This is a genomic window from Actinoplanes campanulatus (assembly GCF_014647795.1).
In the GTDB taxonomy this organism is placed as follows: Bacteria; Actinomycetota; Actinomycetes; order Mycobacteriales; family Micromonosporaceae; genus Actinoplanes; species Actinoplanes campanulatus.
The window spans coordinates 1-57296 of record NZ_BMPW01000024.1 but is presented as its reverse complement, the minus strand read 5'-3'; the positions used below and the strand labels follow the sequence as shown (position 1 = coordinate 57296).

General features: G+C 71.0%; 49 protein-coding genes (1 of these 49 running past the window's edge). 27 read left to right on the top strand and 22 right to left on the bottom strand.

Annotated elements, in window-relative coordinates; all coding sequences use genetic code 11:
• The 5 genes from iolD to IEZ13_RS37025 form a co-directional block, all read right to left on the bottom strand.
• On the bottom strand, nt 1-870 hold the beginning of the coding sequence (gene iolD / locus IEZ13_RS37045) for a 3D-(3,5/4)-trihydroxycyclohexane-1,2-dione acylhydrolase (decyclizing) (protein WP_183218514.1). 1014 nt of this gene lie to the left of the window's left edge; only the first 870 of its 1884 coding nucleotides appear in the window; the start codon lies at nt 868-870; its stop codon lies beyond the left edge, outside the window.
• Entirely contained in the window at nt 867-1763 is an 897-nt protein-coding gene (gene iolB, locus IEZ13_RS37040; RefSeq protein WP_183218515.1) for a 5-deoxy-glucuronate isomerase, read from the bottom strand. The genes iolD and iolB overlap by 4 nt, the downstream gene beginning before the upstream one ends.
• A gap of 153 nt (nt 1764-1916) precedes the next feature.
• Entirely contained in the window at nt 1917-2510 is a 594-nt protein-coding gene (locus tag IEZ13_RS37035; protein ID WP_183218516.1) for a GNAT family N-acetyltransferase, read from the bottom strand.
• Nucleotides 2507-3919, bottom strand: a complete 1413-nt coding sequence (locus tag IEZ13_RS37030) for an APC family permease (protein WP_479722582.1) — start codon at nt 3917-3919, stop codon at nt 2507-2509. Before IEZ13_RS37030 ends, IEZ13_RS37035 begins: the two co-directional genes overlap by 4 nt.
• Nucleotides 3920-4043: 124 nt before the next feature.
• Nucleotides 4044-4697, bottom strand: a complete 654-nt coding sequence (locus IEZ13_RS37025) for a GOLPH3/VPS74 family protein (RefSeq protein WP_183218518.1) — start codon at nt 4695-4697, stop codon at nt 4044-4046.
• A 360-nt stretch (nt 4698-5057) separates the two neighbouring features.
• On the opposite strand from IEZ13_RS37025, the gene IEZ13_RS37020 reads away from it, so the two are divergent.
• On the top strand, nt 5058-5819 hold the full coding sequence (locus IEZ13_RS37020; RefSeq protein ID WP_183218870.1) for a dioxygenase family protein: 762 nt from the start codon (nt 5058-5060) through the stop codon (nt 5817-5819).
• Between the two features lie 51 nt (nt 5820-5870).
• Nucleotides 5871-6881: a TerC family protein gene (locus IEZ13_RS37015; RefSeq protein WP_183218519.1), complete on the top strand. Its 1011-nt coding sequence runs from the start codon at nt 5871-5873 to the stop codon at nt 6879-6881.
• Between the two features lie 678 nt (nt 6882-7559).
• On the opposite strand, the gene IEZ13_RS37010 is transcribed toward IEZ13_RS37015, so the two are convergent.
• Nucleotides 7560-9779, bottom strand: a complete 2220-nt coding sequence (locus tag IEZ13_RS37010; RefSeq protein ID WP_183218520.1) for an amino acid permease — start codon at nt 9777-9779, stop codon at nt 7560-7562.
• 148 nt (nt 9780-9927) lie between these two features.
• Between IEZ13_RS37010 and IEZ13_RS37005 the strand changes: the two genes are divergently transcribed.
• A complete protein-coding gene (locus IEZ13_RS37005; protein ID WP_183218521.1) occupies nt 9928-10194 on the top strand; it encodes a hypothetical protein in 267 nt (88 codons plus the stop codon).
• Nucleotides 10195-10252: 58 nt separating this feature from the next.
• On the opposite strand, the gene IEZ13_RS37000 is transcribed toward IEZ13_RS37005, so the two are convergent.
• Nucleotides 10253-10906, bottom strand: a complete 654-nt coding sequence (locus IEZ13_RS37000) for a response regulator (RefSeq protein WP_183218522.1) — start codon at nt 10904-10906, stop codon at nt 10253-10255.
• A gap of 73 nt (nt 10907-10979) precedes the next feature.
• On the bottom strand, nt 10980-12224 hold the full coding sequence (locus tag IEZ13_RS36995) for a sensor histidine kinase (protein WP_183218523.1): 1245 nt from the start codon (nt 12222-12224) through the stop codon (nt 10980-10982).
• 132 nt (nt 12225-12356) lie between these two features.
• Between IEZ13_RS36995 and IEZ13_RS36990 the strand changes: the two genes are divergently transcribed.
• The 3 genes from IEZ13_RS36990 to IEZ13_RS36980 all read left to right on the top strand — a co-directional run bounded on the left by IEZ13_RS36990 (nt 12357) and on the right by IEZ13_RS36980 (nt 16410).
• A complete protein-coding gene (locus IEZ13_RS36990; RefSeq protein WP_183218524.1) occupies nt 12357-13256 on the top strand; it encodes an ABC transporter ATP-binding protein in 900 nt (299 codons plus the stop codon).
• A 208-nt stretch (nt 13257-13464) separates the two neighbouring features.
• Nucleotides 13465-14256 (top strand): ABC transporter permease, encoded by a 792-nt coding sequence (locus tag IEZ13_RS36985; protein ID WP_183218525.1) that lies wholly within the window; start codon nt 13465-13467, stop codon nt 14254-14256.
• Nucleotides 14257-14442: 186 nt separating this feature from the next.
• Entirely contained in the window at nt 14443-16410 is a 1968-nt protein-coding gene (locus IEZ13_RS36980; RefSeq protein ID WP_229795509.1) for a M6 family metallopeptidase, read from the top strand.
• On the opposite strand, the gene IEZ13_RS36975 is transcribed toward IEZ13_RS36980, so the two are convergent.
• Nucleotides 16386-17090 (bottom strand): cyclase family protein, encoded by a 705-nt coding sequence (locus IEZ13_RS36975; RefSeq protein WP_203833714.1) that lies wholly within the window; start codon nt 17088-17090, stop codon nt 16386-16388. The genes IEZ13_RS36980 and IEZ13_RS36975 overlap by 25 nt on opposite strands.
• 88 nt (nt 17091-17178) lie before the next feature.
• Between IEZ13_RS36975 and IEZ13_RS36970 the strand changes: the two genes are divergently transcribed.
• The 6 genes from IEZ13_RS36970 (at nt 17179) to IEZ13_RS36945 (ending at nt 25982) form a co-directional block, all read left to right on the top strand.
• A complete protein-coding gene (locus IEZ13_RS36970) occupies nt 17179-17808 on the top strand; it encodes a MerR family transcriptional regulator (RefSeq protein ID WP_183218528.1) in 630 nt (209 codons plus the stop codon).
• Nucleotides 17805-20393 (top strand): VIT domain-containing protein, encoded by a 2589-nt coding sequence (locus IEZ13_RS47660; protein WP_183218529.1) that lies wholly within the window; start codon nt 17805-17807, stop codon nt 20391-20393. Before IEZ13_RS36970 ends, IEZ13_RS47660 begins: the two co-directional genes overlap by 4 nt.
• A 729-nt stretch (nt 20394-21122) precedes the next feature.
• Entirely contained in the window at nt 21123-21905 is a 783-nt protein-coding gene (locus IEZ13_RS36960; protein ID WP_183218530.1) for an RICIN domain-containing protein, read from the top strand.
• 871 nt (nt 21906-22776) lie between these two features.
• Nucleotides 22777-24201, top strand: coding sequence for a glycosyltransferase family 4 protein (locus tag IEZ13_RS36955; protein WP_183218531.1), 1425 nt, complete (start codon nt 22777-22779; stop codon nt 24199-24201).
• Between the two features lie 10 nt (nt 24202-24211).
• On the top strand, nt 24212-24934 hold the full coding sequence (locus tag IEZ13_RS36950) for a class I SAM-dependent methyltransferase (protein ID WP_183218532.1): 723 nt from the start codon (nt 24212-24214) through the stop codon (nt 24932-24934).
• Nucleotides 24921-25982 (top strand): glycoside hydrolase family 15 protein, encoded by a 1062-nt coding sequence (locus IEZ13_RS36945; RefSeq protein ID WP_183218533.1) that lies wholly within the window; start codon nt 24921-24923, stop codon nt 25980-25982. Before IEZ13_RS36950 ends, IEZ13_RS36945 begins: the two co-directional genes overlap by 14 nt.
• Here the strand turns inward: IEZ13_RS36945 and IEZ13_RS36940 are convergent.
• The gene (locus IEZ13_RS36940) at nt 25918-26541 is read right to left on the bottom strand and encodes a class I SAM-dependent methyltransferase (RefSeq protein ID WP_183218534.1); all 624 of its coding nucleotides are present in this window, start codon (nt 26539-26541) and stop codon (nt 25918-25920) included. The two genes, IEZ13_RS36945 and IEZ13_RS36940, sit on opposite strands and share 65 nt — an antisense overlap.
• 7 nt (nt 26542-26548) lie before the next feature.
• Nucleotides 26549-27583 (bottom strand): hypothetical protein, encoded by a 1035-nt coding sequence (locus IEZ13_RS36935; protein WP_183218535.1) that lies wholly within the window; start codon nt 27581-27583, stop codon nt 26549-26551.
• 44 nt (nt 27584-27627) lie between these two features.
• Between IEZ13_RS36935 and IEZ13_RS36930 the strand changes: the two genes are divergently transcribed.
• Nucleotides 27628-28107: a (2Fe-2S)-binding protein gene (locus IEZ13_RS36930; RefSeq protein WP_229795507.1), complete on the top strand. Its 480-nt coding sequence runs from the start codon at nt 27628-27630 to the stop codon at nt 28105-28107.
• On the top strand, nt 28104-30095 hold the full coding sequence (locus tag IEZ13_RS36925; RefSeq protein WP_183218536.1) for a xanthine dehydrogenase family protein molybdopterin-binding subunit: 1992 nt from the start codon (nt 28104-28106) through the stop codon (nt 30093-30095). The genes IEZ13_RS36930 and IEZ13_RS36925 overlap by 4 nt, the downstream gene beginning before the upstream one ends.
• Nucleotides 30096-30190: 95 nt before the next feature.
• On the opposite strand, the gene IEZ13_RS36920 is transcribed toward IEZ13_RS36925, so the two are convergent.
• Entirely contained in the window at nt 30191-30934 is a 744-nt protein-coding gene (locus IEZ13_RS36920) for a CPBP family intramembrane glutamic endopeptidase (RefSeq protein ID WP_183218537.1), read from the bottom strand.
• A gap of 278 nt (nt 30935-31212) precedes the next feature.
• Between IEZ13_RS36920 and IEZ13_RS36915 the strand changes: the two genes are divergently transcribed.
• From IEZ13_RS36915 to IEZ13_RS36905, 3 genes are read left to right on the top strand one after another with little or no spacing between them, the layout of a single operon-like run.
• Complete coding sequence (locus tag IEZ13_RS36915; protein WP_183218538.1) at nt 31213-33237, top strand: NADPH-dependent 2,4-dienoyl-CoA reductase; 2025 nt, start codon at nt 31213-31215, stop codon at nt 33235-33237.
• 15 nt (nt 33238-33252) lie between these two features.
• The gene (locus tag IEZ13_RS36910) at nt 33253-34050 is read left to right on the top strand and encodes a crotonase/enoyl-CoA hydratase family protein (protein ID WP_183218539.1); all 798 of its coding nucleotides are present in this window, start codon (nt 33253-33255) and stop codon (nt 34048-34050) included.
• A 9-nt stretch (nt 34051-34059) separates the two neighbouring features.
• Nucleotides 34060-34617: a PadR family transcriptional regulator gene (locus IEZ13_RS36905; RefSeq protein ID WP_183218540.1), complete on the top strand. Its 558-nt coding sequence runs from the start codon at nt 34060-34062 to the stop codon at nt 34615-34617.
• Between the two features lie 168 nt (nt 34618-34785).
• On the opposite strand, the gene pntB is transcribed toward IEZ13_RS36905, so the two are convergent.
• Together pntB and IEZ13_RS36895 are read right to left on the bottom strand one after the other, a co-directional pair.
• Nucleotides 34786-36225 carry a Re/Si-specific NAD(P)(+) transhydrogenase subunit beta gene (pntB, locus tag IEZ13_RS36900; protein ID WP_183218541.1) on the bottom strand — a complete coding sequence of 480 codons (1440 nt, stop codon included), beginning with the start codon at nt 36223-36225 and terminating at the stop codon, nt 34786-34788.
• Nucleotides 36226-36229: 4 nt separating this feature from the next.
• Nucleotides 36230-37747 (bottom strand): Re/Si-specific NAD(P)(+) transhydrogenase subunit alpha, encoded by a 1518-nt coding sequence (locus IEZ13_RS36895; protein WP_183218542.1) that lies wholly within the window; start codon nt 37745-37747, stop codon nt 36230-36232.
• Between the two features lie 204 nt (nt 37748-37951).
• Here IEZ13_RS36895 and IEZ13_RS36890 point away from each other — a divergent pair, with 204 nt between their 5' ends.
• Nucleotides 37952-39205 carry a flavin monoamine oxidase family protein gene (locus IEZ13_RS36890; protein WP_183218543.1) on the top strand — a complete coding sequence of 418 codons (1254 nt, stop codon included), beginning with the start codon at nt 37952-37954 and terminating at the stop codon, nt 39203-39205.
• Between the two features lie 26 nt (nt 39206-39231).
• Here IEZ13_RS36890 and IEZ13_RS36885 read toward each other — a convergent pair whose 3' ends face one another.
• Nucleotides 39232-39573: a hypothetical protein gene (locus IEZ13_RS36885; protein ID WP_183218544.1), complete on the bottom strand. Its 342-nt coding sequence runs from the start codon at nt 39571-39573 to the stop codon at nt 39232-39234.
• Nucleotides 39574-39765: 192 nt separating this feature from the next.
• On the opposite strand from IEZ13_RS36885, the gene IEZ13_RS36880 reads away from it, so the two are divergent.
• The 4 genes from IEZ13_RS36880 (at nt 39766) to IEZ13_RS36865 (ending at nt 43997) form a co-directional block, all read left to right on the top strand.
• Nucleotides 39766-40704, top strand: coding sequence for a sensor histidine kinase (locus IEZ13_RS36880; RefSeq protein ID WP_183218545.1), 939 nt, complete (start codon nt 39766-39768; stop codon nt 40702-40704).
• Nucleotides 40705-40708: 4 nt separating this feature from the next.
• Complete coding sequence (locus IEZ13_RS36875; RefSeq protein WP_183218546.1) at nt 40709-41797, top strand: sensor histidine kinase; 1089 nt, start codon at nt 40709-40711, stop codon at nt 41795-41797.
• Complete coding sequence (locus tag IEZ13_RS36870) at nt 41794-42456, top strand: response regulator (protein ID WP_183218547.1); 663 nt, start codon at nt 41794-41796, stop codon at nt 42454-42456. Before IEZ13_RS36875 ends, IEZ13_RS36870 begins: the two co-directional genes overlap by 4 nt.
• A 77-nt stretch (nt 42457-42533) precedes the next feature.
• On the top strand, nt 42534-43997 hold the full coding sequence (locus tag IEZ13_RS36865; RefSeq protein WP_183218548.1) for a multicopper oxidase family protein: 1464 nt from the start codon (nt 42534-42536) through the stop codon (nt 43995-43997).
• Here IEZ13_RS36865 and IEZ13_RS36860 read toward each other — a convergent pair.
• From IEZ13_RS36860 to IEZ13_RS36850, 3 genes are read right to left on the bottom strand one after another with little or no spacing between them, the layout of a single operon-like run.
• Complete coding sequence (locus IEZ13_RS36860) at nt 43994-45355, bottom strand: flavin monoamine oxidase family protein (protein WP_183218549.1); 1362 nt, start codon at nt 45353-45355, stop codon at nt 43994-43996. The genes IEZ13_RS36865 and IEZ13_RS36860 overlap by 4 nt on opposite strands.
• Nucleotides 45352-46353 (bottom strand): agmatine deiminase family protein, encoded by a 1002-nt coding sequence (locus tag IEZ13_RS36855; RefSeq protein ID WP_183218550.1) that lies wholly within the window; start codon nt 46351-46353, stop codon nt 45352-45354. The genes IEZ13_RS36860 and IEZ13_RS36855 overlap by 4 nt, the downstream gene beginning before the upstream one ends.
• The gene (locus IEZ13_RS36850) at nt 46350-47264 is read right to left on the bottom strand and encodes a nitrilase-related carbon-nitrogen hydrolase (RefSeq protein WP_183218551.1); all 915 of its coding nucleotides are present in this window, start codon (nt 47262-47264) and stop codon (nt 46350-46352) included. Before IEZ13_RS36850 ends, IEZ13_RS36855 begins: the two co-directional genes overlap by 4 nt.
• Nucleotides 47265-47342: 78 nt before the next feature.
• On the opposite strand from IEZ13_RS36850, the gene IEZ13_RS36845 reads away from it, so the two are divergent.
• A complete protein-coding gene (locus IEZ13_RS36845) occupies nt 47343-47972 on the top strand; it encodes a TetR/AcrR family transcriptional regulator (RefSeq protein WP_183218552.1) in 630 nt (209 codons plus the stop codon).
• 140 nt (nt 47973-48112) lie between these two features.
• On the opposite strand, the gene IEZ13_RS36840 is transcribed toward IEZ13_RS36845, so the two are convergent.
• Nucleotides 48113-49378 (bottom strand): exo-beta-N-acetylmuramidase NamZ family protein, encoded by a 1266-nt coding sequence (locus IEZ13_RS36840; protein ID WP_229795505.1) that lies wholly within the window; start codon nt 49376-49378, stop codon nt 48113-48115.
• A 384-nt stretch (nt 49379-49762) separates the two neighbouring features.
• Between IEZ13_RS36840 and IEZ13_RS36835 the strand changes: the two genes are divergently transcribed.
• Nucleotides 49763-50833 (top strand): hypothetical protein, encoded by a 1071-nt coding sequence (locus tag IEZ13_RS36835; RefSeq protein ID WP_183218553.1) that lies wholly within the window; start codon nt 49763-49765, stop codon nt 50831-50833.
• Nucleotides 50834-50991: 158 nt separating this feature from the next.
• Here IEZ13_RS36835 and IEZ13_RS36830 read toward each other — a convergent pair whose 3' ends face one another.
• Both IEZ13_RS36830 and IEZ13_RS36825 read right to left on the bottom strand, forming a co-directional pair.
• The gene (locus IEZ13_RS36830) at nt 50992-52647 is read right to left on the bottom strand and encodes a WD40 repeat domain-containing protein (protein WP_183218554.1); all 1656 of its coding nucleotides are present in this window, start codon (nt 52645-52647) and stop codon (nt 50992-50994) included.
• Nucleotides 52622-53443: a dihydrodipicolinate synthase family protein gene (locus IEZ13_RS36825; RefSeq protein WP_203833713.1), complete on the bottom strand. Its 822-nt coding sequence runs from the start codon at nt 53441-53443 to the stop codon at nt 52622-52624. The genes IEZ13_RS36830 and IEZ13_RS36825 overlap by 26 nt, the downstream gene beginning before the upstream one ends.
• Before the next feature lie 72 nt (nt 53444-53515).
• On the opposite strand from IEZ13_RS36825, the gene IEZ13_RS36820 reads away from it, so the two are divergent.
• Nucleotides 53516-54403, top strand: a complete 888-nt coding sequence (locus IEZ13_RS36820) for a LysR family transcriptional regulator (RefSeq protein ID WP_183218556.1) — start codon at nt 53516-53518, stop codon at nt 54401-54403.
• 149 nt (nt 54404-54552) lie between these two features.
• Complete coding sequence (locus IEZ13_RS36815) at nt 54553-55710, top strand: acyl-CoA dehydrogenase family protein (RefSeq protein ID WP_183218557.1); 1158 nt, start codon at nt 54553-54555, stop codon at nt 55708-55710.
• Between the two features lie 179 nt (nt 55711-55889).
• On the opposite strand, the gene IEZ13_RS36810 is transcribed toward IEZ13_RS36815, so the two are convergent.
• Nucleotides 55890-56510 (bottom strand): NAD(P)H-dependent oxidoreductase, encoded by a 621-nt coding sequence (locus tag IEZ13_RS36810; RefSeq protein ID WP_183218558.1) that lies wholly within the window; start codon nt 56508-56510, stop codon nt 55890-55892.
• Between the two features lie 96 nt (nt 56511-56606).
• Between IEZ13_RS36810 and IEZ13_RS36805 the strand changes: the two genes are divergently transcribed.
• A complete protein-coding gene (locus IEZ13_RS36805) occupies nt 56607-57119 on the top strand; it encodes a MarR family winged helix-turn-helix transcriptional regulator (protein ID WP_229795503.1) in 513 nt (170 codons plus the stop codon).
• Nucleotides 57120-57296: the final 177 nt, after the last annotated feature.

The window sequence follows — 57296 nt, the reverse complement described above, 5'->3', positions numbered from 1 at the left end:
CGGGTTGCCGGTCGCCCCGATCCCGCCGACCGCGTTCGGATGATCCCAGGGCAGCGCGCCCTTGCCGGCCTGGGTGTCGGCCACCGGGATGCCGGTCTCCCGGGCGAACCGGTCCAGCGCGGACGACGCCTCCGCGTAGATCACCCCGCCGCCGGCGACGATCAGCGGCCGGTGTGCGCCCCGGATGGTGGCCGCCGCCCGCTCCACGGCCAGCGGATCGGGGGCCTGCCGGGGCACGTGCCACACCCGCTTCGTGAACAGCTCGTCCGGGTAGTCGTACGCCTCGGTCTGCACGTCCTGGGGAAGGCAGAGGGTGACCGCGCCGGTCTCGGCCGGGTCCGTCAGCACCCGCATCGCGGAGAGCAGCGCCTGCGGCAGTTGCTCGGGCCGCCAGATCCGGTCGAAGAACCGCGACAGCGGCCGGAAGGCGTCGTTGACCGACACGTCCCCGGCGGCCGGCACCTCCAGCTCCTGCAGCACCGGCGCGGCGGCCCGGGAGGCGAAGACGTCCGACGGCAGCAGCAGCACCGGCAGCCGGTTGACGGTGGCCAGGGCCGCGCCGGTCAGCATGTTGGTGGAGCCGGGCCCGATCGAGGCGGTGCACGCCATCGTCGACAGGCGGTTGCGCATCCGGGCGTACCCGACGGCGGTGTGCACCATCGCCTGCTCGTTGCGGGCCAGCCGGTACGGCATGTCCGGCGTGCCGGTGCGCTGCGCCTGCAACAGCGCCTGCCCGATCCCGGCGACGTTGCCGTGGCCGAAGATGCCGAGGAAGCCGGCGACCGTCCGCTGTTCGACGCCGTCCCGCTCGGTCCACTGGTTGGCCAGGAAGCGCACGACGGCCTGCCCGACGGTGAGCCGCTGTTTCACGAGCGCCTCTTCTCTCTGATCGAGGTCAGGGGCAGCCGGGTGTCCACCGGCTCGGCCACCCAGCGCCCGCGCACCCAGCCGTGCGCCGGATCGTCCCGGACCAGCCAGCGGCGCTCGCCGGGGCCGGCCATCACGTTGAGGTAGTAGAGGTCGTAGCCGGGGGCGGCCATCGACGGGCCGTGCCAGCCGTACGGGATCAGCACCACGTCCCCGCTGCGCACCTCGGCGCACACGTCGATGGGGCGGTCGGGGTGGCCGTACACCCGCTGGTAGCCGCAGCCGTGCCCGCCGGCCGGGGACGCCGCCACCTCGAAGTAGTAGATCTCCTCGAGCGATGACTCGCACTCGCTCTGCTCGTCGTGCTTGTGCGGCGGGTACGACGACCAGTTGCCGCCCGGGGTGAGCACCTCGCAGGCGATCAGCCGGTCCGTCTCGAAGGACTCCGGCGTGCACAGGTTGTTGACCTGCCGGCTCGCCTGCCCCGCCCCGCGCAGTTCGACCGGCACGTCCTCGGCGGCGCCGTACCGGAACGGCAGGGTGCGCCCGGCCCGCGCGGCCGGCAGCGCGAACCGCCCGCCGTTGGGCGCCCGCAGCGTCACCACCGTGTCCCTCGGCAGGTAGGCGAAGTCGGTGACGCGGGAGAACACCGACCGTCGCCCGGTCAGGGTGAGCCGCTCGTCGTCGCAGGCCACGTCGCAGCCGCCGACCAGCGGCACGACCAGCATCTCGTCGTCGCCGGTGACGAACCGGGCCCGGCCACCGACCGGCAGGTGCACCACGCGCAGGCCGGAGTACTCCCAGCCGGCGTTCTCCGGGGTGATGTACACGTCGAACGGGCGCTCTGCGGAACTGCCCCGTGGGACCAGCGGGTTCACCCGAGCATTGTCAGCCATGCGCACCCCTCCCGCCGGCGATGCTCCAGCGCGGGTGACCGGTCGGCAACGCTGCGTTGGACCTGGTTCCGATGTAATTACGCTCGTGCGGCCGCGTCAATACTCCGAGGGGCACGGGCCGTCCGGCCCGTGCCCCTCAAGGAGTAATCGTTTTCAGACAGCTCGCCACATGCGGTAGAACGGCGTACCGTCCGGCAGGTAGATCTCGAACGGCGTCATCGGCGTGTAGCCGTGCCGCTGGTAGAGCCGCACGTTGTTCTCGTTGGTCGCCTCCAGGTAGGCGGCCAGGCCCTCGGCGACCAGCTTCTCGTGGGTGTGCCGCATCAGCGCCCCACCGAGGCCCCGGCCCTGCTCCGACGGGCGGACCGCCAGGAACGCCAAATGCCAGTGCTCCTCGTGCGGGTGGTTCTTGTCGAACACCTCGTCCAGGGCGTCGAACCGCTCCAGATGCTCACCGGCCAGCTCCCGGAGGCGCTCGGCGTACCGCGGGGGCTCCGGCAGCTCGTTGGCCCGGTCGAACCAGACGGCGGTGGCCGCCAGCCCGCCGTCCTCATGGTCGATCACGTCGACCCGGCCGTAGGCGTAGGCGTGCTCGGTGTAGAGGGTGAAGAAGTCGGCCATCACCCGCTCCCGGTCGGACAGCGGCGGCACCAGGTAGGCGTTGGCGGCCAGATCGTTGAACGAGTGCGAGACGAGCGCGCCCACCGCGGGGATCTCGTCCTCGCGGGCGGATCGGATGACGGTCATCGGGTCTCCTCGTTCAGGGCGGCGGAGAATCCGCCGGAGTTGGCGGCGCTGCGGGCGCCCAGGCCGATGCCGGTGTAGATCTGCGGCCGGGCGGCTCGCAGGTAGAGGGCCCACAGGATGCCGGCCACGAAGAGCACCGCGAAGGACAGCGGCACCACCAGCGCCGGGGTGCTGCCGGGCTCGACGCCGAGCAGCGTGGCGATGTTGTCGATCGCCAGGTACGACATGACCAGCAGCAGGATCGCGCCGATCACCGGGGCGATCACCCGGTGCAGGACGTCCTCGCCCTCCGGGTGGCGGGCGAAGAAGCCGATCACCGCGAAGGCGGTGAGGGTGACCAGCAGCAGCACGCCGAGGCCGCCGCCGGTGCCGCCCCAGAAGAAGAGCTGCACGAGCGGGTCCCAGCCCATCACGGCGTAGACGACGATGACCGCGAGGCCGACCGCCGACTGGGCCAGCGAGCCGTTCTTCGGCGCGCCGGTGCCGGGCACGGTCTTACCGAAGACGCGCGGCAGCACGCCCTCACGGCCGAGCGAGAACATGTACCGCGAGATGATGTTGTGGAACGAGATCATCGCCGCGATCAGCGAGGTCAGGAACAGCGCGTGGCCCAGGTGCAGGGCGGTGTCGCCGAGCGGCCCAGCGGCCAGGTTGAAGAACAGCTCCGGACCCTCGGCCGTGGCCCGGTCGACGACCTTGTCGGCGCCGGCCGCGGAGATCATCGCCCAGGAGGCGAACGCGTAGAGCACGGCGATCAGCGCGATCGCGATGTAGGTGGCCCGGGAGACGGTACGTCGCGGGTCGCGCGACTCCTCGCTGAACACCACCGACTGCTCGAACCCGACGAAGCCGGTGATCGCCATGACCAGCAGCGCCCCGGCGCCCGCGCCGGTCAGCGTGGACGGGTCGAGCGGGGCGGACGAGGCGGTGAAGCCGTCGGTGGTGATCTCGGCGACCGCGAACACCACGGTCAACAGGATCTCGGCGACCAGCAGGGTGGCCAGCACCCGGCCGTTGACGGCCACGTCGCGTACGCCGAGGACGGCGACCAGCGCCCAGGCGGCCAGGCCGAGCACCCACCACGGGGCGTTGACGCCGAACCAGTCGGCGAACAGGGGCTCGGCGATCGCGCCGAAACCGCCGTACGAGGCGACCTGGAACATGTTGTAGGCGAGCAGCGCGACCCAGGAGGCGCCGACGCCGAGCGGGCGGCCGAGGCCCTGCGAGACGTAGGCGTAGAAGGCGCCCGCGTTGGAGATGTGCCGGGCCATCGCCACGTAGCCGACCGAGAAGATCGCCAGGACCACGGCGACCGCCAGGAAGGCGCCGGCGATGCCGGTCAGGCCGGTGACCGCGAGGCCGGTGGGAACGACGCCGGCCACGACGGTGAGCGGGGCGGCCGCCGACATGACGAAGAAGACGACCGCGGCGACGCCGAGGCGGTCGCGGGCCAGGGTATCGGAGACGCGACTTTCCGCGGGTTTTGTGTCGGAATATGACACGAGGGGCTCCACAGGTAAGGGGGGTTTGGAGTTAGGCACGGCGGGCCATGACGGCGTCTCCCACCGCCGCCTCGGCCTGCGACACGAGTTGTTGCAACATCGCCGGGAAGAGCCTGCGGAACTGTTCGAACAGCGCCGCCCTGTCCCGTGCGTCGAGGGTGGCCAGCACGTGCTGGTCCAGGCCGGTGGCCAGGATCAGACCGGCCAACAGCAGGTCGGCCACGTCCAGGTGCTCGTCCCGGGTGACCTTGGTACGGATGCGGGTGGCCGGCCAGCCAGCGGTCATCGAGTCGGCCGGCACGTAGGAGACCTTGGTGCCGCCGAGCAGTCCGCGTTTCTCCACCCGTTTGATCAGGGCGGCCCGGGACAGGCGGCGCTCGACCAGATCGGTGGCGATGCCGGTGGAGAGGTACGCGAGCCAGTTGCGTACGCCGTGCTGGCCGGCCTCCCGCAGGATCTGCTCGAGCACCGCGGTGCTGGCGGCGTCCCCGGTCGGCCGGTCGTCTATGACGATGAGTTCGGTCTCCACGAGGTCGATCCGCCGCCACAACATCAGCTCGCCGAGCAGGGCCGCGCCGAGACCGAGACCGAGGGTGGCCGGTGACAGCAGGGACTTGCCGCGAATCGTGTCGTGAGCGGTGAGATAGAGATCATCCGCGGGTGGTAGCTGCGGCGGCGACGCCACTCCCGGTTCTCCTTCCGACGCGGTTGGGGGAGGGTGCCCGCTCATGAGAGATGAGGGTGACCTTCACGAAAGCAATTACATAGCGCTCCCCGCTGCGCGACGCTGGAAGCCTGCCAGCTCTCGTCGATCAACGCAACTTCCAGAAGGGACAAATCGAGAGTCCACTTAGGGCGGTTTCGATCACACTGTCTCCCAGGCAATTCAGTTAACGACTACGAAACCTCTGACCATTTATGAACGCTGTCGATATAGATGAATCTTGAAATGTCAATAGCTACTTTTAGTAACTAGTTGCAGAATCAACTAAGTCGGCGTAGCGTTGCTGAAAAGGTTGAAGCTTCAACGGAGGTCATCGTGCGGATGCCCGCTCTCTTCCTCAGCCACGGCGCCCCGCCGCTGGTCGACGACCCCACCTGGGTGGCGCAGCTGCGCGACGTCGCCGCCGGCCTCCCCAGGCCGAAAGCGATCCTGATGGCCTCGGCACACTGGGAGTCCGCGCCGCTCATGCTGGGCGCCACCGAGACCGTCCCGCTGGTGTATGACTTCGGTGGGTTCGCGCCGCGCTACTACCAGGTTCAGTACCGTGCCCCCGGCGCGCCGGACCTCGCCGACAAGGTCGCCGCGCTGATGCCGGACACCGAGACCGTCGCCCGCACCGACCGCGGCCTCGATCACGGTGCGTATGTGCCGCTTACCGTCATGTATCCGGACGCCGACATCCCGGTGCTCCAGATGTCGCTGCCGACCCTCGAACCGGACCGCCTGCTCGAGATCGGCCGCCGCCTGGCCCCGCTGCGCGACGAGGGCGTGCTCATCGTCGGTTCCGGCTTCACCACCCACGGGCTGCCGTTCCTGCGTGACTGGAGCCCCTGGGCGACCGCCCCCGGCTGGTCCCGGGAATTCGACGCCTGGACCGCCGAGACCCTGGCCCGCGGCGCCGTCGACGAGCTCGCCGACTTCCGCGACCGCGCCCCCGGCATGCCCTACGCCCACCCCACCATCGAGCACTTCGCCCCGATGTTCCTCACCCTGGGCGCGTCCGGGGATCCGTCGCGGGCGCCGGAGCAGCCGATCGACGGATTCTGGATGGGACTGGCGAAAAGATCCTTCCAGGTGGTCTGATCCTGACGATTTCTCAGCATGCTTGCAGAATCTTTCGAGATCCTCTGAAGCATGCTTGAGGTCTCCGCGCTCGGGTGGACCGTCACCATCGGTGTCATCGTCGCCCTGCTCGCCCTCGATTTGACGCTCGGGGTGCTTCGTCCACATGTCGTCGGCTTCCGTGAGGCCGCCGCCTGGTCAATCTTCTACATCGCCGTCGCGATCGCGTTCGGTGTCGTCTTCGGAAGCATCGCCGGCTGGGATTTCGGCACCCAGTACTTCGCCGGGTACATCGTCGAGAAGAGCCTGTCCGTCGACAACCTCTTCGTCTTCGTGATCATCATGTCGACGTTCGCCGTACCCGAGCGCTACCAGCAGAAGGTGCTCACCTTCGGGATCATCATCGCGCTGATCCTCCGGGTCATCTTCATCGCGCTGGGCGCCGCCCTGCTCAGCATGTTCTCGTTCATGTTCCTGATCTTCGGCCTGATCCTGCTCTACACCGCCGTCCAGCTCTTCCGGCACCGCGACGAGGATCCCAGCATCGAGGACAACGCGCTGGTCCGCGCCGGCCGCCGCTTCCTCCCGGTGACCGACCACTACGTCGAAGGCAAGTTGATCACCCGCATCGACGGGAAGCGGATGTTCACCCCCCTCTTCCTGGTCCTGCTGGCCATCGGCGGCACCGACCTGCTGTTCGCCCTCGACTCCATCCCCGCGGTCTTCGGCGTGACCGAGGAGGCATACATCGTCTTCGTCGCCAACGCCTTCGCCCTGCTCGGCCTGCGCGCCCTGTTCTTCCTGGTCAAGGGCCTACTCGACCGCCTGGTCTACCTGTCGACGGGCCTGTCGCTGATCCTCGCCTTCATCGGCGTCAAGCTGATCCTGCACTGGGCCCACAAGGCCATCAGCGAGTCGGTCCCCGAGGTGAGCACCGCCGCCTCGCTAGCCGTCATCATCGGCATCCTGATCGTCACCACGATCGCCAGCCTGATCAAATCCAGTCGCGACCCGTCCCTCAAGGCCCACGCCGGAAGCCTGCGCGCCCGCCCGGCCTCCGACCAGCATCACGCCGAGCCCTAGCCGTCTTCCTGTCCGGCCAGGTGGGGGGTCGCCCTTTCTTACCAGCGACCCCCTTTCCGGTACGGGTGTCCTCGCCCTCAACCGCACAGACGGCAGTCCCCGTGAGTCCACGCGACCACCTGCCCGGTCGCGCCTGTGCCGCCCCCGCCGGGCTTAGATCGGTGCTCCCGCAGGCCCAGCCGCACGTCCCCTCACCCCCTGCCGCCGCTCCCGGCCGCCTCTCCCGCTCCCGCTGCCGTTCCCGGCCGTCCGCCTCTCCCGCTCCCGCTGCCGTTCCCGGCCGTCCGCCTCTCCCGCTCCCGCTGCCGTTCCCGGCCGTCCGCCTCTCCCGCTCCCGCTGCCGTTCCCGGCCACCCGCCTGACTTGCTCCCGCTGCCGCTCCCGGCCACCCGCCCCACTCCGCTCCTGCCGCGGCTCCCAGCGCCCGAGTAAACACAGAGCCCCGTGTTGGCTCGGCCGACACCGGCCGCGCCCGCGCCTACCAGCAGCCGTCCTCGCCCGCGCACGCCCGCAGCCGTCCTCGCCCACGCACACCCGCAGCCGGCTCACCCACAACGCACCACGTCCCGTCTCGCCGACACTGGTCCACCGGCCTTCGGCCCATGGCAATCGACCAGCGTTGGCCTGACCCGTAGCGACCTGCCCAGCCTTCGCCGTGCGGAGGTCTTCCGGAACCGATCAGCGGTCGTCGTCAGCGCCCTCTACCGCCGGAGATTCATCCGGGGTCTGTGACCCGCGCGGCCGAGGAGCCTGGCGCTGTGTGCCGCGGGACCTCGATGCCGGACCGCCCGCCGCCGGGGGTGTCCGAGCCGCCCGCGGTGCCCGGGCCGTAGGCTCCGGGTCGGCCGCCCCGTTGCCCGAGGGCGGCTCGGCCGCGGGCCCCGGTTCAGCGGCTCCGGTGCCGCCACCGCTCGCGGATGTCGTCGGGCGTGGCGACGATCGGCGGGGCGGCGACTTCGCCACTGTCGTCTCGTCAGCCGCGGACCCACTGGATCCGGCCACCGATCGTCTCTGCGGAGCCCTCTTCCGCGGGGCAGGCCGTGGCGTCACCGCCGGGGTAGCACCGTTCTCCGCTACCGGCCCCGACGCAGCGGCCGGCTCCACCCGCGACTCCTGAACGTCGGCGGACTCCACCCCCGGCTCTACCCGCGACTCCCCCACCTCGGCGGACTCCACCCGGGGCCCCGACCCAACAGCCGGTTCCGCTGGCGGCTCCCCCACGTCGGGCCGCTCCGTCGAGGTCGTTTCCCCGGAGGGATCGTCGGCATGGCCCTCCCCCACCTCACGCACGTCCACCGGCTCATCCTGGCGGGCCGGCTCGTCGCTCAGCGGCTGTCCGCCGTCCGTTTCGTTGATGGTTGACTCGGCTGCTCGTACCCCATCGGTTGGGGTTTCGTCGTCGGTCTGCTCAGCATCGCGCGGGGCGTGGGAGGTCTCGCCGGTGCGCAACTCGTGGGCGGTGGGGGCGGGCGGCACGGTCTCACCGGGAGGCAGGGGTGGCTGGCCGGTGCCGATCACCGCGTACACCTCGGGGTGGTTTTGGCGCAGTTTGCGACCCCAGACGACGCCGCCGATCAAGGCGGCCAGGAACAGTAGCGTCGGTGACCAGATCTTGAGGATGTTGTCGCTGTCCAGGAGTTCACCGAAGAAGGCGATGCTGAGCAGCAGCACGATCGACAGGAACACCGCGGCGATCCACGGCGCCACCGCACGGCGCCAGGTGGTCTCGCCGCTCGGGTTGCGGCGGAAATAGCGGACCACCGCGATCGAGGCGATGGTCATCAGGATGAGCACGCCGAGACCGCCGGAGACGGTACCGAAGAGGAACAGGTCGATCGTCGGGTTCCAGACCCCCACCGCGAAGATCAGCAAGGCGGCGAGCGCCAGGACGGACTGCGCGAGCGAGGCGGCGACCGGCACCCCGTCACGGGTACGTGCGAGGCCGCGCGGCAGGACGCCCTCGCGAGCGACGGTCAGGCCGTAGCGGGCGACCGTGTGGTGGAAGGCGAGCATCGCCGCGAACAGGCTGGTGGCGAAGAAGATCCGGCCGAGATCGACGAGAACCGTCGGCAGGTAGGGTTCGGGCAGGAAGAAGAACAGGTCGTTGAGGTGCGCGCCGGCGACCACGACGATCTGGTCCGGGCCGGCGGCGACCGACATGGCCCAGGCCGTGCCGCCGTAGAGCACGGCCGCGACCAGCAGGGTCAGGCCGATGGCGCGGGCCACGGTGCGGCGTGGGTCGCGTGCCTCCGCCGCGTACACCAGAGGGGCCTCGAACCCGACCATGCCGGCGATCGCCGCGACCAGCAGCGACACCCCGCCGGCGCTGGCGATCAGGGCGGGGTTGAGGGTGTCGAAGGTGACCGTGCCACCGGCCGGGTTGCCGATCATCACCGCGTCGAAGGTCAGGACGACCAGCACCTCGGCGCAGACCAGAACGGTGAGGATCCGGGCGTTGAGATCGATGTCGAGACGGCCGAGGGCGGCGATCACGGCCCAGCCGAGCAGCGCCCAGACGATCCACGAGATCTCCAGCCCGAAGATCGCGAAAGCGTTGTGCGCCGCCACGCCGAAAGCGCCGTAGAGACCGATCTGCATCGCGTTGTAGGCGAGCAGCGCCACGAAGGCGGTGCCCACACCGGCCGGCCGGGAGAGGCCGATCGACGCGTACGCGTAGAAGGCGCCGCTGTTGGGCACGTGTCTGGCCATCGCGGCCAGCCCGACCGTGAAGATCCCCAGCACCGCGGCGACCAGCATGTACGCCACCGGGATGCCCTTTTCACCGACCGAGCCGTAACCCAGCGGCAGGGCGCCGGCCACGACGGTGAGCGGTGTCATGGCGGAGACCGCGATGACGAAGATCGGCCACGTGCCGAGCTTGCGCTCCGGCTGGGACATGGCGCCTCCCGTGTCGAATCGATGGTGAATCGATGACCGCCCTCCATCATGTCCTCCACAACGGACGAGCGATATAGAAAAAATTCGATCTTGATGCCGAGTTGCGGGTTCGTGTTTCCGCTTTCGCAAGGTTGGGTAGATTGCCGTGATGCCCATCGGAGCGCAACCCCGGGGCCGTCGCGGAACGGTCGAGAAGCCGTTCAGTCCTCTCAATCTGAGGCTGGTTCTGGCTCTGTTCGGTCTGGTGGTGTGCACCGTTCTGTCGGTGCTGCTCTTCCGCGCGGGCTGGACGCTTCCGGGCTGGCTGCTGGCCGCCTGGGCGGTGTTCGCGGCCGGCGACATCGTGGTGATCCAGTTGCGCCGCCGGGCACGTGCGCGCGCTGAGGGTGGCCGCAAGCACTCGCTTTTCGAGTGACTTCCGCCTGAACCCGATCGAGTCGGGTCATCCGGTCGAGTCACCGGCCGGGCTTCCCTCAGGCGAGACCGGCGTCGTGGACCAGCAGAGCCACCTGCACACGGTTGTTGAGGTCGAGTTTGGTGAGCACTCGTGAGACGTGTGCCTTCACCGTGGCCACCGACATGTACAGCGCGGCGGAGATCTCGGCGTTGGAGCAGCCCTGCGCGACCGCCATCGCCACCTCCCGTTCGCGTGGGCTCAACCGGTCCAGCAAAGCCGCGGCCCGGCTGCGCTCGGGCGCCACACCGGCCGCGACGTGCGCGATCAATTGCCGGGTGACGCTTGGAGACAGGGTCGCCTCCCCCTGGGCGACCCGCAACACCGCCTCCCGGATCTGCCCGGGTGGGGTGTCCTTGAGCAGGAAGCCGCTCGCTCCGGCCCGCAGCGCCCGCAGCACGAACTCGTCGGCGTCGAACGTGGTCAGCACCAGCACCTCCGGAGCGCCGGGCCGGCGGCGCAGCGCCTCGGTGGCGGCCAGTCCGTCGACGCCGGGCATGCGGATGTCCATCAGGACGATGTCGGGCCGGTGCCGGGCGACGGCGGCCGGAACCTCCGCACCGTCCGCGGCCTGGCCCACCACGGCGACCTCCTCGTCCCCGGAGAGGATCATCGTCAGTCCGGCCCGGACCAGCGGGTCGTCGTCGACGATGAGCACCCGGACCGCGCTCATGCCGTCGCCTCCGCTTCGCTCCGGCGCCGCCATGAGTTCAAGACTGAGCCCGATGATTCGCTCGCAAGCTCGCTCATGCCGGCCACGGCAGCCACGCGGTGAGCAGGAAGTGGTCGCCGTCCCGGCCGTGGGTGAGCCGCCCACCGGCGAGGCGGGCACGCTCGCCGAGACCGATCAGGCCCACTCCGGTCCCGGGGATGGGCGCGGCTGGGACGGTGACCGGCATCGGGTTGCGGATCCCGATGGTCATGCCGTCGCCGGCTTCGCCGCCGACCACGACATGCACGCTGGCTCCGGGGGCATGCTTGCGCACGTTGGTGAGACCTTCCTGGATGATCCGGTACGCGTCCCGCCCGGCCGCCACCGGCACGGTCTCGGGGTCGATCGTCATCTCCAGCCGCACTCGGTTGCCCGCGGCCCGGGACTCGTCGGCCAGGGCGGGCAGCGCGCTGAGGGTGGGTTGTGGCCGCTCCGGGGCCTGCTGCTCGTCGGACTGACCGGCCCGCAGCACGCCGATCACCGTCCGCAGGTCCTGCAACGCCTGATGCGCGTTGGCGCGAACCACGGCGGCGGCCCCGGCGATCTCCTCCGGTGGCGCGCCGGGCCGGAACTCGAGTGCCCCCGCGTGCAGGCTGAGCAGGGAGATCCGGTGTGCCAGGACATCGTGCATCTCGCGGGCGATCCGGGTGCGTTCCAGCACTCGTGCCTGGCTGACGCGCAGCTGCTGTTCGGCCTCGGCTCGTTCGGCCCGCTCCCGCCAGGTGAGCATCAGCAGCCGGCGAGACCGGACGAGCATCCCCCACAGCGCCGCGATCGTCGCCATCGCCACACCCCAGCCGAACGTCTCCCAGTGGGTGACGCCGATTTCGGGCCGCATCAGGGCGAAGACCGCGTTCCCCACCACGGTGAGGCTCATGTAGGCGGCCAGAACCCCGAACCGGCGATGCACCGCGACGGTGAACACCATGATCAGCTGGGTCATCCAGCTGGCGATCGAGACGAACGACAGCAGACCGACGAGGATCGCCAACGGCATCAGGAATCTGCGCCGCCACCACAGGCCGAACGCGACGACGGCGCTGACCACACCGTCCGTCATCGCTGACCACGTCGACATGCCCAGCCACTCGACCGCTGTCGACGGATCGGGGCCGACCAGGTCGTTGGTGATCAGGATGGTGAAGCCGAACGCGAGGACGAAGCAGTGCACGTCGACGATCCAGTCGCGCGTGGAACGACGGGCGGGCAGCGGTCCGGACGGGTCCGCGGCCAGCGCCGACGGCCACAACCAGCGATACTCCGTCGGCGATCTCCCCACGTGGCCGACTCTACGGGCGGGCCGCCATCGGCCGATACCGACCAAAGTCGTAGTCCCGATATCGACGAAGGTTCGCGGACATCGACCGGCGGCCGAAGCGACCGGCACCGCCCGGACCGCACGCTGGGTCACATGATTTCGGTCGAGAACCTCACCAAGGCGTACGGGGCGCAGCGCGCGGTCGACGATGTGTCGTTCATCTGCGAGCCGGGGACGGTGACCGGCTTCCTGGGGCCCAACGGCGCCGGCAAGTCCACGACGATGCGCATGATCTGCGGTCTCACGCCGCCGACCTCCGGGCGGGCCACTGTGGCGGGGGTCCCCTACCGGCGGCTCGGCAACCCGGGACGTCACGTAGGCGTCCTGCTCGACGCGTCCGCCCAGCACGCCGGGCGGACCGGCCGGGAGGTGCTGGCGCTCGCGGCGCTCACCATGGGCCTGGACACCCAACGGGTGTCCGCCCGGTTGGAGCGGGTCGGGCTCGGCGGGGCGTCCGCGAAACGACGGATCCGGGCCTACTCCCTGGGCATGCGCCAGCGCCTCGGTCTCGCCTACGCCATGATCGGCGATCCGGCGGTGCTGATCCTCGACGAGCCGGCCAACGGCCTGGACCCCGAGGGCATCCACTGGATGCGGGGGTTGCTGCGCGATTTCGCCGATCGGGGCGGCACGGTCCTGCTCTCCTCCCACCTGCTGCGGGAGGTGGAGGTGATCGCCGACCGCCTGGTGGTGATCGGTAACGGTCGCATCCTCGTCGAGGGCGACAAGGAGGACCTGCTCGGCGCTGCCGGAACACTGGTCCGCGCGTCGGATCCGGCGGCACTCGAGGCGCTGCTCCAGCGAATGGGGCTGACCGGCACCCGAACAGCGGACGGCAGCGTCCTGGTTCCGTCCGACCCGCAGACCATCGGTCCGGCCGCCGCGGCCGCCGGCGTGGTGCTGCTGGAACTGCGCCCGGCCGGCGCGGGCGGACTGGAGGAGATGTTCCTGCGGCTCACCGCGGGCACCGAGACCGGAGCGGCAGCCCGGTGAGCGGCCCCACACCCGCATCTCCGGCATCACCTCCCCTCGCCTCCACAGCCCCGGTCGCACGCCGGCCCGGGCCCTCACGCCCGCTCGTCTCCGCTGCCCGAACCGCTCTCCCGCTCGCTCACGCCATGCCGGCCGCCGGCCCGCTTGTTCACGTCGTCCCGGCCGCGGGTGTCGCGCCGGTGATCGCCCAGGCTCAGGAGGATTTTCGATGACCGCGACCGTGCCCGTCTCCACCGCGCCGGCCGCCCCCGCGGCGGCCGCGACCGGACGCATCCCGCTGACCCGGCTCACCGTCGTGGAGCTGCGTAAACTCGCCGACACCCGGGCCGGGTCCTGGCTGTTGATCGTGATCGGCCTGGCCACCGCTGCCACCTCGGCGGTCCTGCTGGGGTGGGCCGCCGACGAGGAACAGACGTTCAGTGCGCTGTACTCCTTCGGCCTGCTCCCGTCGTCGGTGCTGCTGCCGGTGCTCGGCATCCTCTCGGTGACCAGCGAATGGTCGCAGCGCAGCGCGCTGGCCACCTTCACCCTGGTGCCGGCTCGTGGCCGGGTCCTGCTCGCGAAGATCGCCGCGGCCATCCTGATCGCGATCGCCGCCACGGCTGCGACCGCGGTTCTGGCAGCCGGGGCCAACGTGCTGGCCTCGGCCCTCGGCGGCGACGGATCGTGGTCCCTGGATTCCTCGCTGATCTGGCAGAGCCTGCTCCTCCAGGTGATCTTCGTACTGATGGGTGTCGCGTTCGGCGCGCTGCTGCTGAACTCGCCGCTGGCGATCGTCATCTACTTCGCCCTTCCGACGGTCTGGACGATTCTGGGGGAAACCATCAAGGGCCTTGGTGACGCGGCCGAGTGGCTGGATCTCAATGTCACCTCGCAGGCCCTGACGGAGCCGGACATGACTTCCGGAGAGTGGGCCCGGCTGGCTGTCTCGGTCGGGGTCTGGGTGGGGCTTCCGCTGGTCCTGGGCACCATTCGTGTGCTCCGCCGGGAGGTTTCCTGATCCACAACGGCCGGTGTTGGCATCACGATCCGGCGATCAGCGGTAGCGTGCCGAGACGTGACGCGTACCCTATTTGCCACCTTCGCAGTAATAACGGCTTCTATCCCGTTATTCACAGGCCCGGCACCGGCCACGCCACTGACCGTCCCGCAACCCACCCCGTCCGGATTTCGCGATCCGTTCCAGGTGGAGACGCGGGAACCGGATCTGGACCGGCTCACCTTCGACGGTAAGCCGCTCCCGGCCGCCAGTTACGAGCCACGGCCCAGCGCGCGGATCGCCGTGCAGACCCCACCGGTCGGCACGGTCCGCAGCTGGGCCGGCCTCAACGAGATCGACGGCGACGTCTACCGCAAGGACTACACACTGCGCGGCGTCGGGGAGCACATCGAGGTCTGGGTCGCGAAGGACATCGCCTTCCCGGAGAACGACTGCCGCAAGAACTCGACCGAGATCACCGACGCCCAGGTCACCGGCCTGATACGCGAATTCGACGAGGTCATCTACCCTCGCGAGACCAAGGCGTTCAGCACTCCGCCGGACCGGAGCGGCACGAACCCCGGCCTGCCGGGCGATTTCACCGGCACGGGCAACCGGACCGTCACACTGGTCGACAACATCCGCGACGACAATTACTACGACTTCCCGGCGCATCAGACCTACGTTTCGGGCTTCTTCTCCGAGCAGCTCAATGAACTCTTCGACCGCAACGTGATCACGATCGACGCCTACGACTGGGAGCATCGCACCGGCGCGGATCCGAAACATGAGCCCAACGACGACGTGTGCATCAGCCGCCCGGCCCGGCCCCGGATGTACGAGTCGACCTTCGCCCACGAGTGGCAGCACCTGCTCAGTTACTACACCGACCCGGACGAGGAAGTGTGGATCAGTGAGGGTCTCGCCGACTACGCCCAGACGCTGACCGGTTATGTGGACGCGAAAATCGGCGTCTACCACCGCGGTTTCGACAACCACATCGTCTGCTACCAGGGTTTCGGCAACGTCAAGACCGACTACAATCCGAACCCTCGCGACTGCGGCGGCCCGGCGAACTCGCTGAACCTCTGGACCGAGGGTGCGCCGGACGAGTTGCTCGCCGACTACGGCCAGACCTACCAGCTGATGCTCTACCTGAGCGACCGTTTCGGGACGGACTTCCACTCCAAACTGCACCAGGACAAGGAGAACCACGGCCTGAACGCGATCACCGCGGCTCTGCCCAGCGGGACGAAACTCTACGACGTCCTGCACGATTTCCAGGTCATGACGCTGGTCGACAAGGTGACCGACGAAGCGGGCAGCATCCTCAGGGGCGCGCCCCGGGACCGGGTGACCTCGGCGAGCGTGCACTCGACGGTGAACCTCGACAGCCCCTCCGCTTACGGATCGGCGGGCGCGCCGCCCAACGGCGCCGATTACGTCCGGCTTCCACGCGGATGGCGGAAGATCGTCTTCGAGGGCGCGAAGACCCTTCCGCCGACCCCGCTGGCCTGGACGCTGGACGCGGGAAGGCTCTTCTCCGGCAACGCCCCGGACACCGACGAGGCCGCGGTGCGCTTCGTCGACGTCCCGCAGACCGACGCCGTCCTGCGTTTCAAGACCACCTACGGCCTGGAGGACCGGTTCGACTACGGATACGTCACGATCTCGGCCGACGGCGGCAAGACCTACGAGATGCTCGAAGGCGACAGCACGGTCAAAGGGCCCCTCGGCCCGGCGATCACCGGCAAGGCCACGGACGTCACCCTGAGTTACGACCTCAAGAAGTACGCCGGAAAGCAGGTGCTTTTGGGCTTCCGCTATGTCAGCGACAGCGCCGTGAACATTGGCGGCTGGCACCTTTCCGAGGTCAAGGTCGGCGCCACTGCGGTGGCCACCGACACGCTCGAGGGCTGGAAGTCGCCGACCGAGGTGCACCCCACGCCGGTCTTCGACTGGCACGTGTCCCTGGTCGGCCTCGACACCGCCAAGGCCAAAGTGGTCTCGCTGGCACGTCAGGCCAGGGTCCGCCGCTACCCGAAGGTCGTCGCGGTGATCTCCTACGACGAGCCCACCGGAACGGTGACTCATTACGCCCCCTACACCTTGAGGGTCGATGGCAAGCTCTATCAGCCGGCCGCTGGGAATCAGGACGGCGGGAGCACCCCGTAGATCAGGGCGGGCGACCCGGAACCGGCCTTGTTGATCTGCCCACCACAGAGCACCCAGGCTCCTGTGGTGGGCAGACTCGCAAGATTGGCGAGCACCTCGAGACTGATCCGTCTGCGCCGGTAGACCATCCGGGAGACGACGAAGGTCGTGTCGGCACTGACGTCGGGGCTGAACGCGTCCGTCCCCGTGCCACCCCGCTCGCCCAGCCGGCCGGTGTCGGTCAGCCACTGCACGGCCTCCGGCGCGAACCCCGGATGCGGCAGGAACGCTTCGGTGCCGAAACGCTCCTCCCAACCGGTCCAGAGCACCACGAACGAGTCGCCGGGGATGCGGCCGTGCCCCTGCTCCCACTCCTCCAGGTCGGCGACGGTCACCGCATAGCCGGGATCGGCGGTGCACCGGCGGCGAACGTCGATCTTGACCGCCGGCCGGAACAGATCCTCCGGGGTCAGCTCGTCGGCGAGCAGCCCACCCGGCGTGAAGTGGCCGGGCGCTCCCCAATGCGTGCCGGTGTGCTCGCCCGCGAACACCGTCTGGAGATAGAACCCGTCCGGCTCCAGCCTGGACACGGTCTCCAGACGGGGTGGCGGATCGCCCGGATAGACGCTCACCCTCGCCGGGTCGTTGACGTGTGACAGATTCACCAGCCGCAACCCGCCCAGCAGCGCGTCCCCGTTCATGATGCTCCCTCCTTCGGCCGCCGGCCGCCTCGCTCTGCCCGCCATCATGCCATTGACACTGTCACGATGACAGTGTCATTCTCAGGACATGTGGACGATGGAGCAGTTGGTCGAGCGGGTCAGCGCGGCGCTCGCCGCGGAGTACCCGGGCGCCCCCAACGGCCGCGTCCGGGAGCTGCCCGACCGCAGGTCGATCCGGTGGTATACGACCATCGGCCTGGTCGACCGGCCTCTCGGCACGCGGGGACGCACCGTTCTCTACGGGCCCCGCCACCTCCTGCAACTGGTGGCGATCAAGCGACGGCAAGCCTCCGGGCGCACACTCGCCGAGATCCAGGAGGAGCTGTCCGGAGCCTCGGAGGAGACACTGGCCGAGGTGGCGCGCATCCCCGGGAGCCTGCTGGAGGCCCCGGCCGCCGCGGCGCCTTCTCCGGCCCGTCCCGACTTCTGGAAGGCCGCTCCCGCCGACCCCGAGCCGGTTCCCGGCTCCACTCGCAGGGCGCTGGCCGAGGCCGTCGCCGCTCTGGACGTGGAGTCGGCGCCGCCACCGGCTCACCGCCTACAGACCTTGGTGACCGGGGTGCCTCTCGGCGGAGGCGTGATCCTGCTGCTGCCCCGCCATGGCACCGAGGTCGACCGCGACGAGATCGCCGCGGCTGCCCGTCCCCTGCTCGACCTGCTCGCGGCACGCGGGCTCACCGATGGGAGAAGCGAATGATCATTTCAGTGAACCCGATGGGACCCGCCGAGCTGGAACGCCACCGGACCATGCCGGACGCCGGCCTCGGCACATTGCGGACCGACCGCGGAAACCTTCCGCTCGACCGCCTCGACGTTCGGGCCTCGATCAGCGGGCTGCTCATGCGCACCGAGTTGACCACAGAGTTCGTCAACTCCCACGACACCGCGCTCGAGGCTACCTATGTCTTCCCCCTGCCCGACCGGGCCGCGGTGACCGGCATGACGATGACCGCCGCCGACCGCACCGTCACCGCCGAGCTGCGCGAGCGCGGTGCCGCCCGCGAGCAGTACGACCAGGCGATCGCGGCCGGCCAGCGGGCGTCGATCGCCGAGGAGGAGCGCCCGGACGTCTTCACCATGCGGGTCGGCAACATCCTGCCCGGCGAGCGGGTCACGGTGCGGCTGCGACTGGTCGGCCCGCTGCCGTATGAGGACGGCGCCGCGACCTTCCGCTTCCCGCTGGTCGTGGCACCGCGATACATCCCCGGCCACCCTCTGCCGGGGCCCTACACCGGCGACGGCCAGCAGGCCGACACCGGTGATGTGCCCGACGCGTCCCGGGTCTCCCCACCGGTGCTCCTGCCGGGCTTCCCCAACCCGTTGCGCCTGTCCCTCGCGGTCGACATCGATGCGGCCGGGCTCGAGCTCGGCGAGGTCCGGTCCAGCCTGCACACCGTCACCGACCACGGCGGAACGCTGCGGATCGACCCCGGCGAGCGGGCCGACCGTGACTTCGTGCTCCGGCTCGCCTACTCAGCCGGCGATGAGTCCGCGGTCGCCGTCCCCGACGAGGACGGCGATCAGGGCACCTACCAGCTCGTGGTTCTCCCTCCGGAGACCGGCACAGCACCCCGGCCGAAAGACGTGGTGCTCCTGCTCGACCGCTCCGGCAGCATGGGCGGCTGGAAGATGGTGGCCGCCCGGCGCGCCGCGGCCCGGGTCGTCGACACCCTGACCGCCGGCGACCGTTTCGCCGTCCTCACCTTCGACCACGAGGTCGACCAGCCGGCCGACCTCGGACCCGGCCTCGCCGAAGCCACCGACCGTCATCGGTACCGGGCCGTCGAACACCTGGCCCGCGCCCAGGCCCGTGGTGGCACCGAGCTGCTCAAGCCCCTCACCGCCGCCCTCGCGATGCTCTCCGACAGCCCCGGCCGTGACCGTGTTCTGGTGCTGGTCACCGACGGCCAGGTCGGCAACGAGGACCAGATCGTCAAACAGGTGGCACCTCTCATCGGCACGATCCGGGTGCACACCATCGGCATCGACCGTGCCGTGAACGCCGGATTCCTCGGCCGGCTCGCCGCGCTCGGCGCGGGCCGGGCCGAGCTGGTGGAGAGCGAGGACCGGCTCGACGAGGCGATGGAGCAGATCCACCGCCGCATCGGCGCCCCGGTCGTCACGGGTCTCACGGTCACCGGCGACGGCTTCACGCCGGTCGACGGCAGCCGCAGTCCCGCTCGCCTGCCAGGTCTCTACCCCGGCGTTCCGCTGGTCATCACCGGCCGGTTCACCGGAGCCGTCGAGGGCGCGCTCACGGTCACCGGGCGAACTCGCGACGACCAGGAGTTCCGGACGGCGGTTCCGGTCCAGTCCAGTGCCGAGCCGGCCGTCACCTCGGTCTGGGCGCGGGCGCGGCTTCGCGATCTCGAGGATGCGTTTGCGGCCGGCGACCACTCGTTGGAGGCCGAGATCCTCGGCACGTCACTCCGGTTCGGGGTTCTCTGCCGGTTCACCTCCTACATCGCGGTGGACGAGCGTGTGGTGAACGAGGGCGGTCACAACCGCAGGGTCACCCAGCCGGTCGAGATGCCGTCCGGCTGGGAGAGCCCAGCGCCCGCGGCACCGATGCCCCAGTACTTCGCAGCCGCCTCGTCGCCGTTCCCCGACCAGGCGGCGCCCGCAGCGCCGGGCGCCATGCCGCCGCTGCCGCCGCCTGTCGCGCCTGCCCCTGCCCGGCCCGCGTTCGCGCCACAGCGTGCGCAGGGTCCGTATGGCGGGGCACCGGGCAGCGCGGTACCGACGTCCGGGGCGCCGGTCGGGGGCGCCCCGCCGAGGTCTGGGACACCGTCCGGGGGCGCTGCACCGGCCGGATCACCACCGTTCGCCGCACCGAAAGTCACCGGAGGTGCCACCGCCGAGGAGGCAGCCGACAGCATGGAGCTGGTGCAGCCAGCGCGTGCCTTCGCCCGGCTGCGGCGTCCCTCCGGCCCACCGGCCGCGACCGGGCATGGCGGGCGTGCCCGCTCGCTACGGTCCACACAGAGCGCCGGCATGTCGGTCGACGAACTCCGGGAACTGGCCGCGGTCGAGGTCGCACGGCTCCGCGAGGCGGCCCAGCAGCCTGCTCTTGACCGCCGCGATCTGCTCGACGACCTGGCCAGCCGTCTCGCCGTGCTGATCGAGCCACTGACCGATGCCGAGCTCACCCCCGTGCGCGACCTGATCGGTGTCCTCCGTGGGGACTTGTCCCTCGAGGACAGGTGGGCGGCCGCGCTCCGGGTCCTGGAGGCGTTCGCCGCCGGCAAGCCGGAGAAGAAGCGCCCGTTCTGGAAAGCCTGATCTTCGGCGCCGCCCCGGGTTCCACGGCCCGGGGCACCCCAGGGCACCACACCCGAGAGCTCCACGGCCCGCGCGCACCACGACTCGGGGGCCGCCACGACCCAGAGGCCAGGAACCGTGATCGGGCCAGGGGCCGGGGGCCAGGGGCCGGGGCCAGGGGCCGGGGCCAGGGGCCGGGGCCAGGGGCCGGGGCCAGGGGCCAGGGGCCGGCGGCGCGGCCGCAACCGGGGACGCGGCTGGGACCAGACCAGGGACAGGAAGCGCGGCCAGGACCGGATTAGGGACAGCGAGCCGAGAGGAAGCCGGGGCGCGCTGGAGCGGGAGCCACGGCCACCGGGGCGGTGGGGCCAGGCATGACGCGGCGTACCTGACGCGGCGCAGCACGACACGGTCCGGGTCCGCGCAGGTTGGCGGGCGCGGACCGATGTGGAGATTTCGCGGTGGGGAAGGCGAAGTGGCCTGAGTGGGCGGCTGGCGCGATGCAGAGCGACTCGCATCGGTTGAACGGGACCCCACGGCGGTGGCTGAATGGCGGTAAGTTGGGTCACCGGTGCTCGGACCGGGGGGTGGCAACGCCAAGTGGGCGATGATCGGGGCAACGATCGTGATCCGTTGTTGGTGCGTCCGTTCGTTCTGCCGGATGGGGACCACGACGAATCAGCGCCGTCAGTCGCGACATGGCCGGCTCAGCGAGCGCCGGAGGATCCACCTACGCAGTTGCTGCCGATCGTGTCGGCTGGGAAGACCGATGACTCCGATGCCGGGGAGCAGCGGCGGGTCCGGCCGCTTCTACTGATCGGCGCCGCGGTCGCCGCGGTCGCGACCGTCGCTGGTTATGCGCTGTTCCGGCCGGGTGAGGGGCAGGAACGCTGGATGTCCATGCCCGATCAGTCACTGCCGGCCGCGGTGGGGCCTGCCAACTCGGCGAGTGTCGCTACCGAGGAGAGCCCGGGGGAGAACTCGAACGCTGGCGACAGTGGCGACGATGGTGGGGGCGCCGTTCCGACCGCCCCGAGGAGCCCGAGTCGATCGGCGACGGGGTCGGCGGCGAATGCCTCGGCCACCGCCTCGGCAGCGCCCAGCGTCTCGAAATCGGCCGAGGCTCCGGCTCCGCCGATCTCGCTTCTGCCCAGTTCGGTCGCGACCGGGAGCGGCCTCCTCGTCACCGGCAACGGGCTCTGCCTGGACCTGCGGGGCGGTTCCGCAGAGGACAACCAGGAGGTCCACGTCGATGACTGCAACGGCACCAGCCCGCAGCGGTGGCAACTCAATGCGGATCGCACCCTCGAGGTCCTGGACATGTGCGCCAATCTGGTGGGTGACGGCACCGTGCATCTCACCCGCTGCGACACCCGGACCACGGCGCAGTGGCAACTGTTCGAGAACGGGGTGTTGCGCAACGTCTCGAACGGGCAGTGCCTCACCGATCCCTACTCGGGAGCACAGCCGGCCCGCGCTGTCGTGGTCACCACGTGTGTCGGCGGCAACAACCAGAGGTGGACGTTCCGCTGACTCGTCGTGGGCCGGCATTGTAGGCGGCCGTCACGAGCCGACGAGATCCATCGACCGCCTCGCAAGGGCTCCCGTCGAGCACGGCACCGGCGACGGTCGCACCCGAGTGATGGGCGTTGGACGGCCGCGACCACCGGCCCCGCTCCTGAACGAACAGGAGCACCGGCATCGCGGCACCCAGGTGGCGGGCTGGTGGAACGCCGCCCATTGGCGGACGAGCAGCCACCCGCGACGGCAGCTGGTGACCTCGGCCCAACCGGCGACGCCACGCTCGAATAACCGGCTGGCGCGACGCCCCCACACGCCGGTCAGAGGCCACTGTCCAGCAACGGCAACCCGGACGAACCCTGCGCCGACGACAGCGCACCCGAGCGGTCGGCCAGTCGATTGCCCGGCACGCCGCCTGGCGGGTGCAGCGAGCGAGGGGTGGCGCGACAGGCAGGCAGCGAGCGCGACGGGCACGACGGCAACGGACGGTGAGCGACGGATCACAGGTACAACTGGCGGGCGCAGCAAACGCGACGGGCGCGACAGGCGGACGGCGGACGGACGGCGGCGAGCGGCGGGCGGACAGACGGCGGACGGGCGGAAAGACGGGCGGGCGCGACGGACCGCGGGCGGACGGGCGGGCGCGACGAACCGCGGGCGGACGGGCGGGCGCGACGGGCGCGACGGGCGGTGAGTGGGCGAGCGGCGGGCGGCGACGGGCGATGGCGGGCGATGGCGGGTGGCTGGGGATGGTGTTGGGGCGGTGGAGGTGTGCCAAATTCGGGGGACGGTTCGGGTGGGCGTACCGGGGAGGGTCGGGGTTTGGTTTTGAAGATCGAATCCCCATGTCGGGAGGTTGGTGATCGCTCGTTAGGGTCATCGGGTGATCTCCGAGCCGCTTCGCATCGCCCTGCTGTCTTATCGGAGCAAACCGCACAGTGGGGGTCAGGGGATCTATGTCCGGCACCTGTCCCGGGAACTCGTCGCGTTGGGTCACCACGTTGAGGTGATCTCGGGGCCGCCGCTGCCGGTGCTTGATGAAGGGGTGCGGCTCACTGAGCTGCCCAGCCTCGATCTCTACCGGGAGCCTGATCCGTTTCGGACGCCGGCGTGGTCCGAGTTCAAGGACAGCATCGATGCTCTCGAGTGGGCGGCGATGTGTACGGGGGCGTTCCCGGAGCCGTTGACGTTTTCGCTTCGGGCCTGGCGGCATCTGCGGGGGCGGGCCGGTGAGTTCGATGTCGTGCACGACAACCAGTGCCTCGGGTACGGGCTTCTGCCGCTGAGCCGGTCGGGGACGCCGGTGGTGGCGACGATTCACCATCCGATCACCGTCGACCGTGATCTCGAACTGGCCGCCGCGCCGGACTGGAAGCGGCGGATGTCGTTGCGGCGGTGGTATGCGTTCACCCGGATGCAGGGGCGGGTGGCTCGGCGTCTGCCCTGGCTGACCACGGTTTCCGGGGCGGCGCGGGACGAGATCGTCGATGCCTTCGGGGTGCGGGCCGAGCGGCTGCGGGTGATCGGCGTCGGCGTCGACACCGACACGTTCAGCCCGGTGCCCAGAGAAAGGGCGCTCAGCACGGCGACCGGAGAAAAGCCGGGCACGTTCAGCACAGCATCTGAAGAAGAGCTGAGCACGCTCCGCACGGCATCCGGTGAAGGACCGGGCACGTTCCGCACGGCATCCGGTGAAGAGCTGGGCACGTTCAGCGCGGCATCCGGGGAGAGGCCGGGCATCGGCTCGAAGGTGGGGCGGATCGTGGCCGTGGCCAGCGCGGACGTGCCGCTCAAAGGGCTCAGCGAGCTGATCGAGGCGGTGGCCAAGCTGCGCGCCGAGCGCGACGTCGAGCTGGTCGTCGTGGGGTCGGCGCGGCCGAAAGGGGCCGCCGCCCAGGCCATCGCGCGGCTCGGGCTCGATCGGGTGGTGCGGTTCGTCTCCGGGATCAGTGATGACGAGCTGGCTGATCTCTTCCGGTCAGCGACGGTCGCGGCGGTGCCCTCTCGGTACGAGGGTTTCTCGCTGCCCGCCGTGGAGGCGATGGCGTGCGGGGTGCCGCTGGTGGTGACCACCGCGGGCGCGCTGCCGGAGGTCGCCGGGCCGGACGGGCTGGCGTCGCTGCATGTGCCGCCGGGGGACGCGGGGGCGCTGGCCGCCGCGATCGGGCGACTGCTCGACGACGAGGACCTGCGCCGCAGGCTGGGCGCTGAAGGCCGCCGCCGTGCGGTCGAGAACTTCACGTGGCGGCACACGGCGGTACGGACCGCGCAGTGGTATGCCGACGCGATCGCCGCGAAGGGCAGGTAAGGGGAACAACATGTTGACCGTCGACTACGACCGGCTGGACGTGCGTCCGGGGATGCGGGTCCTGGATCTGGGTTGCGGCGAGGGCCGGCACACCTTCGAGGCGTACCGGCGCGGCGCGCACGTCGTCGCGCTGGACCTCAGTGAGAAGGATCTGGGCACCACCCGGCAGTGGTGCGCGGCCATGGACATGGCCGGGGAGGCGCCGGCCGCGGCGAGCGCCACCACCGTACGCGGAGATCTTCTGGCGTTGCCGTTTCCGGACGCCAGTTTCGACCGGGTGATCGCCTCGGAGGTGATGGAGCACATTCCGGACGACGTGACGGCGATCGCCGAGCTGACCCGGGTGCTCAAGCCGGGTGGGCTGGCCGCGGTGACGGTGCCGCGCTGGCTGCCGGAGCGGGTGTGCTGGGCGCTGTCCGACGAGTACCACGCGAACGAGGGTGGCCACGTCCGCATCTACAAGGAGGACGAGCTGTCCGGCCGGCTGCGGGACGCGGGGCTGACCGTGACCGGCAACGGGTTCGCGCACGCTCTGCACAGCCCGTACTGGTGGTTGAAGTGCGCGATCGGTGACGCCGCGCCGACCCGGGCGTACCACAAGCTTCTGGTCTGGGACATCGTCGACCGGCCGGCGCTGACCCGGGTGCTGGAGCAGGCGCTCAACCCGCTGATCGGAAAGAGCGTGGTGATCTACCTCCGTAAGGAGGAGGTGGCCGCGAGTGTCGCTGCCTGACCTGGCGGGAGTGCTCAGCACCGACGACGTTCTCGCCACGGTCGCCAGCATCGCCGCCGAGCAGGAGCCGTCCGGGGCCATCCCGTGGTTCTCCGGCGGGCAGCTCGATCCGTGGGATCACGTCGAGGCCGCGATGGCGCTGGACGTGGGCGGGGAGAACGCGAAGGCGGAGGCCGCCTACGACTGGTTGCGCCGCACGCAGCGGCCGGACGGCTCGTGGGCGGCACGTTACGAGGCGGGTGACGTGGTCGCTGACGCGACCGCGGAGACCAACCATGCGGCGTACGTGGCGGTCGGCGCCTGGCATCACTGGCTGTGCACCGGCGACGACGCCTTCCTGGAGCGGATGTGGCCGACGGTGCGCCGGGCCGTGGACTTCACGGTGGGCTGTCAGGCGCCGGGTGGCGAGATCTGGTGGGCGGTGGGCCCGGACGGCCTCCCGGACCGGGTGGCGCTGCTGACCGGCAACTCCAGCGTGCATCAGGCGCTGCGCTGCGCGGCGGCGATCGCCGGGCGGCTGGGTGAGCCGCAGCCGGACTGGGAGCTGGCCGCCGACCTGGTCGGGCACACGATCCGGCGGCATCCGGTGGCGTTCGCGGACAAGGACCGGTTCTCGATGGACTGGTACTACCCGGTGCTGGGTGGGGCGCTGCGTGGCGAACCGGCCCGTGAGCGGCTGCGGAGGCGCTGGGACGAGTTCGTGGTGCCGGGGCGGGGTGCCCGCTGTGTGTCCGACCGGCCGTGGGTGACCGGGGCGGAGACGTGCGAGCTGGCCCTGTCTCTGCACGCGGTCGGTGACCGGGACGCCGCCGAGGAGATGGTTTCGGCCATGCAGCACCTGCGGGAGGCGGACGGGTCGTACTGGACCGGGCTGGTGCTCACCGACGGGGTGCGGTGGCCGGTGGAGCGGACCACCTGGACGGCCGCGGCCGTGGTGCTGGCGGTGGACGCCCTGCACGGCGCCCACCCGCGGTCGGAGATCTTCAGTGGTCCCGTCGAAGCAGCCGCAGCGAGCCCTGCCCGGGAAGCTCCGAGTAGGAACCGGTAGCCAGCGCCTGCCGGTAGATGCGGTAGGGGGCCTGGCCACCGTCGGCGGGGTCGGGGAAGACGTCGTGGATGGCCAGGACCCCGCCGACGGCGAGGTGCGGCGCCCAGCCGGCGAGGTCGCGCTGGGCGGACTCGTCGGTGTGGCTGCCGTCGAGGAAGAGGAAGGCGAGCGGGGTCGTCCAGATCCGGGCGAAGTGCTCGGATCTGGCCACCACGGCGGTGACCACGTCCTCGGCGCCGGCGGTCGCGATGGTCCGCCGGAAGGCGGGCAACGTGTCGATCAGCCCGAGCGCCGGGTCGACGAGGGTGGGGTCGTGGTACTCCCAACCGGCCTGGTGTTCCTCGGACCCGCGGTGGTGGTCGACGGTGACCACGGTCGTGCCGCGGGGGCGGGCGGCGGCGGCCAGGTACAGGGTCGACTTGCCCAGGTAGCTGCCGACCTCGAGCAGGGGGCCGTCGACGGTGACGGCGAGTGCCGCCTCGGCGAGCGCCTGACCCTCGTCGGCGGGCATGAAGCCGCTGGCGTCCTCGGCGGCTTTGAGAAGGGCGGAATCGAGCATCGCGTCATCATATGCGGGCTTGATCAACTGGAGGGACGGCGGCGGGCTGCCGGGAGAGACGCCGCCGCTGCCACACCGCGGCGACCGGCCACAGCAGAAGCACCAGCACCGCCATCACCAGATATTCGGCCATGGGTACGCGGAGCACCTCATGGACGGTCGAGAGCCCGCGGCCCGCGTACACGAAGATCAGAAGCGCGAGGTAGCCGCCGAGGATCAGCCACCGGGTGGTCGGGCCGAGGCCGAGGCCGTGCATCTGGGTGATCACGAAGACGGCCAGGAAGCCGAAGAGGAACTTGGGCCAGGCGCCGCCGGGTCCGGAGTTCATCACGGCGACGAGGGTGCCGTGGACGGCCACCATGAGCTCCAGGCTGACCGTCCACCAGCGATTGGTGTGTGCCGTGGTGAACATCAGGCTGCTCTGGATGAGCAGCAGGAACATGTAGAAGAAGCCGATCAGGTGGCCGCTCGTGGTGACCATCGGGTGGTACCAAAAAGTGTAGATAATGGCCCAACTGAACAAGAATCCATGATATCTACGAACAAAATCTCCTATTGAAGCCGGGATCGGCATTGGCTTGCCGGCGATCAGGCCGCGCCGCCGGTTCTCCATGAGCAGGACGACGACCAGCAGGAGCACCACCGAGCCCTGCGAGCTGAAGATCGACACGTCCTGGGCCAGGCCGTCGTAGAACAGGTGGGTCTGCAGCTCGTGCAGGCCGATGAAACCGAGATTCGCGGCGAGCGCCACCACGTTCACCCGTTTCAGGCCGCGGGTGTAGCGGCGGGCGTGGGTCTGCGCCCACCAGATCAGGCCCCAGGAGACGATCTGGTGCGCGGCGTAACCGAACCAGGCGGACAGCCGGGTCCACGCGGTCGGCTCGGGCAGCTTCCAGTAGTACCAGCTCGCGCCCTGGTCGGGCAGCAGCGTGACGTCGGTCAGGCTCTGCCCGAGCAGCCACACCAGGCCGGTGAGCACCGCGACGGCGGGCACTCCGAGGATCAGCGCCCGTTCACTGGGAAACGGCGTTTCATTGACCACGGCCACGAGTATGGCCGATATTCGGCTGGCCAAACAATCTGCGAATGTCGATGGAGGCGGAGTTGAGCCGGTACCGGTTGCACGTCAACGGAAGGCGTCGCACGGTGGACGTGCCCGGGGAGACGCCGCTGCTCTGGGCGCTGCGGGAGGAGCTCGGGCTGACCGGTCCGCGGTACGGCTGCGGTGTCGGCGCGTGCGGTGCGTGTGTGTCGCTGATCGACGGGGCGGCGGCGCGGCCGTGTGTGCGCAGTGTCGAGGATGCGGCGGGCGCCCGGATCACGACGATCGAGGGCCTGCACGACCATCCGGTGCAGCGGGCGTGGCTGGAACTGGACGTGGCGCAGTGCGGCTACTGCCAGCCGGGGCAGATCATGAGCACGGTGGCGCTGCTGGCGGAGATCCCGGACCCGGACGATGAGCAGATCGACCGGGCGCTGCGGGACAACGTGTGCCGCTGCGGGACCTATCCGCGGATCCGGGCGGCGGTCCGGCGGGCCGCCGAGATCGTCCGGGGTGACCGATGACGATCACCCGGCGGGGCTTTCTCGGCGCGGCGCTGGTGGTGGCTGTTCCTGCCCCAGCCCAGGATCAACAGATCAGGACCGTGTTCGTACGCGTGGACGCGCGTGGCCGGATCACGGCGACCGTTCCCAAACCCGACACCGGCCAGGGGGTACGCACGATGGCCGCCGTCCTGGTGGCCGAGGAGCTGGCGGTCGAGGTCGCCGACGTCACCCTGGAGCAGGCGCCCGGCGACCCGGCCACCTACGGCCCGCAGGCGGTCGCGAACTCGACGTCCAGCCGGCAGATGGCCGAACCCCTGCGCACCGCCGCGGCGACGGCCCGCTGTCTGCTGATCGCCGCGGCGGCCGCCCGCTGGCAGGTTCCGGTCGAGGAGTGCACGGCTCGCCAGGGCCGGGTGCGGCATCCCGCGCACGCCGCACTCCCCTACCGCAGCCTGGTGCCGGCCGCCGCCGCGCTGGACCCGGCGACCGTCGCGGTGACGCTCACCCCGCCGGAGAGGTGGCGGCTGATCGGCCGGACCCGGGCCGGGCGCTCGGACGCCCGTGACATCGTGACCGGCCGGGCCCGCTACGGCGCCGAGTCCGCCCCGGCCGGCAGCCTGGTCGCCGTGGTGGCCCGGCCGCCGTGGATCGGCGCGATCCCGGACACCGTCGACGATTCCGCCACGCTGGCCGTGCCGGGGGTGGTCGCCGTGGTCCGGCTCGCCGCGCCCGGCGCCGGCCAGGGCGGTGTCGCGGTGGTCGCGGACCGGACGGCCACCGCGCTGCGCGGTCGTGAGCTGCTGAAAGTCGCCTGGACCGGGGGCACGCCGGCCGCCGACAGCCGGGTCTGGCTCGATGCGCTGGAGGCCGCGCTGGCCGCGGTGCCGGGCGATCCCGCCGTCCAGCGGGTCTACCGGCTGCCGCTGCTCGCGCACGCGCCGATGGAGCCGATGAACGCGACCGCCCACGTCACCGCCACCGGCGTGAAGGTGTGGGCGCCGATTCAGGACCCCGGCGGCGTGCGGACCCAGCTGGCCCGGGCGCTGGCCCTGCCGGAGGCGCAGATCGACGTGCGGCCGACGCTGGCCGGCGGTGGGTTCGGGCGGCGGATCGAGACCGACGCCGTGTTCGAGGCGGTCGCCTGCTCACGGGCGGCCGGACAGCCGGTCAGCGTGCGGTGGACGCGCGACGACGACACCCGGCACGACTCGTACCGGCCGATGTCGGTGCACCGGCTGTCGGCCACTCTCGGCGCCGACGGACTGCCGGTCGGCCGGGCCCATCAGGTGGTGACGTGGCCGTTGTCGGTCAGCCCGCCGTTCGCCAGCCCGGTGGTGGTGAAGGCCAGCGGCGACCATTTCCCGTACGCGGTGCCCGGCGACGTGACGGTGACGCTGCGTCCGGCGCCGCTTCGTACCGGCTTCTGGCGGGGCGTCTACGCGGGGCAGTTCGGGTATGCCGAGGAGTGTTTCCTCAGCGAGATCGCTCAGGCCGGCGGTCATGATCAGGTGGAGTTCCGGCGGCGTCTGCTGCCGGCCGGCTCGCGGCTGCGCGCGGTCCTCGACGCCGCGGCACGGTCGCATCCGGATCCGGACGGCGTCGCCTGCCACCTGGACTACGGGTCGGCGGTCGCCGTGCTGGCCACCGTCGACGCGGCCGCCCGGCGGGTGCGGAAGGTGACCGCCGCGGTGGACGTCGGGGTCCCGGTTCACCCGTCCGGTGTCCGGGCGCAGGTGGAGGGGGCCGTTCTGGACGCGGTGTCGACGGTTCTCGGCGCGCAGATCACGGTCCGCGACGGTGCGGTGGTGCAGTCGTCGTTCCGGGACTACGCCTGGGCGCGGATCACCGACTGCCCGGCGATCGAGGTGGTGCTGGTGGGTTCCGATGCCCCGATCGGTGGGCTGGGTGAACTCGCCTATCCTCCGGCCGCGGCGGCGATCGCGTCGGCCTTCGCGGCGTACGGCGGGCCGGTCACCGGAATGCCGTACGGCGTCCCGGTCGGATGAGCCCCCGGGCTGGCTCTCGGCGCTGTTTCACGCCGGCCGAAACAGCGCCGAGAGCCAGCCGGGATATCTCACGCGATGCCAGCCGAGACGGTGGGTCAGGCCAGGCGGAAGGCGGCGAGGCCCGCGGTGATCAGCAGGCCCAGGCCGTTGGTGGCCCAGTGCAGGGCGGCGGCCGCGAGGAGGCTGCCGCTGCGGCGGCGCAGCTCGCACAGCAGCAGGCCGGCCACGGCGGTGAAGGCGACGGCGCCGAGGATCGCGAGGATCTGGCCGGTGAGGTCGGTGCCGAGGACAGCGCCGACGCCGTGGTTGGCCTTGGCGAGGCGCAGCGACGGCAGGATGTGCCAGAGCCCGAACAGCACCGACGAGGCGATGCTCGCCCACATCGCGCCACGGTGGCGGCTGATCAGGCCGTGCAGGACGCCGCGGAAGGCGACCTCCTCCAGCAGCACGGTGCCGAGCGGCACCACCACGAAGGCGGTGAGCAGCGCGGCGTGCAGGTGCAGGTGGTAGCGGACGTCGTCGAAGGCGCCGCGGGTGAACGGCAGGGCGGCCCCGATGGCGTAGACCACGGCCACGGCGAGAACCGCCCCGACCGCGTATTTCAGGCCGGGGATCAGGGTACGCCGGGACAGTCCCATGTCGTGCCAGGTGAGCCCGGCGCGGCGGCCCAGCAGGATGAGCCCCGCTGCCACGAGCGGCCCGGCCACCAGGCCGGTGCGCGGCGGCCCGTACTTGGCCGCGATGTTGACGGTGACCAGGAGCACGAGCACCGCACCGAGGACGAGTGCCAGCCTGCGGCGGCTCGGGACGGTTGTTCGATCTTGGTTGATTTCCGGCATAGCCGCCAGAGCGTATCCGCCGGGCTGCGGGACAAATCCACCGGATGTCACCGTGTGTGACTCAGGACTCCGGCCGCCAACAGCCTGAAAAGGCATTCGGGTTTCCGGTTCAGCGACGGAGAGTGACGACGAGGTAGCCCTGCACGGTGAGTTCCCCACTGCCCGCCCTTCGATCGCCGTTGTGGTACAGGGAGTCGGATCGGCGGTGCGCGAGCGGACTTGAGGAACCGGCCCATAGTCACTTTCTTTACTATGCAATTCTTTGTATATTGGCGCTCGTGAGCAGCACTGACGCCGCGAGCCGGTACCCGCACCTGCTGAGCCCTCTGGACCTCGGCCACACCACGTTGCGCAACCGGGTGGTGATGGGGTCGATGCACACCAAACTCGAGGACCGCCATCAGGACCTGCCGAAACTGGCCGCGTTCTTCGCCGAGCGGGCTCGCGGCGGGGTCGGGCTCATGGTGACCGGCGGGTACGCGCCGACCTGGCGGGGGTGGCTGGCGCCGTTCGGCAGCCGGATGACCCGGGAGAGTCACGCGGTGGCGCACCGGGTCGTCACCGACGCGGTGCACGAGCACAACGGCAAGATCCTGCTGCAGGTGCTGCACGCGGGGCGCTACGGCTACCACCCGTTCACCCTGGGCGCGTCGGCGAAGAAGTCACCGATCACCCCGTTCCGGCCGCGGGCCATGTCGGCCCGGCAGGTGGACCGCACCGCCACGGCGTTCGCCCGGGCCGCGCTGCTGGCCCGCCGGGGCGGCTACGACGGCGTCGAGATCATGGGCTCCGAGGGCTACCTGATCAACCAGTTCCTGGCGGCGCGGACCAACGACCGGACCGACGCGTGGGGCGGCTCGGCGGCCAAGCGGATGCGCTTCCCCCTGGAGATCGTGCGCCGCACCCGGGAGCTGGTCGGCGACGACTTCATCCTGCAGTACCGGATCAGCCTGCTCGACCTGGTCGACAACGCCCAGTCCTGGGAGGAGACCGTCGACCTCGCCAAGCAGCTGCAAGAGGCCGGGGTGTCGATCTTCAACACCGGGATCGGCTGGCACGAGGCCCGGGTGCCGACCATCGTCACGTCGGTGCCGCGTAGCGCGTTCTCGTGGGTCAGCGGGAAACTGCGCGCCGAGGTGTCGGTGCCGGTGGTCGCGTCCAACCGGATCAACCGGCCGGAAGCCGCCGAGCAGGTGCTGGCCGCGGGCGACGCCGATCTCGTGTCGATGGCCCGGCCGCTGCTCGCCGACGCGGAGTGGGTGGTCAAGACCGAGCAGCGGCGGGAACGCGAGATCATCACCTGCATCGCCTGCAACCAGGCGTGCCTGGACCACACGTTCAAGAACCAGCGGGCCACCTGCATGCTGAACCCGCGCTCCGGTTACGAGACCGAACTTCGGCTGCTTCCCACCCGTACCGTCAAAAGGGTTGCCGTGGCCGGCGCCGGACCGGCCGGGCTGGCCGCAGCGATCGAGCTGGCCGGGCGCGGGCACCGGGTCGAGCTGTTCGAGGCGGACGCCGAGATCGGCGGCCAGTTCCGGCTGGCCGCGCGGATTCCCGGCAAGGAGGAGTTCGCGCACACGCTGGACTACTACCGGCACATGATCGAGCTTCGCGGGGTGACGCTGCGTCTCGGCGCCCGGGCGAGTGTCGAGGACCTGGCCGGGTTCGACGAGGTGGTGGTCGCGACCGGCGTCGCGCCGCGGGTTCCCGCCATCCCCGGCATCGAGCACCCGAAGGTCGTCACCTACCAGCAGGTGATCAGCGGGCAGGCCGAGGCCGGCGAGCGGGTGGCGATCATCGGCGCCGGCGGGATCGGTTTCGACGCGGCGGAATTCCTGCTGCACGATGCGAACGAGCCACTCGAGGAGTGGATGCGGCGGTGGGGCGTCACCGATCCGCAGACCGCGCGTGGCGGGCTCACCACCAAGGTCAAGATCACCCCGCGGCGTACGGTGCACCTGCTCCAGCGCAAGGAGACGGCGCTCGGCAAGGGGCTCGGCAAGACGACCGGCTGGGTGCACCGGGCGACGCTGCAGGACGCCGGGGTGGAGATGCTGCGCGGTGTCGAGTACCAGCGCATCGACGACGAGGGTCTGCACATCACGGTCGGCGGGGTGGCGCGGGTCCTGGAGGTGGACACTGTCCTGCTGTGCGCCGGGCAGACGTCCGTCCGGGATCTGGCCACGCCGCTGACCGAACGCGGGGTGAGCGTGCACGTCATCGGGGGCGCTGACGTGGCCGCCGAGTTGGACGCCAAACGGGCGATCAAGCAGGCCACCGAGCTGGCCGCGCGCCTCTGAGAAACGGACAGGTCAATGAAATATGTAAGCGTAAGCGTGGAGAACGGCATCGCGCAGGTGCGTCTCAACCGCCCGGACAAGCTCAACGCCCTCGCCCTGGACACCCTGGACGAGTTGATCACCGTGGCGCGCAGGCTGCGCAAGGACCGCACGCTGCGGGCCGTCGTGATCGCCGGCGAGGGTGCCTCGTTCTGCTCCGGTCTGGACATCGCGGCCGCCATGCGCACCCCGGGCCGCATCGTCAGGGCGTTCATCCCGGCCCCGTGGCGCGGCACCAACCGCTTCCAGGAGGCCTGCTGGGCGTGGCGGCGCATCCCGGTGCCGGTGATCGCCGCGGTGCACGGCCACTGCTACGGCGGTGGTGTCCAGATCGCGCTGGCCGCCGACTTCCGGTACGCCACGCCCGACTCGAAGTGGTCGGTCCTCGAGGGCAAGTGGGGCATCATCCCCGACATGTCGGGCATCCGCAGCCTCACCGAGGTGACCGGCCCGGATGTCGCCAAGCGCCTCACCATGACCGCCGAGACGATCTCCGGGTCCGAGGCGCAGCGGCTGGGCCTGGTCACCGAACTGGCCGACGATCCGGTCAAGGCCGCGACCGCGTTCGCCGAGAGCCTGCTGACCCGGTCGCCGGACGCGCTGGCCGCCGCGAAACGCCTGGTCGACGGCGCGCTGACGAGCAGCGCACGGCGGACCTTCGCCCGCGAGCGCCGCGCGCAGATCCGGCTGCTGGCCCTGCCGAACACCAAGATCCTGCGCAAGGCCGTGATGGCCAAGAGCACGCCGGATTTCCAGCCGCGCAGCCGTCCGTAGGATTTCGGCGTGGCTTTGAGGAATGCGTTGCTGGCGGCGCTGGCCGATCGTGAGTCGTCCGGCTATGACCTGGCCAAGAAGTTCAGTAGCTCGGTCGCCAACTTCTGGACGGCCACGCCGCAGCAGCTCTACCGCGAACTGGAGAAGATGGAGGCCGAGGGACTGCTCTCGGCCCGTCTCGTCAAGCAGGACAAACGCCCGGACAAGCGACTGTTCTCGGTCACCGGTGTGGGCCGGGCCGCGCTGCTCGCCTTCTCCCGCCGCTCCCCCAAGCCGACGACGGTCCGTGACGAGCTGCTCGTCCAGGTCGAGGCGCTGGCACACGGCGACGTGGCGAGCGTGCGCGCCTCGATCGAGGACCACCGCGAGGCCAGCCGCAGCCGGCTGAAAGGCTACGAGCACCGGCTTTGCGACATCCTCGGCGACCGCACCGATGACGAGTTCCTGGCCACCGGCAACCGGCTCGGCCCGTACCTCACCCTCCAGCGCGGCATCAGCTTCGAACGCGAGAACATCGCCTGGGCGGAGCTCGCTCTGGGCGTCCTGGCGCGGCGTTACCCCCTTTGATCCGGTACGGGTGAGCCCGCCCTCAACCGCACCGGAATCGTCCCGCCCGCTCCGCACGGTCCGCGTCGATGGTCACGCCTTTGCCGCGCCCGCCGGGCTGAGCGCGCGGGGTTGCGCGAGAAACGCCCCGGCCGCCGTCCGCGGCCGGGGCGTTGTCGTGTGTGCGTGTCAGCGGGCGCCGACCCGCTCCGTCACCGCCCGCAGGATGTCCTCGACGCGGTCCTTGGCGTCGCCGAAGAGCATCGCGGTGTTCTCCCGGAAGAACAGCGGGTTCTGGACACCGGCGTACCCGGAGGCCATCGACCGCTTGAACACGATCACGTCCTCGGCCTCCCACACCTTGAGCACCGGCATCCCGGCGATCGGGCTGGTGGGGTCCTCGGTCGCGGCCGGGTTGACCGTGTCGTTGGCGCCGATGACCAGGACGACCGACGTACCCGAGAAATCGTCGTTGACCTCGTCCATCTCGAGCACGATGTCGTACGGCACGCGCGCCTCGGCGAGCAGCACGTTCATGTGGCCGGGCAGGCGGCCGGCGACCGGGTGGATGCCGAACCGGACGTCCACGCCACGGTCGCGCAGCACCCGGGTCAGCTCGGCGACGCCGTACTGGGCCTGGGCCACGGCCATGCCGTACCCCGGGGTGATGACCACCGTGCTCGCCGCGGCGAGCAGGTCGGCCACGCCCTCGGCGGTGATCTCGCGGTGCTCGCCGTACTCCTTGTCGTCGGCGGGCCCGGCCTCGATGCCGAAGCCGCCCGCGATGACCGAGATGAACGACCGGTTCATCGCCTTGCACATGATGTACGACAGGTAGGCGCCGGACGAGCCGACCAGCGCGCCGGTGACGATGAGCAGGTCGTTCTCGAGCAGGAACCCGGCGGCCGCGGCGGCCCAGCCGGAGTAGCTGTTGAGCATCGACACGACCACCGGCATGTCGCCGCCGCCGATCGAGGCGACCAAATGCCAGCCGAGCGCCAGCGCGATCACGGTGACCGCGACGAGCAGCCAGAGCTGCGGGTCGATGACGAACCAGGTGGTGAGGACCGCGAAGACGGCCAGCGCGCCGAGATTGAGGAAGTTCTTGCCGGGCAGCATCAGCGGGCTCGACTTGATCTTGGCGGAGAGCTTGAGGTACGCCACGATCGAGCCGGTGAACGTGACCGCGCCGATGAAGACGCCGATGAACACCTCCGCGCTGTGGATGCCGAGCACGCCCAGCTCGTCCAGGGCCAACGCCTCCTCGCCGGTCAGGTGCGCCTCGACGTGCAGGTAGCCGTTCCAGCCGACCAGCACGGCGGCGAGGCCGACGAAGCTGTGCAGCAGGGCGATCAACTCCGGCATGCCGGTCATCTCGACCTTGGCGGCCCGGTAGAGGCCGATCGCGGCGCCGATCACGACGGCCGTGACGAGCAGGGCCAGGTCGACCGGGCGCAGCGTGCCGGCGACGGCCAGGCCGATCGTGGCCACCAGGGCCAGCGTCATGCCGGCGATGCCGAACGTGTTGCCAGCCTTCGCGGTCTCGTGCTTGGACAGGCCGGCCAGCGCCAGGATGAAGAGCAGGGCGGCGACGATGTACGCGGCCTGCGCCGCGGCTTCGATGGTCATCGGGTCAGCTCCTGGTGAACATGGCGAGCATGCGGCGGGTGACCGCGAATCCGCCGAAGACGTTGATGCTGGCCAGCAGGATCGCGACGAACGACAGCGCGGTCACGAGGCTGCCGCCGTGGCCCAGTTGCAGCAGGGCGCCGACGACGATGATCCCGGAGATCGCGTTGGTCACCGACATGAGCGGGGTGTGCAGCGCGTGGTGCACGTGCCCGATCACGTAGTAGCCGATCACGATGGCCAGCGCGAAGACCGTGAGGTGCCCGCGCAGGGCGGCCGGGGCCAGGGCGGTGAGCAGGAACAGCGCGCCCGCTCCGGCGCCGATCAGCGGCAGCCTCGGCAGCGGCTTGCGCTGTTTGACCGGCGCGGGCGCGGCGGCCGGGGCGGCGGCCACCGGGGCCGCGGACACCGAGACCGCCGGCGGCGGCCAGGTCAGCTCGCCGTCGCGGACCACGGCGATGGACCGCTGGACCACGTCGTCGAAGTCGAGGACGAGCTGGCCGTCCTTCTCCGGGGTCATCAGCTTCATGAGGTTGACCAGGTTGGTGCCGTACAGCTGGGAGGCCTGGGCGGGCAGCCGGCCGGCCAGGTCGGTGTAGCCGATGATGGTGACGCCGTTGGCGGTCACGATCACCTCGCCGGCGACCGTGCCCTCGACGTTGCCGCCGTTGGCCGCGGCCATGTCGACGATCACGCTGCCGGCCTTCATCGCGGCGACCATCCGCGCGGTGATCAGGCGCGGCGCGGGCCGGCCCGGGATCAGCGCGGTGGTGATGATGATGTCGACCTCGCTCGCCTGCTCGGCGTAGAGGCGGGCGGCCCGCTCGTTGTAGTCGTCGGACATCTCCTTGGCGTACCCGGTGGCGGAGACCTCGACGTCGGCGGCCTCGACCGACAGGTACTCGCCGCCCAGCGAGCGGACCTGGTCGGCGACCTCGGGGCGGGGGTCGGTGGCCCGGACGACGGCGCCCAGGCTGCCGGCCGCGCCGATCGCCGCGAGCCCGGCCACGCCGGCGCCGGCCACCAGCACCTTCGCCGGCGGGACCTTGCCGGCCGCGGTGACCTGGCCGGTGAAGAAGCGGCCGAAGGCGTGCGCCGCCTCGACGACCGCCCGGTATCCGGCGATGTTGGCCATCGAGGACAGCACGTCCAGGGACTGGGCGCGGGAGATGCGCGGCACCGCGTCCATCGACAGGGCGGTGATCGGGCGGCGGGCCAGATCCTCGACCAGCTCGGGGCTCAGCCGCGGGCTGAGCATCCCGATCAGGGTGGTGCCCGGCGCGAGCCGGTCCAGCCGGGACGCGTCCGGTGGGTTGATGGTGAACACGATGTCGGCGGTCAGCGGGTCGCCGATGTTGGCGCCGGCCTCGGCGAACGCCTCGTCGGAGAACGACGCCGCGGCGCCCGCTCCCGGCTCCACCACCACCTGGTAGCCCAGTTTGACCAGTTGCGCCACGGTGGCGGGGGTGGCGGCAACGCGCCGCTCGCCCGGATCCGGGTCCCTGATTACACCGATGTCCACGTCGACTCCTCGGTAGATGTTGACCATGAAAACGTTCGACGCACGCAAGCAGTTCAAAACGCGGAGTGATTGTTACTCACCAGTACGTTGTTGGCCAGACTTCGGGCACAGGTCCCAGACTTCGGGCACAGGTCATCGATCACGCCACTGCGGCCCCGGCAGCCCCACAGCCTCCATCATGCCGCCTGACGTACGCTCCCGAGCATGTCGATCTGGCAATGGGTGGTTGCGTCGGCGGTCTCCCGCTGGGGCGACGACCCCTGGGCGCGCGGATCGTGGAGCCTGATCGGCCGGGGCGGCACACCGCGGCACCGCACCGACCTCGGCGCCCCGATCGGCTCGCGCCTGCGGATCGCCGGGGAGGCCACCCATGCCACTCGTGCGGCGATGACGCATGGGGCGTACGAGGAAGGGGTGTCCGCCGGAGCCTGGGCCGCCGAGCAGGGACATGCCCGGGTGGCGGTGATCGGCGCCGGCATCGCCGGCCTGGCCGCGGCCCGCACGCTGACCGACCGTGGCGTGTGGACGCGGGTGCTCGAGGCCCGGGACCGTGTCGGCGGCCGGACCGCGCCCGCCCAGGTCGGCGGCTTCGGCTTCGACCTGGGCGCCAACTGGTTGCAGCAGTTCCACGACAACATCCTGGCCCGGCTCGCCGAGCGGCTGGACCTGCCGATGGTCCCGACCGACTTCACCGACCCGCTCGTGCTGGGCGCCCCGTATGCGATCCCGGACGGCCTGGAGGAGGATCTGCGGGCCCGGCTGGCCGGCGCCTCCGAGCAGGCCGGCATCGCCGAGGTGCTCGACGGCTGGCTGGCCGATCCCGGCCGGTGGACAGCGGACGACATCCGCCGGTTCGTCGACGCGGAGATCGTGATGGACTCCGGCGCCCCGCTGTCCTGGCTCAGCGCCCGGCACGGCTTCGAACCGGGCGTCGGCGAGGGCGACCGCTGGATCGTGGGCGGCTACCGGCGCCTGGTCGACCACCTGGCCGACGGCCTCGACATCCACCTGAACCGGCCGGTCCACCACATCCGCACCGGCCCGCGGGGCGTGACCCTCGACGAGGACCTGCGGGTGGACGCGGTCATCGTGACCGCGCCGGTCGGGGTGCTCGCCGGTGACGCGATCACGTTCGACCCGCCGCTTCCCGCCATCCACCGCACCGCCCTGCAACGGCTCGGGATGGGCCGGGTGGAGAAGGTGATCCTGCGGTGCGACAGGCGGTTCTGGCCGGTGCATCCGGCCGGCTACTACCGGGTGCACGGTCCCGGCGAGAACTGTGTGAGCGAATGGCTGGACGCCACCGCCGCGGACGGCACGCCGACGCTGGTCGGCCTCTTCGCCGGCCCCTGGCTGGACGACCTGTGGACGGGCCCGGACGACCAGGTCGCCGCACGCGCCGCGGCCGTCTTCGCCGAGGCCGTCGACGGGTTCCCCGGCACGGCCTCGGCTCGCTGACCGAAAGCCGGCCGCGAGGATCGGGGTCAGGCGCGCAGCCAGCCGCCGCCCGGGGCACGGACCTCGACCCCGGTGACCGGCCCGTCGCCGTCACGGAGGAACCGGACGTCGGGGCAGCCCTCGACGACGTCCTGCCACCCGTGGTCCGGGTCGTGCACGGCATGCCGCCGACAGTGCTTCTCGTCCGCATAGCCCCAGGCCATCAGCACATCACGGCCCCCGTAGCGGTAACGGCCGACGGACGCGACCCGATCGCCGTCCGCCTTCCGGAAGTAGTCGGCGCGCAGCCCCGGCACGGTGGTGCCCTCGAACTCCGCGTCCGGCATGGACCGCTGTGGGGTGTAGGTACTCAGATCCGGCAAACTCATCGTCTCGTCTCCTCGTAAATGCAACGGCGCACCGCACCGACAGTCGCGATCTTGGGCCGGCCGGTTCCCGGCACCCCTCCTTCGGGTGACGGCCGGTTTCGGGCAGTAGAGTCCACCGTTGAAGGGACGACCGGCGAGGGTGCGCCGGCCGCCGACATCGATCGCCTCGGAAACGAACGTGGGACCAACCGCATGACCCTGACCGCCACCGGCGACGGCGCGGTCTTCGACCATCCCGGCCTGCTCTACGACAGCCGCGCCCGGTACCTGTCCGGAGTCACCGGTTTCGTCCGGGAGGCGGTGGACGCCGGCGACGCCGTCCTGGTCGCGGTGCCGCCACCGAACCTGGAGACGCTGCGCGAGTCGCTCACCGACGTCGCCGGCCGGGTGACGTTCGCCGACATGACGGTGGCCGGGCGCAACCCGGGCCGGATCATCCCCGGGGTGCTGCTCGCCTTCGCGGCCGCGCATCCGGACCGCCGGGTGTCGATCGTCGGCGAGCCGGTCTGGCCGGGCCGCACCGACCTGGAGTACCCCGCCTGCGCCGCGCACGAGGCGCTGATCAACGTGGTGTTCGCGGGCCGGGACGTGGCGATCCTCTGCCCGTACGACGTGGGCCGCCTGGATCCGGCCCGGGTCCGCGACGCGTGGCGCACCCACCCGGTGATGATCGTCGACGGTGCGCGGCGGCCCAGCCCGTGGTACGACGACCCGTACGTCACGGCCGCCGCCTTCAACCAGCCGCTGCCGAAGGTGCCGGTCACCGCCGCGACCCTGACCTACCGGCACGCCGCCGACCTGGCCGCGGTCCGCCGGTTCGTCACCGCCGAAACCGCCTGCCTGGATCCGGATCGTGGCGGCGACCTGCTGATCGCCGTCAACGAACTGGCCGAGAACACCATCGCCCACACCGGCGGCGACGGGACGGTCAGCATCTGGGCGGAGACCGGCCGGCTGGTCTGCCAGATCGACGACCGCGGCCACCTGTCCGACCCGCTGGCCGGGCGGATCCCGCCGCCACCGGACGCCGAGGGCGGCCGCGGCCTGATCCTGGCGAACCGGCTGTGCGACCTGGTCCGCGTCCACACCGGTGGCGACGGCACCAGCATCCGCCTACACATGGGATTCTGACCGGGTGCGGCCGCCCCGGGATGCCGTGATCGCCGCGGCCGTCGCCGCGCTCACCGTGGTCACCGCGCTGACCGGCGCCGACGGTGACCGGCCGCTGCTGCCCGCCGGCGCGGCGCTGGTCGCTGCCGCCTGTGCCGCGCTGCTGTGGCGGCAGCGTTTCCCGGTCACCGTCCTGGCCGTCACCGCGACCGCGACGCTGCTCTACTACCCGCTCGGCTTTCCGGACGCGCCGCTGATCCTGGCGCCGGTCGTCGCCCTCTACACCACCGCCCGTGAACGCGGGCCGGTCCCGGCCGGCGCCGCCGCGATGCTGATGACGGCCGTGTTCGCGGCGGCCGGCGGCGACCCGATCCAGGCGCTCATCGGGATCGCGCCGATCCTGCTGCTGCCGGTCGTGCTCGGCGAGGTGGCCCGCAGCCGGGCCCGGCAGGTCGAAGAGGCCGAGCAACGGGCCGCGCTGGCCGAGGCGAGCCGGGAGAACGAGGCGCTGCGCCGTGCCGCCGAGGAACGGCTGCGGATCGCCCGGGAACTACACGACGTCCTCGCCCACCAACTGTCGATGATCACCGTGCAGGCCGGCGCCGCCCTGCACACCCGGGAACCGGACGGCGCGTTCCAGGCGCTGCGCACCATTCGCGCCGCCGGTAAGGAGGCGCTGCGGGAGGTGCGCACGGTGCTCGGCGTGCTCCGCGACGACGAGCCGTCGCTCGCCGGCCTGCCCGCCCTGATCGGCCGCACCGAGGCCGCCGGCCTGCCGGTGCACGTCACCGCAACGCCGGTGGAGGCGACGGTGCCGGCCGCGGTGCAGGCGGCCGCCTACCGGATCGTCCAGGAGGCGCTGACCAACACGATCCGGCACGCCGGCGCCGGCAGCGCCGAGGTCACCCTGCTGGTGGACGGCCCGGATCTGCTGGTCACGGTCACCGACGACGGACCCTCGACCGCCGCCGTCACCGAGGGCAACGGCCTGCGCGGCATGACCGAACGGGCCACCGCCCTCGGCGGCGAGCTGCGGGCCGGGCCACGGCCCGGTGGCGGCTTTCAGGTCCGCGCCCGGATCCCCCTCACCCTTGCCGAGGACGGCACGCGATGATCTCCGTCGCCCTGGCCGACGATCAGGCACTGGTACGGGCGGGATTCCGCGCCATCCTCAACGGTGAACCGGACATGACCGTCGCCGGTGAGGCCGCCGACGGCACACAGGCCGTGGAACTGGCCCGCTCCGCCCGGCCGGACGTGATGCTGATGGACATCCGCATGCCCGGCGCCGACGGGCTCGCCGCCACCCGCCGGATCTGCGCCGACCCCGAACTGGCCGGCGTCCGGGTCGTCATCCTCACCACCTACGAGTCCGACGAGTACGTGTACGGGGCCATCCGCGCCGGCGCCAGCGGTTTCCTGCTCAAGGACCTGGAACCGGACGAGCTGATCCACGCCGTACGGGTGGTGGCCCGCGGCGACGCCCTGCTCGCCCCGTCGGTGACCCGCCGCCTGATCGCCGAGACGGCCGGCCGGCTCACCCCGCCGCCCGCCCCGCTGCTGGACGTCCTGACCGGACGCGAGACCGAGATCCTCGACCTGGTCGCGGCCGGGCTGTCGAACGAGGAGATCGCCGCCCGGCTGGCGATCAGCTACGCCACCACCAAGACCCACGTCAGCCGGATCCTCACCAAACTCGGCCTGCGCGACCGCGCCCAACTGGTCGTGCTGGCCTACGAATCCGGACGGATCCGGCCCGGCTGGCTGCCCTGAATACATCCCGGGATGTACGCGCATTTCCGGGACACTACCGATTTCACCGGCGTGAATGAAACGCCACGATAGATTTCGTGAAACGCAGAAGTCTCCTTTCCCTGGCCGTTCTCGGACCGCTGCTCAGCGGCTGCTCCGGAGCGAATGAACAGCCGCTGACCTTTGCCAACAGGCTGCACATCCCACCGCTGGCGCCGTCGGAAATCGACCCGGACGGGTTCCGTTCCTTCGCGTTGAATCTGCAACCCGGAAAGAACGGCACCTGGGGAATCAACGGTGATCATCTCGGGCCGACGGTCCGCGCGAAACGGGGTGAACGCGTGCGAATGGCGGTCACCAACCGGCTGCCCGAGCCGACCACCCTGCACTGGCACGGCATGCGCCTGCCGGCCCGGATGGACGGCGGCCCACACCAGAGCATCGAACCGGGCGCCACCTGGACCCCGCAGTGGACCGTCGACCAGCCGGCCGCCACCACCTGGTTCCACCCGCACCCGCACGGGCAGACGGCGACGCACGTCTACCGCGGGCTGGCCGGGCTGTTCCTCATCGACGAACCGGGCGGGCCGGCCCTGCCGTCGGACTACGGCGCCGACGACATCCCGCTGATCGTCCAGGACAAGATCCTCGCCGACGGGCGGCTGGTCACCGGCCCGGTCGACAACGGCACCTTCGGCCTTCTCGGCGACACCATCATGATCAACGGCACGATCGATCCGTACGTCGAGGTGACCACCACCCAGGTGCGGTTCCGGCTGCTCAACGCCTCCAACACCCGTGTCTACCGGATCGGGTTCGCCGACAATCGCACGTTCCACGTCGTCGGCGGCGACGCCGGGTTGCTGCGCGAACCGGTCCCGGCCGACCGGGTGAAGATCAGCCCCGGGGAGCGGATCGAGATCGTGGCCGCCTTCGACCCCGGCGAGACCGTGGTGCTCAACAGCATCGGCGAGAACCGCAGGGACGCCAACGACCCGGAGGAGGACGACTTCGAGCTGCTCAAGGTGGTCGCCGCCGCCTCATTGAAGCCTTCGAAGCCGCTGCCGCAGGCGCTCGGCGGCCCGGCCCCCGTGATCCCGCCACCGGGCGCCCGGGTACGCCGGTTCGCGCTGTCCGGCTCGGAGATCAACGGCCGGGACATGGACATGAACCGGATCGACGAGGTGATTCCGGCCGGCGCCGTGGAGATCTGGGAGATCGACAACACCACCTACGCGCACAACTTCCACATCCACGAGGTGGCGTTCACCATCCTCGACATCAACGGCGAACCGCCACCGGCCTACCTGGCCGGCCCCAAGGACACCGTCTTCCTGAGAAAGCACGCCGACGTGCGCCTGGCCGTCCGGTTCGGCCGCCACACCGACCCGGCAACCCCGTACATGTACCACTGCCACCTGCTGCGCCACGAGGACAAGGGCATGATGGGCCAGTTCGTGATCGTCGACCCCGGCACCGAGCACCTCGTCCCCCGCACCATCCCCACCGGCCACCATCACCACGGTGGGGCGGTCGTCACGCGTACAAGAAATGGCCGTTAAGAAAGCAGACGGGCCGCGACCGCCTCGCCCATGCGGATGGCCCCGTCGACGTGCTGGAAGCCGAGGCCGGCGATATCGCTGCTGGCGAAAGCCAGCGGCCCGACATCCGACCGCAGATGCCGGCCGTAACGGGTCAGCGACCCGATGTCGAAGCTGGTGCCGAACGCCCCGACCGTCCACTCGTCGGCCATCCACGGGCTCTCGTAGTAGTGCACCGGCGAAAGCGCCTCCGGCCCGTAGTAGGCGGCCAGCGACTCCAGCACCCGCTCCCGGCGCGATGCGGCGTCCAGGGCCAGCAGACCGTCCGCCTTCACATCCGAGACGAAACCGACGAGCGTCCCCCGGGTCTCACCCTCGACGTCCTCGTTCGTGTTGTCGTACGCCTCGTGGACCAGCGCGTACGGGCTGAACGCCGTCCCCGACAGCCCGAGTTCCCGCCAGAACGGCTTCGCATAGGTGATGTGCAGCTTGATCACCAGGCCGAACGAGATGTGCTGGCGCATCTGGGCCTGCACCGGTGGCAGCGCCGGAACGTACTGCACCCGGCTGACCAGGGTCGGCGGCACCGCCATCACCATGTTGCGGCCACGGTAGCCGCCCTGCCCGGTGAACACGGTCGCACCGTCGGCGTCCCACTCCACCTTCGTGACCGCCTCGCCGAGACGGACCGTCCCGGCCGGCAGCCGGGAGGCGAGAGCCAGGGGCACCCGCTGCAATCCGCCGACCACCCGCCGGTCCAGGATGAAGTCGGCGTCGACCAGGTGGCTGAAACCGCCCGCAGACGCGGCCATCAGCACCGCCGACAGCGCCGAGAACGAGTGCGCCGGCTTGGTCAGCATGGCCGGCCCGATGTAGAGGCCGATGTTGTCGCGCGCCTCGGCGTCGTCGGTCTGCTCGGCCAGCCAGGCGGCGAACGAGATCCGGTCGAGGCGGTCGGCGTCCGGATGGTTCCACGGTTCGAGCGGATCCATCTCGGCGGCCAGCTTGTCGAGGACGACGGTGAGCCGGTCCATCTCGTCGGCGGTCCGCTCCGACACCGGGAACTTCTCGCCCTCGAAGGTGCACCGCACCCCGTCGAGCCCGATGTAGACCGACTCGCCCTCCCGGTACCGGGAGTAGGTCTCGAGGCCCAGTTCGTCGAGCAGCGCCAGCAGACTGGTCTGGTCCGGCGACACCCACTGGCCACCGACCTCGAGACGGACGCCGTCGACCGTATCGGTCAGCAACCGGCCGCCGACGCGGTCGCGGGCCTCCAGCACGATCACACTACGGCCGGCCGCGCGCAGCCGGTTGGCCACGGTCAGCCCGGTGACGCCGGCACCGACCACCACCACGTCGTAGTCGGGGTCGCTGGTCACGAGAGTCCTCCAGGTATGGCCGGTTCCTGCTGGGTGATGCAGTGGATGCCACCGCCCCGCGCGAAGATCGCCCGGGCGTCGACCCCGAGCACCCGGCGGCCGGGGTAGGCGGCGGCCAGGATGTCCAGTGCGGCGGCGTCCCGGGGATCGTCGAACGTGCAGGCGACGACACCGGCGTTGCACACTAGGTGATTCACGTACGAGTGATCAACTGGCCCGCCGTCGTCCTCCAGGCCCTCCGGCGCGGGCAGGTCAAGAATCGTCCAGTCCGTCGGGAACACGCCACGCAGGACCGGGTCCAGCGTGTGGTCGGGGTGCCGCGGATCCGGCTGGACGTGCAGCAGCACCGTCCCCGGAGCGGTCATCGTGGCCACGATGTCGACGTGCCCGCGGGTGCCGAACTCGCCGTAGTCCCGGGTCAGACCGCGCGGCAGCCACACCACGTTCTCGGCGCCGAGGGTGCGGCGCAGCTCACCCTCCACCCGCTGCCTCGTCCACCCCGGGTTACGGCCGGGATCCAACTGCACCGTCTCGGTGACCAGGACCGTTCCCCGGCCGTCGACATGGATCCCGCCACCCTCGTTGACCATGTCCGAGCCGATGACCGTGGCGCCCGCCCACTCGGCGACCTGCCGGGCGATCCGCGCGTCCCGCTCCCACGTCGCCCAGCTCTGCTGCCCCCAGCCGTTGAACACCCAGTCCACGGCGCCCAGCCCGGCCGGGCCGACCACGAACGTCGGGCCGAAGTCCCGCATCCACGCGTCGTCCAGCGGGGCTTCGAAATACTCGACGGCGCGACCCAGCCAGTGGCGCGCTTCCCGCCGGGCCGAAGGGTCGACGACCATGCGGACCGGCTCGAACTCGGCCACGGCCAGCGCCACCGACGCCCACGCCTGCCGTGCCTCGTCCGGGTCGTCGCCGAGGGTGTAACCCGACGACGGCCACGCCATCCACGTACAGGTGTGCGGCTCGGTCTCGGCCGGCATCCGCCAGCTCATGCCAGACCCCGGTACGTGTCCGGCCGCCGCGTCCGCAGGAACGGGAACAGCGTCAGCCAGTCCCGGCGCTGGTCCAGGTCCAGATCGGCCACCAGCACCGCCTCCTCGCCACGCGGCGCCTGGGCGAGGATCCGCCCGTACGGGTCGGCGATGAACGACGAACCGTAGAAGCTGATCCGCCCCTCGTCACCGGTGCGGTTCGGCACCACCATGAACAGCCCGTTCGCGATGGCGTTCCCGACGATCACCTGCTGCCACAGCGGCTGGGTGTCGAAATCCGGGTGGTCGGGCTCGGAGCCGATCGCCGTCGGATAGGCCAGCAGGTCGGCGCCGCCCAGCGCGTACAGCCGGGCCACCTCCGGGAACCACTCGTCCCAGCAGGTCGGCAGCCCGATCCCGGCATCGAGGAACCGGTGCACCGGATAGGCGTCCTCGGCCGGGCCCGGCCGGAAATACCGGTCCTCCACATATCCCTCGGTCACCGGGATGTGCGTTTTTCGTGTCCTCGCCACGATCGCGCCGGACGGATCCACCAGGATCGCCGTGTTGTAGCCGAGCCCGTCACCGAGATCGACGTCCTCATAGAGCGACGCGTGCACGAAGATGCCGTGCCCGGTGGCCATGGCGGCCGCGAACGCCGCGGTCGGCCCGGTCTCCAGATCCTCGGCCAGGTCGGCCGGCCGGCCGGTGGGCTCCTCGAACGCCGGATACCGCGACAGCGTCAGCTCCGGCAGGAACACCACCTGCGCCCCGGATCCGGCCGCCGTCGCGATCCCGTCGGCGAGGACCCGCCGCAGCTCAGCCCCGTCCTCCCGCCAGCGGTGCTGAACCAGGCCGACCCGCAACGGCGGCCGGGCCGGCTCGTCGACACGAGCGGGAGAGTCGAACACGACGGACCGGATCAGTTCCATGGATCATCCTCGACCATTAACGAACGGCATTCGTTTTACTATGGTGGCCTCCCGCACCACGACGCAAGGGGGTACCCGTTGCCACGCCCCGCCACACCGAAACTGTCCGTCGACAAGATCACCAGGGCCGCCCTCGCCCTCGTCGACGCCCGCGGCGAATTCACCCTCGGCGAGGTGGCCGCCGCCCTCTCCGTCCGCCCGTCCTCGCTCTACAACCACATCGCCGGCAAGACCGAGATCATCGAGGCGATGCGCGCCCTCATCTTCGCCGAGACGCCACCCGCACCCACCCTGCCGACCTGGCACGAAACCCTGCGCGCCCTGCTGCGCCGCTACCGCGACGCCTTCGCCCGCCACCCCCGCCTCATCCCCATGCTCACGGCGCACACCGTCTCCTCCCCCGACGTCGTCCACATGTATGACGACATCGCCACCGTCCTGCACACCGCCGGGATCCCGCCAACCCAGCTCCTCGACGTGATCACCGTCCTGGACAGCTTCGTCATCGGCTCCGCCCTCGACATCGCCGCACCCGACCAGGTCTGGGACCCCACCCAGGCGCGCAACCCGATTCTGGTCACCGCCATCGAAGCCGCCGGGCAGGGCCGCCCGCGAGCCGACCGCGCCTTCGAACTCGGCCTCGACCTCATCCTCAGCGCCGTCGCCACTCTCCCTTCACCATCAACCCCCTTCCCCGGTACGGGCTGAGCACCCCCCAACCGCAACCCACCCGTCCCGCCGCTCCACGCGAGCCGACCGCGACACCGGCCTGTGCCGCGCGTTCCGGGCGTAGATCGGTGGTCCGGCCGACCCCGAGAGCCGTCTCAAGCCGCCCGAGATCGTTCCGCTCACCCAGCGGGGCGCCGGTAGAGCAGATACGGCCGACGGCGCTTTTCGAACGCGGCGGTCTCCGGCTGCCAGGCCCCGGCCACATCGGCGACCGTCGCGCCGGCGTCGAGCATGGTCCGCAACCGGGAACCACCGGCCAGCAGATCCACGAAGAACGGACGGCGCGCGCCGGCACCGTCGTTACGCCACGCGAACCCCGGATACTTCCGGGCCTCGTACAGCATCGCCACCGCCGTACGAATCGGATCGAACACCGCCGGATCGCTGACCCGCACCTCGACACCCGCGCACAACTGCTTCTCGAACTTCCCGACCCGCGGCTCGAAATACGCCTCCCGGAACTCGGCGCCCGGCAGATCGTGCCCCGCCAGCCGGTCCCGCCACCGGAAGTCCAGCCCCGGGGCACCGGCCAGCTCGAACGGCCGGGTCGTCCCCCGCCCCTCGGACAGCGACGCCACCCCCTCGAACAGGCACGTCCCCGGGTAGACCAGAGCCGTCTCCGGCGTCGGCATGTTCGGGCTCGGCATCACCCACGGCACATCGGTGTCCCGGGCGAAGAGACCACCGTGCCAGCCCTCGCACGCCACCACCTCCAGACGGACCCGCGGCAGCCACTCCCCCTGAAAGAACCGGGCCAGCTCCCCCACCGTCATCCCGTGCCGCAGCACGATCTCCTTCCGCCCCACACCGGACGCGAACGCCGGATCCAGCACCGGGCCGGAAGCCCGCCCACCGATCGGATTCGGCCGGTCCAGCACCACATACCGCAGCCCACCCGCGGCGGCGCCGGCCATCGACTCGTACAGCGTCCAGATGTAGGTGTAGAACCGCGCGCCGACATCCTGCATGTCGAACACCACGGTCCGGACCCCCGCCTCGGCGAACAGCCGTGCCCAGTCCTCCGGGGTCGCCAGATAGCCGTCGAAGACCGGCAGACCCGTGCGCGCATCGGTCGACCGGGCCGCCCCGCCACCCACCGGCGCCGCCCCACGGAACCCGTGCTCCGGCCCGAAGATCCCGCCGATCCGCACCCCGGCCGCATGCATCCGGTCGACGAGATGCCGATACTCGCGGTCCACCGCCGTCAGATTCGACACCACCCCGACGGTCTCGCCACGGAGCCTCGCCCACTCTTCACCGGCAAGGAGATCCATTCCGGTACGCACGCGCACCGCCCGTTTTTCGCCGGGCACCGCCCCGGCCGGCGCCCCGGCCGACCCCAGCACCGCCGCCCCGGCCGCCGCCAGCATGCCCCGTCGCCTCACCCAAAACCTCCAAAACCGGATGAATAATCCCGATTGAGGCTAAAGGTCTTCCAGGCCGCTCAACGGCAAATGACGTCCTCACGGCCGGTCCCGACTGGACCACCGACGTCCGCACCTTGATCCACGGAAGCCGAGCCGCGCCCGCGACGTGACGTAGTAACCAACACACGGCCTACTGTGTCCTAGGAGGCTAGTTCAAATTGCCTCGTGATGGCCGGTCACCCGCTCGGCACCCGTGACGCTGGACGATGTGGCACCTGTCTCCTGATCCGGGCCAGCCCGGCACGGGTCCCTCTTGATGCGGTCACGCACCCCGCACCGATGGTGTCCAATGATCTCAACGCATGGCTGCGGCGGGGATGCCGATGGTCGGGAGGTCTCAGGATGACGGTGTTGTTGGACGAGCCGCGGGTGTTCGTGACGTACGGCTCGGCCTCGGTGACCAGCGGGGAGGAACCGTACGACATCGAATACGACCCGGACGATGCCTGGGCGGATGAAAGCAACGGCCTTTGCGGGGCGGGGGTCGAGGGAGTCCTCGCGCTGACTACCGGTACACACACCGGCTGGCTCCCGTTTCGGGTCGAGCTGTACCCCAGCGCGCCGCCGCTCGACGATGGCTGGGACGACGTCGTTGAGGTCTCCTTCACGGCTCTGTCCGACCGAGTCGTCCTTGCTGGTCTGGATGGCGACGCGTTCGAGTTCGACCTGCCCCGCGATACCTACCGGGTCCGGTACAGCCTCCGCGGGATGGACGAGGCGGACACCACCGACGAGACCCCTGACGCGTACCTGCTGCAGTTCTGGCCCGCCTCGCCGGCCGGCGGCCGGATCGTGAAGCAACACAGCGAGCGGGCGGCCTACTGGCACCGGGCCCGACGGACACTGACTCCACAGGAACAGCAGGAAGACGAGCAGCACGAAGCGGAGGAGCAGGCACAGCAGGCACGGAAGCGATGGGGCGACCGGATCCCGAACGACCGGCTCCGTCACGCCGAAGGCCTGTACCTGGACGCGATCTCCGAACTGGACATCGCTCTGGAGTTCGCCGTCGCCGACGCGGATGACGCCACTCAGCGGCGAATCGCGACATGGGCGACGCTGCGGTCTCTGGAGCAGGCAGGCTTGGTCGATCTTCCGCAGATCGCTCCGGCAGTCGCCGCGCTACGGAAAGGCATGCAGGTCCCTCCACCGTTCGACGACAGCGGGATGGTCTGGTCGATCCTCGGCACCGCCGACGTCGTCCGGACCAGTGTTCCCGTTCCACCTGACGGCGGGAACGAGGAGTCACCGCAGGACTGGGCGATCAGCACCCTCTTTCACTCAGCGATGAAGGACTCGCTGGCAGCAGCGCTCGAAACCCTGGTGTGCCTGGCATACGTCCACGGACGCGACGGATACCGGCAGGCGTTCACCGCCGTGCGCGAAGCATTCCCTCAGCTGGCACGGGGCTAGCGGCCGGGCTGTCCGGCAACGGCTCGAAGGTGGACAGCCGGAGCGGGCGCCCGCCTACCGGAGGTGGCCGAGGCGGAGATGGGACGGCGGCTGTTCACGGTCACCCGGGAGGGGCCGCGGTCACCGGCGCTGTCGGCCTTCGCCGAGGCGGTGGCCGCTCAGGCCGCCACACAATAGACGTCCCGGCGGACGGCCACGATCAGCTCGCCGGTCGGGGCCCAGGTCAGGGCGGTGGCGGCGAAGGGGAACGTGCGCCGGTCCCGCTCGCGCGCGGTGGGGACGTCCACGATCGCCACGCTGCCGTCGGTGCGGGCGACCGCGATGACCGTGCCGAACGCGGCCAGCGCGGTGACCGGCTCGTCCTCCTTCGGTTGCAGTGGCGTGGTCGTGCCGGTCCGCATGTCGTGGGCCAGCACCTCCCCCAGGCGCACGGTCACCACGGCGTCGCCGGCCCAGGCCCGGGGCGATTCGCCGATCGCCACGTCCGCGGGTGCCGGGATCGGGGTGAGGGTGTCCAGGTCGTAGACGGTGAACGGCCCGAACATCCAGTTCACGGCGATCGCGCGGCGGCCGGCGAGCAGGCCGGCGGCGGCTCCGCGGGGCGGGTAGGGGTGTTCGATCGTACGGTCGCCGCCGAGCCGCACACCGCCCAGCGAGCCGTGGAAGGTCGCTACCAGCTCGCCGGCCAGCCGGACGCGAAGGGGCTGGTCCGCCGGGAAATCGCCACCGCCGGTCCCGGGTACGCCGTCCGCGACCCGCCACCGCACCGGGCCGCCGTCGCCGACCACCCAGCCGTCCGGGGTCACCTCGATCCGGCGGATGTCGCCGGGGCTGCGTATCTCCTCGGGCGCCCGGTTCTCGCCGAGCCTCCACACCGAGACGGTGTCGTCGTCCGCGGACGCGGCGATCAGGGTTCCGGGTCCGGCGGGGATCACCTGGGCGTTCAGCAGTGGTCCGCGCAGCGGCGCCCCGAACTCCCGGTCGGCGGCCACGTCCCACAGGTGGACCGCGCTGCCGCCGTCCAGGGTGAGCAGCCGGCGCCCGGCGGATGTGGTCACCGCCCCGAGACGGCCGAACTCGTGGACCGGTGGTGTCGCCGGATGGTGGTGGGCGCCGGTCGCCGTGTCCCAGAGCACGATGCCGCCGGACCGGTCCTGAACGGCCACCGACGGCGAGCCGGGCCAGGTGGCGAGCGCGTGCGCGTCGACGTCGAGGCGGCCCAGCGGGGCGCCGTCGGTGAGGTCCCACAGGCTGACGGCGTCGCGCCCGGTCACCACGGCGGCGCGCCGCCCGTTCACGTCCAGGATCGCCAGCGTGTTCGACCGTTCGCCGGTCTCGAAGGCCTTGTTCCGGCCGGCGATCCGCAGGACGCCGTCCCAGCCGGCGGTCACCACGTCCGTTCCGGCCAGGGCGAGCGCCTGTACGTCGGTGGCGTCCGCGTGGCCGGGCAGCACGCCGATCCGGTCGCCGGTGGCGAGGTCCAGCATCACGGGCGGTTCCTGCCAGAGACCGACGACCGCGACCGTACGCCCGTCGAGGACGGCCGTGACCAGCATCGGACTGCCCGTACCGCCGGGGTTGACGCCGGAGACGGTCCGCAGCGGCCGTCCGGAGGTCTTGTCCCAGATCCGCAGGCCGGCCGGCGGGCAGCGCCGGTCGTGCAGGTCGCCGAGATGGCAGTCGAAGTCCTCGTGGTGCTCGGTCAGCGTGACGAGCAGATCACCGGCGTCGGCGACCGCGGACGGCTGGTCCGCGGGGAACATCCGCACCAGCGCCGGATCCGGGCCGCTATCGGTTGACCAGGCGATACGCATCAGCCGATGTTAGGGGTCCGGCGGGCAGCAGTGGCAGCCGAACCGCCGCGGTGGGGATCCGGCCCTGGGCGTGCAGGACCGCCTTGATCACGGTCGGGTTGGGTTCGGCGAACAGTGCGGCGGACACCTCGGCGAGGCGGGCGCCGAGGGTGCGGGCGGCTTTGACGTCGCCTGCGCGCCATGTCTCGAACAGCTCCACGAACGACGATGTGGCCACGTGCGCGGAGGCCAGAATGCCGCCGTCCGCGCCCAGCGCCAGCATCGGCGAGATCAGCGCGTCGTCGCCGCCGAGCAGCGCGAACCCGGGCGGCGGGTCGGCGAGTAGGGCGACGGTGCTGGCGTCGACGGCGCCGGTCGCGTACTTCATGCCGAGCACACCGGGGATCGCGGCCAGCCGCCGGATGGTCGCGGTGGACAGGTCCTGACCGGTCCGGTGGGGCACGTGGTAGATCACTCTGGGCCCGGCACCGGCCGCGAAGTGGGCGACCACGCCCTCCTCCCCCGGCCGGACGAAGGGTGGCACGAGGCTCAGCTCGATCGCACCATCGGGCGGGGTGATTCCGGCTCCCACCAGCAGTGTCGTTCCGCGTTCACGGCTCACCCGGGCGGCGACGTCGACGACCGCCTGCCGCTCGCCGGGGTCCAGCGAGCCCGGTTCACCGGTCGTGCCGAGCGCGACCAGCCCGGCCGCGCCGTCGTCGAGAACCTGGTGGGCGAGGCGTTCCAGCGCGCTGAGCGCGACGGCGCCGGCATCGTCGAAGGGCGTGATGAGGGGTACGAGGATTCCGTTCAGCATGCGGTTCAGCATTCCGCCGGTCGCAGCATAAGGTCCAGTTCACATTTCTACCGGAAACCGTAAGCTGAACTGATGCTCGATGTGCGCCGCCTGCGTCTGCTCAGTGATCTGCACCGGCTCGGCACCATCGCCGCGGTGGCCGAGGCCCGGGCGTACACGCCTTCGGCGGTCTCCCAGCAGTTGTCGGCGCTGGAACGCGAGGCCGGTGTGCCGCTGCTGGAGCGCACCGGCCGGCGGGTGGCGCTCACCGCGGCCGGGCAGGTCCTGGTCCGGCATGCCGAGGCGGTGCTCGCGGCGCTGGAGGAGGCGGACGCCGCGATCGCCGCGGTCCGGACCGGGCCGGCCGGGCCGATCCGGATCGGTGCGTTCCCGAGTGCCGTGCGCACGCTGCTGCCGCAGGCTCTGGTGGCTCTCGGCCGGGACCATCCGGCGCTGGAGCTGATGGTCACCGAACTGGACCCGGTGGCGGTTCCGGCGGCGCTGCGCGAACGCACCCTCGACGTCGGGCTGCTTCACGACTACGATGTCGCGCCGGCCGAGGCGGATCCGGCGCTGGACTCGGTGCCGCTGTTGCAGGAGACGGTCTTCCTGGCCGAGCCCGCGGGGACGGCGGCCGGCGCGCTGGCGGAGACGGCGACCAGGCCCTGGATTCTCGCCACCCCCGGGACGCTGTGTCACGAGGTCACCCAGCGGGTCTGCCGGGCCGCCGGGTTCACCCCGCGGGCGCGTCATCACGCCGACGACTTCGCCACCGTCCTGGCGCTGGTCGCCGCCGGTCAGGGTGTCTCGCTCGTGCCCGAGCTGGCGGCCGTCACGCCACCGGCCGCGGTTCGGCTGACCGCGCTGGGCACCCGGCGGCGTACCCGGGTCGCGTTCCGGCGCGGTGCCGCCACCCATCCGGCGGTCGCGGCCGTGGTCGCCGCTCTCGACACCGCCACACGCGGTCCGTCCGGCGGGTGAGGGCGGGTCCGCATCGCGGCGGACGACAGCTTCCCGACATGTCCCTACCGTTCAATCCCGACCGGCCGGGACAGTTGTCCCTGGCGATCCGGGACGCTCGTCCACTGTGATGAGGACCGGTCAGCGGAGATACCTCATGGGGGAACGAGATGCAGGAACTGGTCGACCGCGCGCGTGCTCTGACGCCGTCGCTGCAGGCCCGGGCCGATCAGCTGGACACGGTGCGGCGGCTGCCGTCGGACCTGGTCGACGAGCTGAGGTCGGCGGGATTCTTCCGGATGTTCGTGCCGCGGTCGCACGGCGGGCACGAGATCGACCTGCGCACCGGGATGGCGGTCCTGGAGGCGCTCGCCACCGCGGATCCGGCGGTCGGCTGGACGGTGATGATCGGCTCGGAGACCCCGCAGCTGATGGCGTTCCTGGGCCGGGAGACGTTCGACAAGATGTACGCGGCCGGGCCCGACGTGATCGTGGCCGGCGGTTTCAACGCGCAGGGCACGGCCGTTGCGGCCGGTGACGGGTTCCAGGTGGACGGTCGCTGGGCGTTCGGCAGCGGCAGCACCCACGCCGACTGGATCTTCGGCAACTGTGTGGTGCTCGGCGCCGACGGTGCCCCGCAGCCGGGGCCCGTCCCGGGGACGCCGCTGATGCGATCGGTGCTGGTGCCCGCGTCGCAGGCGCGGGTGGTCGACACGTGGCAGGTCCTGGGACTGCGCGGCACCGGCTCGCACGACGTCGAGATCCGCGGGGTCCGGGTGCCGGGCGAGCACACCTTCGACCTGTTCGCCGGGACGCCGACGGTCCCCGGTCCGGGGTTCACGTCGCCGCTCACCCATTTCATCCTGCACCTGGGCGCGGTCGCGGTGGGCATCGCGCAGGGCGCGCTGGATGCGACGGTCGAGCTCGCCACATCCGGAAAACAGCGGCTGTACGCGCGGGCGCGGCTCGCCGACAGTCAACTGTTCCAGGCGAACCTGGGGCGGGCCGACCTCAGTCTGCGGGCCGCGCGGGCGCTCCTGGAGTCGACCGCCGACGAGGTGTGGGCGCTGTGCTCGGGCGATCCGGCCGGGCTGGCGGCGATCGGCCCGCGGGTTTCGGCCACGCTGACGTGGGTGACCGACGCCGCGCTGTCGGTGGTGGACACGTGCTACCGCTCCGGTGGCGGCCAGGTGGCCCGGAACTCGTCGCCGGTCCAGCGCCGGTTCCGCGACATGCACACGTTCAGCCAGCACGCCGCCGCGGCCGAGGGCTGGCTGAGTGGCCACGGTGCGGCGCTCGTCGGCGCTCCGGGCGGCCTGTCCTACTGATCCGGCCATCCGGCGGCGGTCACGGGGGTCACCGCCGCCGGATGGGGCCATCAGGGTGAGTGGGCAGCTCAGCCCGGCGGGCGCGGCAAAGGCGTGAGTGGGCAGACGGTCGCGCCGTCCGGCGGAACAGCCCTGGTTCCGCGGGACGGCGCAGCCCGTACAAGAAAGGAAGAACGACGTCAGCGGGAGGCGAGCACCCGGCCGGCGGCCGACGCGGCCTCGGCGGCGGTCTTGTGCATGAGCTCGGCCGTCTCGGTGAAGGCGTCGAGGGCCGGGTTCACGCCGACCAGGGTGAACTCACGCTCGATCAGGATGAGCTCGGCGCCCCAGATGTCGCCGACGACGCGCCGCAGGTAGTCGGTGTTGTGGTCCCAGCCGTCGCGGGGCGTGCCGGGCCCGTAGGCGCCGCCGCGGGTGGTGAGGACGACGGCCGGCTTGCCGTCGAGGAACTTCTCGCCCTGCTCGCCGCCGGCCATGGCCAGGTCGAACCATGCCTTGACGTGCTGCGAGACGCCGTAGTTGTAGAACGGCAGGGCGAGGATCGCCGCGTCGGCGGAGCGCAGTTCGGCGGCCAGCTCACCGGCGAGCGCGAGGGCGCTGCGGTGGGCGTCGGTCCGGTGCTCGGCCGGGGCGTAGGTGCCCTGGATGGCGTTCGCCCAGGCGTCCGCGGGGATCGGGTCGGTGGCGAGGTGGCGGCGGACGATCGGGGCGCCGGCCAGTTCCTTCTCCACCAGGTCGGCGAGCGCGCTGCTGGCGGAGTTCGGGCCCTGGATGCTGGCGTCGATACGCAGGATTGCCATCGATTTCTCCCCAAATCTGAGTTGAATGTTCAACACGAAGGTTGCCACATCAACTATTGAAAGTTCAAGGGCAGGGATCGCGTACTCTGCTCAGTCGTGAGCGACCCCACATCCGCCCCCTGGCTCTCCGACGACGAGCAGCGCGCGTGGATGGCGTTGACCACGGTGCTCACCACAGTTCCCGCCGCGATCGACGCGCAGCTCAAGCGGGACTCCGGGTTCAACTTCTTCGAGTTCACGATCCTGTCCTCGCTGACCCAGGCCCCCGGCCGGGCGCTGCGCATGAACAGCCTCGCCCACCTCGCCTGCGCCTCACCGTCCCGCCTCTCGCACGCCGTCTCCCGGCTGGAGAAACACGACTGGGTGACGCGGCGCACCACCGACTCCCCGGTGGGCCGCTGGGTCGAGGCGGTGCTCACCGACGCGGGCGCCACCGCCGTCGCCGCGGCCGCTCCGGCGCACGTCCGGGAGGTCCGGCGGCTGGTCTTCGACGTGCTCACCCCGGAGCAGGTCGAGCAGCTCACCCAAATCGGCTACCAGCTACTGAGGGCCGCTGCGCCGCACCTCACGGCCTGCATGGAGGTTCCCGCGGTCCGGCCGCCTACCTAGGCCGGGTCCTGCCGATCAGTGGCCGATCCTGCCCACACATGCGCCCCGGCCAGTCACCACGCCGGCCCGGCCTTCCCTCCCGTCGACAGGCGGATACAGGCGCGTCATAAGCAAACTGAACTGCCGATGAGAGGTTATGCTGATGCAATTGTTTCAGCGGAGATTCATGGCAATTCT

What these genes read in the sequence shown, in the direction of transcription:
- iolB (WP_183218515.1), bottom strand. Translation starts at nt 1,763, where the DNA reads ATGGCTGACAATGCTCGGGTGAACCCGCTGGTCCCACGGGGCAGTTCC.
- IEZ13_RS37035 (WP_183218516.1), bottom strand. Translation starts at nt 2,510, where the DNA reads ATGACCGTCATCCGATCCGCCCGCGAGGACGAGATCCCCGCGGTGGGC.
- IEZ13_RS37030 (WP_479722582.1), bottom strand. Translation starts at nt 3,919, where the DNA reads ATGTCGGCGGCCGCCCCGCTCACCGTCGTGGCCGGCGTCGTTCCCACC.
- IEZ13_RS37020 (WP_183218870.1), top strand. Translation starts at nt 5,058, where the DNA reads ATGCCCGCTCTCTTCCTCAGCCACGGCGCCCCGCCGCTGGTCGACGAC.
- IEZ13_RS37015 (WP_183218519.1), top strand. Translation starts at nt 5,871, where the DNA reads ATGCTTGAGGTCTCCGCGCTCGGGTGGACCGTCACCATCGGTGTCATC.
- IEZ13_RS37010 (WP_183218520.1), bottom strand. Translation starts at nt 9,779, where the DNA reads ATGTCCCAGCCGGAGCGCAAGCTCGGCACGTGGCCGATCTTCGTCATC.
- IEZ13_RS37005 (WP_183218521.1), top strand. Translation starts at nt 9,928, where the DNA reads ATGCCCATCGGAGCGCAACCCCGGGGCCGTCGCGGAACGGTCGAGAAG.
- IEZ13_RS37000 (WP_183218522.1), bottom strand. Translation starts at nt 10,906, where the DNA reads ATGAGCGCGGTCCGGGTGCTCATCGTCGACGACGACCCGCTGGTCCGG.
- IEZ13_RS36990 (WP_183218524.1), top strand. Translation starts at nt 12,357, where the DNA reads ATGATTTCGGTCGAGAACCTCACCAAGGCGTACGGGGCGCAGCGCGCG.
- IEZ13_RS36985 (WP_183218525.1), top strand. Translation starts at nt 13,465, where the DNA reads ATGACCGCGACCGTGCCCGTCTCCACCGCGCCGGCCGCCCCCGCGGCG.
- IEZ13_RS36975 (WP_203833714.1), bottom strand. Translation starts at nt 17,090, where the DNA reads ATGAACGGGGACGCGCTGCTGGGCGGGTTGCGGCTGGTGAATCTGTCA.
- IEZ13_RS36970 (WP_183218528.1), top strand. Translation starts at nt 17,179, where the DNA reads ATGTGGACGATGGAGCAGTTGGTCGAGCGGGTCAGCGCGGCGCTCGCC.
- IEZ13_RS47660 (WP_183218529.1), top strand. Translation starts at nt 17,805, where the DNA reads ATGATCATTTCAGTGAACCCGATGGGACCCGCCGAGCTGGAACGCCAC.
- IEZ13_RS36950 (WP_183218532.1), top strand. Translation starts at nt 24,212, where the DNA reads ATGTTGACCGTCGACTACGACCGGCTGGACGTGCGTCCGGGGATGCGG.
- IEZ13_RS36940 (WP_183218534.1), bottom strand. Translation starts at nt 26,541, where the DNA reads ATGCTCGATTCCGCCCTTCTCAAAGCCGCCGAGGACGCCAGCGGCTTC.
- IEZ13_RS36930 (WP_229795507.1), top strand. Translation starts at nt 27,628, where the DNA reads ATGTCGATGGAGGCGGAGTTGAGCCGGTACCGGTTGCACGTCAACGGA.
- IEZ13_RS36925 (WP_183218536.1), top strand. Translation starts at nt 28,104, where the DNA reads ATGACGATCACCCGGCGGGGCTTTCTCGGCGCGGCGCTGGTGGTGGCT.
- IEZ13_RS36920 (WP_183218537.1), bottom strand. Translation starts at nt 30,934, where the DNA reads ATGCCGGAAATCAACCAAGATCGAACAACCGTCCCGAGCCGCCGCAGG.
- IEZ13_RS36910 (WP_183218539.1), top strand. Translation starts at nt 33,253, where the DNA reads ATGAAATATGTAAGCGTAAGCGTGGAGAACGGCATCGCGCAGGTGCGT.
- pntB (WP_183218541.1), bottom strand. Translation starts at nt 36,225, where the DNA reads ATGACCATCGAAGCCGCGGCGCAGGCCGCGTACATCGTCGCCGCCCTG.
- IEZ13_RS36890 (WP_183218543.1), top strand. Translation starts at nt 37,952, where the DNA reads ATGTCGATCTGGCAATGGGTGGTTGCGTCGGCGGTCTCCCGCTGGGGC.
- IEZ13_RS36885 (WP_183218544.1), bottom strand. Translation starts at nt 39,573, where the DNA reads ATGAGTTTGCCGGATCTGAGTACCTACACCCCACAGCGGTCCATGCCG.
- IEZ13_RS36880 (WP_183218545.1), top strand. Translation starts at nt 39,766, where the DNA reads ATGACCCTGACCGCCACCGGCGACGGCGCGGTCTTCGACCATCCCGGC.
- IEZ13_RS36870 (WP_183218547.1), top strand. Translation starts at nt 41,794, where the DNA reads ATGATCTCCGTCGCCCTGGCCGACGATCAGGCACTGGTACGGGCGGGA.
- IEZ13_RS36855 (WP_183218550.1), bottom strand. Translation starts at nt 46,353, where the DNA reads ATGAGCTGGCGGATGCCGGCCGAGACCGAGCCGCACACCTGTACGTGG.
- IEZ13_RS36850 (WP_183218551.1), bottom strand. Translation starts at nt 47,264, where the DNA reads ATGGAACTGATCCGGTCCGTCGTGTTCGACTCTCCCGCTCGTGTCGAC.
- IEZ13_RS36835 (WP_183218553.1), top strand. Translation starts at nt 49,763, where the DNA reads ATGACGGTGTTGTTGGACGAGCCGCGGGTGTTCGTGACGTACGGCTCG.
- IEZ13_RS36830 (WP_183218554.1), bottom strand. Translation starts at nt 52,647, where the DNA reads ATGCGTATCGCCTGGTCAACCGATAGCGGCCCGGATCCGGCGCTGGTG.
- IEZ13_RS36825 (WP_203833713.1), bottom strand. Translation starts at nt 53,443, where the DNA reads ATGCTGAACGGAATCCTCGTACCCCTCATCACGCCCTTCGACGATGCC.
- IEZ13_RS36820 (WP_183218556.1), top strand. Translation starts at nt 53,516, where the DNA reads ATGCTCGATGTGCGCCGCCTGCGTCTGCTCAGTGATCTGCACCGGCTC.
- IEZ13_RS36815 (WP_183218557.1), top strand. Translation starts at nt 54,553, where the DNA reads ATGCAGGAACTGGTCGACCGCGCGCGTGCTCTGACGCCGTCGCTGCAG.
- IEZ13_RS36810 (WP_183218558.1), bottom strand. Translation starts at nt 56,510, where the DNA reads ATGGCAATCCTGCGTATCGACGCCAGCATCCAGGGCCCGAACTCCGCC.